Annotated in this window: 36 protein-coding genes (1 of these 36 only partly in view); 17 read left to right on the top strand and 19 right to left on the bottom strand. The window is 59.8% G+C overall.

Annotated features, from left to right (window positions below; genetic code table 11):
* Positions 1-361: T9SS type B sorting domain-containing protein (locus GO988_RS20750; RefSeq protein WP_157569206.1), on the top strand; the 361-nt coding region annotated here is incomplete at its 5' end.
* Positions 362-376: 15 nt separating this feature from the next.
* Here the strand turns inward: GO988_RS20750 and GO988_RS20745 are convergent.
* Positions 377-1,351 carry an arginase gene (locus tag GO988_RS20745; protein ID WP_157569204.1) on the bottom strand — a complete coding sequence of 325 codons (975 nt, stop codon included), beginning with the start codon at positions 1,349-1,351 and terminating at the stop codon, positions 377-379.
* Between the two features lie 222 nt (positions 1,352-1,573).
* Between GO988_RS20745 and GO988_RS20740 the strand changes: the two genes are divergently transcribed.
* Positions 1,574-2,995, top strand: coding sequence for a type III PLP-dependent enzyme domain-containing protein (locus tag GO988_RS20740; RefSeq protein WP_157569202.1), 1,422 nt, complete (start codon positions 1,574-1,576; stop codon positions 2,993-2,995).
* A gap of 143 nt (positions 2,996-3,138) precedes the next feature.
* The gene (locus tag GO988_RS20735; protein WP_157569200.1) at positions 3,139-3,285 is read left to right on the top strand and encodes a hypothetical protein; all 147 of its coding nucleotides are present in this window, start codon (positions 3,139-3,141) and stop codon (positions 3,283-3,285) included.
* Positions 3,286-3,464: 179 nt separating this feature from the next.
* Here GO988_RS20735 and GO988_RS20730 read toward each other — a convergent pair whose 3' ends face one another.
* The 12 genes from GO988_RS20730 to GO988_RS20675 form a co-directional block, all read right to left on the bottom strand.
* Entirely contained in the window at positions 3,465-4,121 is a 657-nt protein-coding gene (locus GO988_RS20730) for an HAD family hydrolase (protein WP_157569198.1), read from the bottom strand.
* Between the two features lie 9 nt (positions 4,122-4,130).
* Positions 4,131-6,545: a transglycosylase domain-containing protein gene (locus tag GO988_RS20725; RefSeq protein ID WP_157569196.1), complete on the bottom strand. Its 2,415-nt coding sequence runs from the start codon at positions 6,543-6,545 to the stop codon at positions 4,131-4,133.
* Positions 6,546-6,595: 50 nt separating this feature from the next.
* Entirely contained in the window at positions 6,596-7,030 is a 435-nt protein-coding gene (locus tag GO988_RS20720) for a hypothetical protein (protein ID WP_157569194.1), read from the bottom strand.
* A 221-nt stretch (positions 7,031-7,251) separates the two neighbouring features.
* Positions 7,252-7,620, bottom strand: coding sequence for a hypothetical protein (locus GO988_RS20715; RefSeq protein ID WP_157569192.1), 369 nt, complete (start codon positions 7,618-7,620; stop codon positions 7,252-7,254).
* Positions 7,617-8,021 carry a ribosomal maturation YjgA family protein gene (locus GO988_RS20710; protein WP_157569190.1) on the bottom strand — a complete coding sequence of 135 codons (405 nt, stop codon included), beginning with the start codon at positions 8,019-8,021 and terminating at the stop codon, positions 7,617-7,619. The genes GO988_RS20715 and GO988_RS20710 overlap by 4 nt, the downstream gene beginning before the upstream one ends.
* A gap of 27 nt (positions 8,022-8,048) precedes the next feature.
* The gene (locus GO988_RS20705) at positions 8,049-8,849 is read right to left on the bottom strand and encodes a ferritin-like domain-containing protein (protein WP_157569188.1); all 801 of its coding nucleotides are present in this window, start codon (positions 8,847-8,849) and stop codon (positions 8,049-8,051) included.
* Positions 8,850-8,982: 133 nt separating this feature from the next.
* Positions 8,983-10,425, bottom strand: a complete 1,443-nt coding sequence (locus tag GO988_RS20700) for a B12-binding domain-containing radical SAM protein (protein ID WP_157569186.1) — start codon at positions 10,423-10,425, stop codon at positions 8,983-8,985.
* A 24-nt stretch (positions 10,426-10,449) separates the two neighbouring features.
* Complete coding sequence (locus GO988_RS20695; RefSeq protein WP_157569184.1) at positions 10,450-10,794, bottom strand: hypothetical protein; 345 nt, start codon at positions 10,792-10,794, stop codon at positions 10,450-10,452.
* Entirely contained in the window at positions 10,787-12,400 is a 1,614-nt protein-coding gene (locus tag GO988_RS20690; RefSeq protein WP_157569182.1) for a DUF4153 domain-containing protein, read from the bottom strand. The genes GO988_RS20695 and GO988_RS20690 overlap by 8 nt, the downstream gene beginning before the upstream one ends.
* A gap of 47 nt (positions 12,401-12,447) precedes the next feature.
* Complete coding sequence (locus tag GO988_RS20685; RefSeq protein ID WP_157569180.1) at positions 12,448-12,888, bottom strand: hypothetical protein; 441 nt, start codon at positions 12,886-12,888, stop codon at positions 12,448-12,450.
* Positions 12,889-13,081: 193 nt separating this feature from the next.
* Entirely contained in the window at positions 13,082-13,375 is a 294-nt protein-coding gene (locus GO988_RS20680; protein WP_317164943.1) for a winged helix-turn-helix domain-containing protein, read from the bottom strand.
* A complete protein-coding gene (locus GO988_RS20675; RefSeq protein WP_157569178.1) occupies positions 13,372-14,052 on the bottom strand; it encodes a hypothetical protein in 681 nt (226 codons plus the stop codon). The genes GO988_RS20680 and GO988_RS20675 overlap by 4 nt, the downstream gene beginning before the upstream one ends.
* Positions 14,053-14,901: 849 nt before the next feature.
* Between GO988_RS20675 and GO988_RS20670 the strand changes: the two genes are divergently transcribed.
* The 3 genes from GO988_RS20670 (at position 14,902) to GO988_RS20660 (ending at position 17,478) form a co-directional block, all read left to right on the top strand.
* Positions 14,902-15,669, top strand: a complete 768-nt coding sequence (locus GO988_RS20670) for a DUF4197 domain-containing protein (RefSeq protein WP_157569176.1) — start codon at positions 14,902-14,904, stop codon at positions 15,667-15,669.
* A gap of 108 nt (positions 15,670-15,777) precedes the next feature.
* On the top strand, positions 15,778-16,575 hold the full coding sequence (locus tag GO988_RS20665) for a class I SAM-dependent methyltransferase (RefSeq protein ID WP_157569174.1): 798 nt from the start codon (positions 15,778-15,780) through the stop codon (positions 16,573-16,575).
* 24 nt (positions 16,576-16,599) lie between these two features.
* Entirely contained in the window at positions 16,600-17,478 is an 879-nt protein-coding gene (locus GO988_RS20660) for a UbiA family prenyltransferase (protein ID WP_157569172.1), read from the top strand.
* 135 nt (positions 17,479-17,613) lie between these two features.
* Here the strand turns inward: GO988_RS20660 and rho are convergent, their stop codons facing one another.
* Positions 17,614-19,890, bottom strand: a complete 2,277-nt coding sequence (rho, locus tag GO988_RS20655; protein WP_157569170.1) for a transcription termination factor Rho — start codon at positions 19,888-19,890, stop codon at positions 17,614-17,616.
* Positions 19,891-20,351: 461 nt separating this feature from the next.
* On the opposite strand from rho, the gene serS reads away from it, so the two are divergent.
* The 3 genes from serS (at position 20,352) to GO988_RS20640 (ending at position 23,349) form a co-directional block, all read left to right on the top strand.
* Positions 20,352-21,626 carry a serine--tRNA ligase gene (gene serS, locus GO988_RS20650; protein ID WP_157569167.1) on the top strand — a complete coding sequence of 425 codons (1,275 nt, stop codon included), beginning with the start codon at positions 20,352-20,354 and terminating at the stop codon, positions 21,624-21,626.
* Between the two features lie 250 nt (positions 21,627-21,876).
* The gene (locus GO988_RS20645; RefSeq protein WP_157569166.1) at positions 21,877-22,353 is read left to right on the top strand and encodes a hypothetical protein; all 477 of its coding nucleotides are present in this window, start codon (positions 21,877-21,879) and stop codon (positions 22,351-22,353) included.
* A 114-nt stretch (positions 22,354-22,467) separates the two neighbouring features.
* A complete protein-coding gene (locus GO988_RS20640) occupies positions 22,468-23,349 on the top strand; it encodes a DUF2911 domain-containing protein (protein ID WP_157569164.1) in 882 nt (293 codons plus the stop codon).
* Positions 23,350-23,449: 100 nt separating this feature from the next.
* Here the strand turns inward: GO988_RS20640 and GO988_RS20635 are convergent, their stop codons facing one another.
* Positions 23,450-24,826: an aspartate kinase gene (locus GO988_RS20635; RefSeq protein ID WP_198172953.1), complete on the bottom strand. Its 1,377-nt coding sequence runs from the start codon at positions 24,824-24,826 to the stop codon at positions 23,450-23,452.
* A gap of 212 nt (positions 24,827-25,038) precedes the next feature.
* Positions 25,039-27,633, bottom strand: a complete 2,595-nt coding sequence (locus tag GO988_RS20630; RefSeq protein WP_157569162.1) for a PIG-L family deacetylase — start codon at positions 27,631-27,633, stop codon at positions 25,039-25,041.
* Positions 27,634-28,181: 548 nt separating this feature from the next.
* Here GO988_RS20630 and GO988_RS20625 point away from each other — a divergent pair.
* Positions 28,182-30,200 (top strand): T9SS type A sorting domain-containing protein, encoded by a 2,019-nt coding sequence (locus tag GO988_RS20625; protein ID WP_157569160.1) that lies wholly within the window; start codon positions 28,182-28,184, stop codon positions 30,198-30,200.
* A gap of 274 nt (positions 30,201-30,474) precedes the next feature.
* Here GO988_RS20625 and GO988_RS20620 read toward each other — a convergent pair whose 3' ends face one another.
* Positions 30,475-30,654, bottom strand: coding sequence for a hypothetical protein (locus tag GO988_RS20620; protein WP_157569158.1), 180 nt, complete (start codon positions 30,652-30,654; stop codon positions 30,475-30,477).
* 238 nt (positions 30,655-30,892) lie between these two features.
* On the opposite strand from GO988_RS20620, the gene GO988_RS20615 reads away from it, so the two are divergent.
* Positions 30,893-33,937, top strand: a complete 3,045-nt coding sequence (locus GO988_RS20615) for a PD-(D/E)XK nuclease family protein (RefSeq protein WP_157569156.1) — start codon at positions 30,893-30,895, stop codon at positions 33,935-33,937.
* Between the two features lie 76 nt (positions 33,938-34,013).
* Positions 34,014-35,819, top strand: coding sequence for a chloride channel protein (locus GO988_RS20610; protein WP_198172951.1), 1,806 nt, complete (start codon positions 34,014-34,016; stop codon positions 35,817-35,819).
* A gap of 153 nt (positions 35,820-35,972) precedes the next feature.
* Here the strand turns inward: GO988_RS20610 and GO988_RS20605 are convergent, their stop codons facing one another.
* Complete coding sequence (locus tag GO988_RS20605; protein ID WP_157569152.1) at positions 35,973-37,175, bottom strand: cation:proton antiporter; 1,203 nt, start codon at positions 37,173-37,175, stop codon at positions 35,973-35,975.
* 130 nt (positions 37,176-37,305) lie between these two features.
* Between GO988_RS20605 and GO988_RS20600 the strand changes: the two genes are divergently transcribed.
* Entirely contained in the window at positions 37,306-38,547 is a 1,242-nt protein-coding gene (locus tag GO988_RS20600; protein ID WP_157569150.1) for a BaiN/RdsA family NAD(P)/FAD-dependent oxidoreductase, read from the top strand.
* 114 nt (positions 38,548-38,661) lie between these two features.
* Here the strand turns inward: GO988_RS20600 and GO988_RS20595 are convergent, their stop codons facing one another.
* Positions 38,662-38,913: an ATP synthase subunit B family protein gene (locus tag GO988_RS20595; protein ID WP_157569148.1), complete on the bottom strand. Its 252-nt coding sequence runs from the start codon at positions 38,911-38,913 to the stop codon at positions 38,662-38,664.
* A 206-nt stretch (positions 38,914-39,119) separates the two neighbouring features.
* Between GO988_RS20595 and GO988_RS20590 the strand changes: the two genes are divergently transcribed.
* The 4 genes from GO988_RS20590 to GO988_RS20575 form a co-directional block, all read left to right on the top strand.
* The gene (locus GO988_RS20590; RefSeq protein ID WP_157569146.1) at positions 39,120-40,583 is read left to right on the top strand and encodes a diadenylate cyclase; all 1,464 of its coding nucleotides are present in this window, start codon (positions 39,120-39,122) and stop codon (positions 40,581-40,583) included.
* Positions 40,584-40,696: 113 nt separating this feature from the next.
* The gene (locus GO988_RS20585) at positions 40,697-41,542 is read left to right on the top strand and encodes an N-acetylglucosamine kinase (RefSeq protein ID WP_157569144.1); all 846 of its coding nucleotides are present in this window, start codon (positions 40,697-40,699) and stop codon (positions 41,540-41,542) included.
* 104 nt (positions 41,543-41,646) lie between these two features.
* Complete coding sequence (locus tag GO988_RS20580; protein WP_157569142.1) at positions 41,647-44,238, top strand: glycoside hydrolase family 5 protein; 2,592 nt, start codon at positions 41,647-41,649, stop codon at positions 44,236-44,238.
* A 144-nt stretch (positions 44,239-44,382) separates the two neighbouring features.
* A protein-coding gene (locus tag GO988_RS20575) for a glycosyl hydrolase 53 family protein (protein ID WP_157569140.1) crosses the window boundary here: on the top strand, positions 44,383-46,033 show its 5' portion. It continues 92 nt past the right edge of the window; only the first 1,651 of its 1,743 coding nucleotides appear in the window; its start codon is at positions 44,383-44,385; its stop codon lies off the right edge, out of view.

The raw sequence follows: 46,033 nt of genomic DNA, 5'->3' as shown, positions 1-46,033 counted from the left end.
AGTAAGCGCCCAGGGCATCCGCAGCGCACTCAGTAACTCGGTCTGCCAGGACGAGTGTGCCTTCTTCCTGCTGCCCAACATCTTCACCCCCAACGGCGACGGCATCAACGACGTATTTAAGCCCAAGACGGCCAGTGCCGTCACGCGCACCCACATTCGGATTTTCAACCGTTGGGGCCGCAAAGTGTACGAAGGCGACCAGGACCCCTACATCAACTGGACCGGCGGCGGCATGGCCGGCGAAAGCGGCACCAGCGGCCTCGTCTCGGGCGGCATTTACTACTACCTGGCCGAGGTGCAGTTTGCCGACGCCGCCAAAACCACCCGCACCTTCAAGGGCTGGGTTGAGCTCGTGCGCTAGCGCCCTACCCCCTCGCTACCGGCTCACCACTTCCTCCAATCGCAACCGCCGCTCGATAGCGGCGGTTGCTTTTTCTAAGATGTTGAAGGCATTTTTGGCCATCGTGTTCTCGTTGTCGAGCGTGGGGTTAATCTCCACCATTTCGAAGCACACAACCCGGTCATTTTCCAGCAAATCTTGGCACAGGTTTTCGGCCTCCGAGAGGTACAAGCCCTTTTCTACCGGTGTACCAGTGCCCTTGCTAAACTCCGAATCGAGGCTATCGACATCGAAGGAAATGTATACCAAATCGCAGTAGCGCAGGTGCTCATAAATCTCGCGCACGAGTCGGCGCGAGCCTTTAGCCTGAAACTCGTCCAGCTTTATCCACTTGATATTTAAGCGCTCGATGACAGCATTTTCTTCTTCCTCCGTATCGCGCACGGCCACGTATACCAAGTGCTCGGGGCGCAGTTTGGGGCCGGGCTCGGCCAGGTTTTGGAGGCGCCGCCAGAAGAATTCAGTGTCGGCATCGGGCTGGTTGCGTTGGCAGGGCAAGTTGTCCTCGCCCAGGGAGGCGGCCAGCGGCATGCCGTGCACGTTGCCGCTGGGCGTGGTGTAGGGCGAGTGGATATCCGCGTGCGCATCTATCCAGATAACTCCCAGCGTTTTGTGGGGGTAGGCGGCCTTAATACCGGCAATGGTGGCATTGGCGCTGCTGTGGTCGCCGGCCAGCACCAGCGGAAACTCGCCAAAGCGCAGCGTCTGCTCCACAGCGCTCGCAATGCCCTTCTGCACAGTATAAATGGCGTCGATGTGCTTGGCCAAGCGGAACGGGGTCTTGTCGAACAGCACGTGGTTCAAATCCTGCGTCACCACCGAATTATACCGCCGAAAATAATCGGAGCCCTTGTTGAGGCAGGCCACCCGCAGGGCATCGGGGCCCATGCTGGCGCCGCGCGTGCCAGCACCCAGTTCGGAGCGGACTTCAATTAGCTTAATGCGTTTCATCGGAAAACGGGGGTAAGGACATGGGTATGGGCTGCATCGTACCGCCTACCCCCCTCAAGCGGGGGTAGGCGAGCGCTGCCTTGCGGCGCGGGCGCGCCGTAGCCATGTCGCTTCCTTCCATCGGAGGCCGATGCGGAGAGGCTGGACGGTTTCCGGCCCCCGGCGGTACTTTTGATACGCCTGCCGCAAAGGTCGGGCATTTTCGCCGATTTTCCGCCTTCGATGGATACCTACCAGGACCTCATTACCCAGACTTTCGATTTCCCGAACGCCGATTTTCAGGTGCGCGACAACGAGCTGTTTTTCCACGACATTGACCTGATGGCCCTTGTCGAGAAGCATGGCACTCCCTTGCGCCTCACATACTTACCAAAAATTAGCTCCCAAATTCAGCGGGCCAAAAAGTGGTTTGCCAACGGCATCACCGAAACGGGCTACACCGGCTCGTACTCCTACGCCTACTGCACCAAGTCGTCGCACTTTCGCTTTGTGCTCGACGAGGCACTCAAGAACGACGTGCACCTCGAAACGTCGTCGTGGTTCGACATCAGCATTATTCGCTCGCTTTACGAGCAGGGCAAGTTTGGCAAGGATAAGTACATCATTTGCAACGGCTTCAAGCCCGAGGAGTACAAGCGCGACATCACGGCGCTGCTCAACGATGGCTTTGCCAACTGCCTACCCATCCTCGATTCGCCCAACGAAATCGACTATTACGCCGCGCACGTCAACGCCGGCACTAAGGTGAAAATGGGCCTACGCTTAGCTTCCGACGAGGAGCCGCGTTTCCAGTTCTACACCTCGCGTCTGGGCATTCGCTACGCCGACGCGGTGCCGCTCTACGAGCAGCGCCTCAAAGAAGACCCGCGCTTCGAACTCACCATGCTGCATTATTTTATCAGTACGGGCATTAAAGACACGTCCTATTATTGGTCGGAGCTATCGCGCTTTATTCATAAATACTGCGAGCTGCGCAAAATCTGCCCTACCCTCCAAACCATCGACATTGGTGGCGGGCTGCCCATCCAAACCAGTATTCAGCTTGAGTACGATTACCCGTACATGATTGCCGAAATCCTGCGTACCATCCAGCGCATTTGCGCCGAGGAAGGCGTGCCGGAACCCAATATTTTCACTGAGTTTGGTATTTTTACAGTGGGCGAAAGCGGCGCCACGATTTACTCCATTCTGGACGAAAAGCTTCAGAATGACAAGGAGCTTTGGTACATGATTGACGGTTCGTTCATCACGAACCTACCCGATACCTGGGCGCTCAACCAGCGCTTTATCATGCTGGCCCTCAACGGTTGGCAGCGCCCCTACCGCAAGATTCAGCTCGGCGGCCTCACCTGCGACTCGCAGGATTACTACAACTCGGAGAAGCACATCTACCAGACGTTCTTGCCGCAGCTGCAGCCCGGCCGCAACCAGCCCACTACGGATGAGCCCATTTACGTGGGCTTCTTCCACACCGGCGCCTACCAGGAAAGCCTGAGTGGTTACGGCGGCATCAAGCATTGCCTCATCCCGGCGCCTAAGCACATTATCCTCGACCGCGCTGCCGATGGCACCCTCACCGATACCGTATTTGCGCCCAAGCAGGACGCAGCCAGCATGTTGAAAATTCTTGGTTACACGGAATAATAAAAGCGGTTGGTAGGAGGTTAAAAAGGTTGGAAAGTACTATTCGCAGAATCGGCACTCTACTTCCCAACTACCTCACCATCTACGCTTATAGCTCCCTATCTTTGGAACCAAACCGTGTCTTTCTACCCTTTTACGTGATTATGAAAAAGCTCCTTATCCTCGCCGCTGGGGCCGCTACCCTCGGCCTCGGTGCCTGCAACCGCAGCACTTGCCCCGCCTACACTTCGGCCAAAGTCACGGCAGCGCCGATTACGGCTAGCGTTGCTACCCCAGCTGTGCGTCAATAGCTTTCGACTGACCTACTTATAAAAGCTAAAAGCGTCCGACTTGCTTCAGTGCGAGCCGGACGCTTTTGCGTTAGTATCTGGTTTTAATGCGCGTTTTTGTCAAGCGTATAGTACCAATTGCGGCGTTGTAGGCCTTCGGTTGGAGTATACACCGCCACGCAAACGGGTCGCATTAAGGCTCAGCCAAGCACTTTTATCTTCTCCGCTGACAGTTCCGAAAAGTGCTGAATAACCAAGTCGGCCTGGCTTAAATTCTGCAGGGCCGAATGCGGACTGGCGTAGCCCACGCAGTAAATACCGGCGGCCTTGGCGGCGGCCACGCCATTAGCTGAGTCTTCAACGACAATGCACTCGCCCACTGGTGTTTGCGATACAGCTGCAGCGTGCAGGAAGATGGCCGGGTCAGGCTTTGACTGCTCGAAATCTTCGCCGCTCACGAGGTGCGTGAAGTAGGGCGCCAGCCCAAAGCGGTCGAATACCCGCTTGATAGTGGCTTTGGAAGCCGACGAGGCCAGGACCAGCTGCACGCCGTGCTCGTGCAGGTCTTCGATGAGTACGCGCACATTATCGAGCAAATCGAGGCTAGCGTCTTCGTCAAACGACTGGTTGAAGATTTCGCGCTTGCGCTTCATCAGGGTTTCGACGTCGGGTGCGAGGTGGTATTCCTGCTTGAGGTGCTGAAATACGTTGCGCGTCGATTTACCCAAAAACGTGGCGTATTCGGCGTCCGACACTGGAATGCCCAATTCGGCAAACTGCGTAAAAAAAGCGTGGTGGTGCACCGGCTCGGTGTCGATAATGACGCCGTCCATGTCAAAAATTACGGTCCGAATCATGTGCGGTAATTAGTCGGGGGTAGGGGCCGGGGCGGCCTTATCGTTGAGCTGCTCCAGCAGGTTGTCGGCGCTGATGCTATCGACGGCCTCGGCCCGGCGGTGGCGCGGCTCGTACTCGGTGTAGCACACATACTTACGCTTGAGGCCGGCCGGTGCCTTCGGGAACTGGCCGTAGTCGTACGTCAGCTTTTTATCCTGGTAAATCGTCTCCATGTAGCGGCCATATATGGGCAGCGCCATGCGCCCACCCTCGCCCTGCTGCGAGCGGAAAAAGTGGATGCTACGGTCTTCGCCCCCTACCCACACCCCAGAAACCAAGTCTTTGGTAAGGCCCATGTACCAACCGTCGGAGTAGTTGGAAGTGGTGCCGGTTTTGCCGCCAATCTGGTTGTCTTTGTGCCAGAGGTCCTGGAAATCCCAGAGCCCTTGCGAGGTACCACCGGGCTCTTCCATGCCGCCGCGCAGCATGTAGGTCATCAGCCAGGCCGTTTCGGGCGAGATAGCGCGCTTCTGCACCGGGTCGAACTGCTGGAGCACGTTGCCGTTGCGGTCCTCGATGCGCGTGATGAGGCGGGGCGTCGAGCGGAAGCCGCTGTTGAGGAAAGTGGCGTAAGCGTCCACCATTTCGTACACGCTCACGTCGCCAGCCGAGCCCAGGCCGATGCTCGGCACCGGTAGCAACGGGCTAGTAATGCCCACTTTATGCGCGTAGTCGGCCACTTTGCCCCAGCCCACTTTCTCGGTGAGCTGGGCCGTGACGGAGTTCACGGACCGCGCCATGGCCGAGCGCAGCGTCATGTTGATGCCGGTGTATTCGCGGGTTACGTTGTCGGGCTGCCACTGCATAGGCTGCCCGTTTTCGACGTAGTTAATCGTCACGCGCTGGTCGCGAATCCGGTCGCAGGGCGAGTAGCCATTATCTAGGGCCGTGAGGTACACGAAGGGCTTAAATGTGGAGCCCGCTTGGCGCCTACCCTGCCGTACGTGGTCGTACTGAAAAAAGCGGTAGTCGAGCCCGCCCACCCAAGCCTTGATAGAACCCGTGAAAGGGTCCATCGTCATCATACCGGCCTGCAGAAAATGCTTGTAATAAGCCAGCGAATCGAGCGGCGACATCACCAGCGTGGTGTCGTGGTCCGTCTTTTTCCAGGTAAATACCTTCATGGGGCGCTTGGCGTTCAGAGCCGAATCGAGGCGCGCGGGCTGGCCCTTGTAGCGGGCCGCCAGCGACTTATACGACTCAGTGCGCCGCATCTGGCTGAGGATGAAATCGGGAATCTCATTGCCCTCCTCGTCTACCCAGGGGTTTTGGCGGCGGTTGCGCCAGAAGTTATCGAAGCTCTGTTGAAGCGACTTCATGCGCTGGCCCACCGCGTCTTCGGCGTGCTCCTGCATGCGCGAGTCGATGGTAGTATACACACGCAGGCCGTCGCGGTAGAGGTCGTAGCCGTGCTCGTCGCACCACTTATTAGCCGCCTGGCTGATGGCCCCCCGGAAGTACGTATCGGGGCCATCAACGTGTTTTTCAACCTGATAATCAAGCACAATGGGCTTGGCTTGCAGGGCAGCTACTTCGGCGGGCTTGAGGTAGCCCGCCTGGCCTAGGCGTTGCAACACCACGTTGCGCCGCTTGGTGGCCGCTACCGGGTGGAAGCGCGGGTTGAAAGCCGTGGGGTTATTGAGCACCCCAATGAGCGTGGCAGCCTGCTCGGGCGAAAGGCTATCGGGCGAAGTACTAAAAAACGTCTTGGCGGCCACCTTGATGCCAAACGCATTGGAGCCGTACTCTACCGTGTTCAGGTACATCCGCAGAATTTCTTCCTTAGTGTAGCGTCGCTCCAACTCCACGGCCGTCATCCACTCCTTGGTTTTAGCTACCACCACCCCTACCCCCGGCACGTGGCTGAGGCCGCCACGGTTTTCGCTACGCCGGGTTTTGTACAAGTTTTTGGCAAGCTGCTGGCTAATAGTGGAGCCGCCGCGCTTATCGCCTTTCAAGCCATAGTAGATGGTTGAAACCAACGAAGGCGCATCGATACCGGAATGTTCATAAAAGCGGGCATCCTCGGTGGCAATCAAGGCTTTGGTGAGCCAAGGCGACATTTGGCTCAGTGGCACCGGCGAACGGTTTTCGCGGAAGTAGCGCCCCAGCAGCACGCCATCGGCGGTGTAAACTTCGGATGGCTGCTCGACCTTGGGATTTTCTAATTCATCCAGACCCGGCGATTTACCAAATAGGAATAGAAAATTACTTTTTACCAGCAGTGGATAGGCCAGAAAAAGGCCTACCCCAATAAAAAATGAGACCCAGGCTACCCGCACAAGGCGCCGAGTGCCCCGGCCAGGGCGGCGGCCACTGGGGGGGGTAGGGCGGGCCTCAGCGCGCGAATTGGGGGGGACGGGCAGGGTGTTTTCGTCGGCCATGAATGGCAAGTGCAAGAGCGAAGAAGGGCAAAGATACCGCCCGGCCAACGCTACGCGCCTTTGAGTAGTGCCCGCAGGTTGGCGCGCTCGCGGTAGCGCCGGTAGCCAATCTCTAGCAGCGCGGCCAGCGTGAATACCAGCCCTAGCCGGTAGCTCCAGTTGAGGTAGCGCAACTGCCGGGCCGTGGGCGCATCGGTAGCGCGCAGGTAAAGGGCTAGGCCCCAGACTTCATCGATGAGCGTGAACAGCCACACACCGGCCGCGGCGCGGCGGCGATAATTGCCCAGCACCATCACCCAACGAAAGGCATAAAGCACCAAGCCCGGCAGCGCGGCCGGGGCCAGCAGTGGCCGCGCCAGGAGCAGGGGCAGCCCCAGCAAGAAGATGGTTAGCGTTTCTTTAGCGAGTTGCAGGCCCGCCAGCACCCGCCCCAAGGTCGATAGCAGCTTGGGGGAAGGGATAGGGTGGGTGTGCGGGCGGAGCATGGTGCAATATAGGACAAGCGCTGCATAAAATCAGCCTTACTGCCGAGCTCGGTATAGGCCAGGTTATTCGGCCCACTAGCTAGCTTTATCCAACGCAGCTCAGCAATTATTTATGCTTTTACGAGCCTTTTAGTTAACTGGCTAACAAGCGCGTTTTGGGTGGTAAAACGACGCATAAACGAATTTTCAAAACTCGCCCTACCCCTTTCCTACTTAGCCACTTACGCAGCTCCTTGCACCAGAATCTGGAAACGTGGCCCGCTCCTGGTTTCACTCAGCATTACTACCACAATCAGCAGTTCAAACACGAGCAGCCCCACCCAAAAAAAGAAGTGCGCCGGGCCATCCCAGGCCAAGCGCTGGGGCCGGTGGGCCACCGGGTAGGAGTAGGCCAGCCGAATGCCCATAGCTAGCATAAGCGGCACGGCTGCGGCCGTAAGCAACCAGGCAGCCCATGCAAACACGGGCGAAGGCGCCACGCCAGCTTCAGTATAGACGTAAGGGCTGTCGATGGAAATGGCGCAGGCAGTACCGCCCAGCGTTAGCAGCCCCGTACCGAGCCAGGCGGCTAATAACCTTCTGATTTTCATAGCCTGGCCGCCACCAGGCGCTGGGCCAGGAGCCATTCGCCCCCGGCCAACAGCAGCGCGCCCAGCGTATACATCAGCATATCGACCCACGAAAAATGGCTACCTAACACCACCAGCGCCAATCGTATATGCTGCATCCCCAGGTGCGCCGCCAGGTGGAAGTACTGCGAAATTTCGATTGCGTAGGCGAACAGCAGCACGCCCAAAATAGTGGGGCCGCTGGGCACCACGGCCGCGCTTTTTACCAAGCAGTAGAGGAAAACTACGGCCAATAAATCGCCCACGTACGGCCGCACGAAGCGGTCGTGCATAAACGCCGCAATAAATACCTCTAGGCACAGCAGGCAGCCTGCTCCGTATAACCAGCCGGTGCGAGATTCCTTAGCAAGTTCTTGTTTCATAAGTAGTTGTCTTTGAGAAGTCCAGCTCTAGCGAGCAGCGCGTAGGCTTTGGCTAGGCCACTGCCAGGCACCGGCTGGCCCGGCCGCTACCGCGGGGGTAGGCGCCTGGCTGCCGCGCATCACTAGTAGGCCGTCGGGCCGCTGCATTTGCTCCACGCGGGCGTACTCGGTGGCGATGGCCGCGCAGAAGCCCCAAAAACCGTAGCCGCCCGCCCGCAGTGCGCTGCGGGTAGTGGCGTACACAACCAGCGCCGTACCGGCCATAAGCCCGCGGTAAACTTGCTTCCAGAACCACTGGCTCAGCCAGTTGCGCGGGGACGAAAGCTGGCGGATAGCCAGGCAATGGAAGACGAGGTGCATCTCTTCATCGAGCAAAATGCGCCGGCATATCTGCTGCAAAAGCCCCGAGTACGTGGCGTTGAATAAGGCGCGGTAGTAGACGGTGGCCACCACCTCGGCCGTGAGAATAACGCGTACCATGTGCACCAGCCCCAGCGGCCGCCCCAGCCCCCGAAAAACGGTGTGCAGCCAGTGCTTTTGCAGCCGCGGAATACCTTGCTTGTCCATAAACTGGCCCAGCATGTCGGCGTGGCCTTTTTCCTCCTGAATGAAAAGCTGCATGGCCGCCGCGTAGTCGGCATCGCCCAGCTGCTCGGCCAGGGCGGCGAGGTGGTCGCCGCCAGTGCCTTCGCCGCGCTGGAAGGTTTGCAGCGAGCCTTGTACGGCGCGCAGCGTGGCGGGCCCCAACTGGTGCGGGTCGTCCCAGGCAAGGTCGGCAAAGCGGCGGCGGTTGGCCTGGAAATATGTTTTTATGTCACTGAAAGTCATAGTATTGAATTGTTAAAAAGGGCATCAGGCTGACCGTAGGGAAGCCGCTCGCTAGGTGACGTGCGAACGGTGCGGTATAGCGGCTTCCCTGCGGTCAGCCTCACGGCCTTTTGGCGAAGCGCTGTTCACTGAATTAGTGTAGCACTGGCAACTGTAGCAGCATCTCGGGCGGCGTGGTTGCGGGCCCTACCCCTGCTTTCTCATCCGAGCCACGCACCTTACTGAGGATGGTTTCGAGGAGCGGGCGCATGGCGTCGAGGTGGCGAAATTTGATGGCGAAATTCCAGAGCGGTTCAAATTTTTTCCAGCCGCCGGCGTAGGCGAAGTGCTTGAGCTGGTGGCGTAGCGTGTCGTGCACGAGGCTGGCTTTGGCGATATTGGCCCAGGAGTAGAAATCGCGGTAAGCCTGGTCGTAGCCGTTTTTGAGTTGGCGGGCAGTGAGGTGCGGGCCGGGCTGGCACACCACGGTGCGCGTGTCGTACTCGTTCCAGCGGCGGTGCAGCAGGCGGCCCTGGGTCTCCATTTGCTTGAAGAGCGCCGTGCCGGGGTAGGGCGTGGCAATGTGGTAGGTGGCGGTGGTAATGCCCTGGCTCACCCCCCAGTCCACGGTGCGCCGAAACACGTCGGGCCGGTCATCGTCGAGCCCAAACACGAAGCTGCCGTTCACCATAATGCCCAAATTGTGCAGCCGGCGGATAGCGGCCGAGTAGTCGCGGCCCAGGTTTTGGGGCTTGTTGCTCGACTTCAAGTTGGCCGGACTCAGCGTTTCAAACCCCACAAATAAGCTGCGCAGACCCGCTTGCGCGGCTTTTTCGAGCAGGCCGTTGTCGCGCAAGATGCTGTCCACGGTGGCGGCGCCCTGGAAGAGCCGGCCCATGCCGCGCATCCCCTCAAAAAGCCCGGCCGCAAAGCGCACGTTGCCCAGCAAGTGGTCGTCGAGAAAGTAGAGGTGGCGGCCGGGCAGCCGGTCGATTTCGGCCAGCGCATCGTCTACGGTTTGGGTGTAAAATGACTTGCCGCCGGCAAAAAACGCGTCCTTGTAGCAGAAGTCGCAGTGGTGCGGGCAGCCGCGCGTCACCACAATGGAGTTGGGCACGAGGTAGCGCTCGCGCTTAATCAAATCGCGCCGGATGGGTGGCACGCCCACCAGCGTGCGCCCCGCCCCCGACACGTAGCGCGGCTGCGGGTGCCCTACCCCCCAATCGTGCAGGAAGGCCGGAAACGTCTCCTCGCCCGGCCCCAGAAAAATGCTGTCGGCGTGCGGCGCGGCCTCATCAGGCAGGCTCGTAACGTGCAGGCCGCCCAGGCACACGTAGGCACCGCGGGCGCGGTAGTGGTCGGCCAGGGCGTAGGCCCGGTAGGCGTTGGTGATGTACACCTGAATGATAACTAGGTCGGGCGCATCGTCGAGGCGCAGCTTTTCGACGTGCTCGTCCTGCATGTCGGCTTCCCAGTCGGGGGGTAGGTAGGCGGCCAGCGTGGCTAGCCCCAACGGCGGAAACAACGAGTACTTGATGGGCCGCCAGTAGGGGTTGGTGGCCTCGGTGAGGGCGGGAAGAATGAGTTTGACTTTCATTATTATATGTTCATTTACAGAGCATTAAGACAGAAAAGCCAATAGAAGCAAAAAAAGCATTGAACAGGTCAGCTGAAACAGCACCAAGATTCCAAGCCAACTGCAAGCCAGTATTTTCAGCCAGAGTGGAGCAATAGCTTCTTTCCAGCCAACTAGTACCCAACCCCTTAGCACTGCGTAGCGCCATATCAGTAGGTGGGCAGCCAGAAAGCCAAATAGAAGAAATAACAGTTCAACTGATTCTTCGCCAGCCCATTGCGAGAAGATATAGATACCTCCCCACCAGCAGCCCAAGCAACTCGCAGCCCAGCAGGTACTGCTGAGTAGCCATTCCTGCACCGTGCCGGGTTTTGCAAAGGGATTATTCATGGCCTGCTATTGCTGAATAAGCCTGCGCCGCGGCGCCCGTGCGGCTTTGCCAGTCGTGCAGGGGGTAGGCGCGCCGGAATGTCGCCAGTCGCTCGCGGAGCCGCTGGTGCGCTTCGGCGGGGGTAGTCGGGTGGTAGTAGCCATCTTCCTCCTCCGACACCAGGGCCGGAATTTTGTCGAGCAAGCCTTCGTGCTCGGCCAGCACCGGCAGCACGCGGGGCGGCATAGCCAGCAGGAAGCCAATATCGAGGCGTGAGAAACGAGCTTGCAGGTTGTACTCGGCAATCCAGATTTCCCAGTTGCCGGCCGCCAGCAACAGCAGCACCGCGTAGGCCGCCCACGAGTTGAGCCGCACCAAGCTAAAGGCCGAGCGCCGCTGCCAAATTTTGAGCAAAACCGTGCCTAGCCCAAATACCGTGAGCAGTAGAAAGCCATACACACCTATGCGCTTATAAGCCAGACCCGTGTACTCGATATAGTAGTAGTTGCGTAGGCCTACCGACACGGCCAGCACCAGGTTTTGCGCTACCCACAGCGTGGCGCCCCAGCGCAGCAAGGGTAGGCCGGGCTGGTAAAAGTTGAGGTTGCGCCGGAAAAACCACAGCATGATACCGGCTGCCAGCAAGATGCTAAAAATCAGCACGTAGGTGCCTTCGTGCACAAACTGTGTGAGGTCGAAGCCCGGCGTAGGCCGGAAATCAACCCATATCCAGCTGATATCAACGGCGTTCACCAGCAGGAGCAGCGCATTGAGTAGGCCTAGACTCACGACGGCCACCAGCCACTCCTTGCGCAGGTCGAGCAAGCGGCGGGTGGTAAGCGCGAAGTTGGGCCGGCGCACGGCTAGCGAAGCCACGCCGTCGCGCTGCCGCCGCACAAACTCCCCGAAGCGCGACTCGTGGTCGCTGAAGAAATGCAGCGGTACCACTACCAGCGCCCCAGCCGCCCCTAGCAGGCACAGCATAAAGAACAGCACGTGCAACACCGAGATGGCCTCGAACAACTGGCCTAGCCAGTCGCCCAACAACCCCCAAAACCGGTTGCTCAGCGCCGCATACTTCGGGTTGGCCACGGCAAATAAAGACTGGAAAACAACCAGCGCCAGCAGCGGCACGCCCAGCATGCGGCCATAAAACCAACCGCGGCTCAGCCGGGCGCCTAGTTGGCGCGGGGCGCGCACATTGCCTAGCACGGCCGCCACTGCCGGCAGCACGCCCGCCATCGCCGTAAGCACGGCGTAGCCTAAAAGCCGCAGCTGCGGCTGGTTTACCAACCCTACAAGCAGTAGTCCGGAAGCCAGGGCCGCTAGCAGGGCCGCTCCCGAGCCGTACCAAGCCACCAAGCCACCGCTAACCAGGCAGCCCACCACCACTACCCAAAAGCCCGTAGTGCGCCGCACCGGTGCGTAGCGAGGCAGCAGCGCCAAGTGCGCCACCACTAGAAACACCATGTACACCAGCACATTGACGCCCGCCGCTTGGCGCCAGAATAAGTAGTCGCTCAGCACCGCGCCCAAGGCCAGCAGGCTGCCCAATAAGGTAGAAATTCGGTAGGTTGGCGCGGTTGGGTCGGGGGCTGAGGCAGCCCAGGAAACACTGGTTTGCATGTTTAAAGAACTTTGCTTTTCAAAGTATATAGGGCAAAAAAAGAGGTTTACTCGTGCAGCAATTGATTTTCTCCAGATGCAGAAGGGACTTTGTGAAAATCACTAACTGTGCATGAGATGAGCACCGATATGAGTTGCAGGGCACACAGCGCCGTGCCTAACCAATAAAGAGCTATTAATAGGCCTACATTAGCCATTGAGTCGGCGCTAACTGCGTCCTTTTGGAAAAATTGGGCCCAAAAAACCTCGTGGCTTAGACTTAGGCTCGCCAGCAGCAGGATGAAACCACGCCCTACCCGCCGCCGCAACTGCCGCCACCGCAGCGCATACAGCACTAAGCCAGGGACACCAAAGCCGAAGAGGATACCGAAAAATAGTGACCCATCGCACAGCAGTAAGACGATGTTGATGGTATCCTTCACTTGCATCAGTGCGGCTAACCAGCAGGCGTTCCGGACTATATCCTGCCACGGGTCGTAATCCTCCATGAGGGGCGGCGGCTGGGCCGCGATGGGCAGTAAGGCTGGGGGCGTTGCTTCCAAAAAATTAGTGTTATGCATTTTCCTTTTTATTTAAAGTACTTTATTTTGCAAAGTGAAAGACTAAAAAAAAGGCTACTCAAGTAGCTTCGCCACAGTGCAAGCTTGGCAAGTCTGCCCTGTGGCGTTAACTATCATACACCTAACTTCTTAATAACTTCTCAAGAGCTGCTAAGTGTTGTTGAAAAGCTAGCTTGCCTTCGGTAGTGGCGGCATAAGTGGTATTGGGCTTCTTCCCAACGAATTGCTTGCTAACCAATACGTAACCCGCTTTTTCGAGAGCGGCTACGTGCGAGGCCAAGTTGCCATCGGTGAGGTCGAGGCTTTCTTTTAAGTCGTTGAAGCTCACCAATTCATTGGCCAGCAGCACTGCCATTACGCCCAGCCGCACGCGGTGGTCGAAGGCTTTGTTGAGGGTGTGGATGGCGTACTTCACGGGGCAATATTCGCCCGGCCAGCGGCAACTCTAGCCGGCCGTTCGTAGCGGTTATACATCAGTAGGCCGTAGCCAATATGCCCCAGCCCGAAGCCCGCGCCAAAGAGCAGCAGGCCGTAGCCCGGCACCAGCAGCGCCACCAGCCCTAGGGCTATTTGGGTTAGCCCCAAGTACCTAATCTCGTCCAGGGTGTACTTGCTGCCGTTGAGCAAAGCCAAGCCGTAGAACACGAGCATGCCCGGCACTACCAGCTCCACGGCATTGCTGAGGTAGAGTTTGAGGCAAAAAAGCCCGCCTGCCGCTACCGGAATAAGCAGCGCCACCAACAGCCGCCGGGCCGGGGCCGTCCACAGCGAGCGCAGGCCGTCGCGGCGGGTGCGGCGTAGCGTGAACACGGCAGCTACCAGCACAGCGGCCGCCATCATGGCCAGGGCCAGGCCTAGCAAAAATGGTAGGGCCGCCAGCCGCTCGGCTTCCGAGGTTTGGAACAGCCGCTGGTAGCCTTGCTCACCGTACTCTTGGCGCAGGTAGTAGTGGCCGATGGCTGTGCCCGCCAGCGCCACCACGCCCGCCCCTACCCCACTTAAACCGCTGAGGGACAGAAAGCGCGAACTGCGCTCCATAATGGCGCGGATTTCGGTGAGTTGGGCAAGCGGGTCTTGAGCGGCGGGCTTCATGCGGAGCGGTGAAGTACTTTGTAATGCAAAGCTAATACGAAAGCAGGTTATGTTGGTTACTTCATTTGACTAAATCGAACAAAGCTGATGCCTGCCCCTACCCCCGCCGCTTTAGCCAGCCGGCAATTTAAACTTACATTTTGGAGTGGTGTGGGGCTAGTGCTGCCCTTAAGCTTAGCAGTGGCGGTACTCATAAGTGGCCCTATCCACGCCAGCTGGCCAACCGGCGAACCGCCGTATGCCCTACGCTTGGTGCGGTATACCAGCGGCTTTTTTTGGAGCAGTTTTAACGATTGCCACGCTGCCAGCTCTAGCGTTTGGTTGGCTGCGCCAATGGCCTATGCGCTGGCTGCTACGGCCCTACTCGCTGCCCGTTTCTGGCCTTAAAATGGTGGGGGCATTGCTAGGCATGCTGGTTCTTTTTGAAGTTACCGTAGGGGTGGGCACACTGGGCTGCCAGGCCGGGTACCACATAAGCTTCATTATGGCGTACCGCGTGTGCGCAGGCTTTAGCTTGCCGTGGCTGCTGGGTTCGCTGTGGGCGACGTGGCGCGTACTGCGCTCCCCAAGCCTCGGCGAAACAATGGCTTAGCTTTTTCTTTCCAGTAGTTGGCGCGGTTCCTACCCCCCCTTACCGGCGGTAGGGAACGGCATTTCGGGGCTGCGCTGCCCGCCCAATTCACCCACCTATTATTCCCGATTGCACCTAGCTCAGAGGCGAGCCATACAAGTTTGGTACAGCTTTTGGCTAGGAGTAGGGCACTTGCCAAAGCTGGCCGTGGTTGGGTAGCTCGACGGTAATTTGTTTACTCAACGTTTACTTTGTTAACATCCGCTTCTCTTTTACTTATGAAAAATCGTTTGCTGCTCGCACTGCTATTCGTTGGCATTTTTGCCCAAGTTTCAGTAGCCCAAACCGTTACTATTCCTGGCCTGGGTGGCTTTAAGCTCCCAAGCACCAAGAAAACTACGACTACCCCTACTTCTTCCACCGCCGTAGGCGGCCTCACCAGCAACGAAGCAGCCAGTGGCCTCAAAGAAGCCCTGCTGCAAGGCATTAGCAAAGGAGCCGACCAAGCTTCGCAAACCGATGGCTTTAATCTTAACAAGCTCATTCACATCCCTTTCCCACCCGAAATGCAGCGCGCCGCCTCTACCCTGCGCGGCATTGGGCTGGGCAGCCAGGTCGATAAGTTTGAGCTGTCGCTGAACCGCGGCGCCGAGGACGCAGCCAAAAGCGCCAAGCCAATTTTTATCAATGCCATCAAGAACTTGACTTTCAGCGACGTGTGGAATATCCTGACGGGCCAGAAGGACGCCGCTACGCAGTATCTGAAGCGTACTACCACCAGCCAGCTCACCACGGCATTTATGCCCATTATGCAGCAAAGCCTTGACAAAGTGGACGCTACCAAATATTACTCGACCCTCACGACTACTTATAACAAGCTGCCGCTTGTGACGCCCGTGCAAACCGACCTTAACCAGTACGCCACTGGCAAAGCCATCGACGGCTTGTTCACGCTCATCGCGCAGCAGGAGGCCGATATTCGGGAAAACCCCGTGGCCCGTACTACCTCACTCCTTCAAAAGGTATTTGGCATCGGCGGAAAGTAGTCGCGCTGAGCTAATTAAACAGTTATTTAAAACCGCTGCCTTTGCCAGGCAGCGGTTTTTTGTTGGGGGTAGGCTTACTCCGGGCAGCCGTTTGCGTAAGGCTTGGCTGTGAACTTTCGCCTGCATTTATTTGAGTTTGAAGACCAGCCGTGGTTTCCGGCCGTGCTGCGCACAGGCCAAATGGATTACCTGCGGTTTATGATTTCCGGCCTAGGCATCTACCGGCCGGTGGCGCCACTGCTAGCCGCGGCCCTGCGCGACACCCAGCAAAACCAACTCTTGGAGCTAGGCGCCGGCGCCGGTGGCGGCACCGAAACCGTACTGGCTGCCCTGCGCCAACAGCCCCCTACCCCCGCCGGCCTGCACCTGCTCCTTACCGACCTCTACCCCCAGCCCACTGCCTGGGCCGATGTGGCACGCCGCACGGCCGGGGCCATTCGGGGCCACGCCGCGCCCGTCAATGCCTTGGCCGTGCCCACCGACCTAGCGGGCTTTCGGGTACTGTTTTCGGCTTTCCACCACTTTGCGCCGCCCCAGGCCGAAGCGCTGCTACGCGATGCCGTGGCTAGCGGCGCCGGCATCGGCGTGTTTGAAGGCGCAGCTAAAAGCTGGCTCGAAATCGGGTTGGCCCTCACGGTGCTGCCCGTGGCGCAGCTGCTGCTCACGCCTTTTTTCCGGCCATTCCGGCTCAGTAGACTGGTATTTACGTATTTGCTGCCCCTCATTCCACTCACTACCATCTGGGATGGGGTAGTGTCCATTTTGCGTATGTACCCGCCCGCCGAGCTACGGGCGCTGGCCCAGCGCGCCGACCCGGCCGGCCGCTACCAGTGGCAAGCGGGGCAGTTGCGCCACTGGTGGGGGCCGCGCGTCACGTATCTGGTTGGCTATCCAACTCAGGCTTAGCCTGGGTCGCCCTACATTCGCCCCATGCTTGCCGCTTACAAAAAGGCGCTTCCGCTGCTGCGCATTCCGTTTTCGCTGTTTTTAATGCCCATCTTTTGGTTTGGGCTCAGCGCGCTGCGTACGCCGTTTGGCTGGGGGCAGGCGGCCGCGGCATTTGGTATTTTGCACCTGCTGGTGTATCCGGCCTCCAACGGCTATAACTCTTACTACGACCGCGATGAGGGCAGTATTGGGGGCCTAAAAGTGCCGCCTAAAGTAACGCCCCAACTCCTGCACCTAGTGCGGGTCTTCGATGCGCTGGCCGTGGTGGGCTCCTTGCTGCTGAGCTGGCAATTTGCGGCATTGGTGGTGGTGTATTTGCTGGTGTCTAAAGCGTATAGTTACGAGGGTATTCGGCTCAAAAAGTACCCGCTGCTGAGCACTGCCGTGGTCGTCGTTTTCCAAGGCGCCTTCACCTTCTTGCTGACGCAGGTGGGGGTAGGGGCTGGCTCGACCCAGCTATTTGAAAAGACTAATTTGCTGCTGGCGTTGGTAAGCACGCTGTTTTTGTGCGGGTCCTACCCCCTCACCCAAATCTATCAGCACCAAGAAGATGCCCAGCGCGGCGACCGCACACTCAGCCTGCGGTTAGGTATTCGGGGCACGTTTGTATTTGCGGCGGGCGGGTTGCTGGCGGGCGCGCTGGCGATGGGCGTGGCCTACTGGCTACGCGGCGAACTGCGCAATTTGTTGCTGTTCGTGGTGGCAACGGGCCCCGTAGTGGCGCTGTTTACACGCTGGACCTGGCTAGCGTGGAACAACCCCGCCCTAGCCAATTTTGAGTGGACAATGCGCATGAACAAGGTATCGTCGCTGTGCCTGAGCGCGGCGTTCATAGCCATGTTGGTGCTGCATTTTGGGTAACAGTTTATAAGAAAAAAGAACGTCCTGCTGAGCTTGTCGAAGCAGCTCCCTCGCCTCGTTGAAGGATGCGAGGGAGCTGCTTCGACAAGCTCAGCAGGACGTTCTCTTTTGCTTCTTTAACAGCAAAACAACGCCTTAGCCATTCATAGCCAGCAAGAATTCTTCGTTATCCTTGGTGCCTTTCATGCGGTCTTTGAGGAACTCCATAGCTTCAGTGGCGCTCATGTCGGTCATGAATTTGCGCAGCACCCACACGCGGCTCAGCTCGTCGCGGCTCATCAGCAAGTCTTCGCGGCGGGTGCCGGAAGCCGGAATATCAATGGCCGGGAACACCCGCTTGTTGGCCAGCTTGCGGTCAAGCTGGAGTTCCATGTTGCCCGTACCCTTGAATTCTTCAAAGATAACTTCGTCCATCTTCGAGCCGGTTTCGATAAGCGCCGTAGCGATAATCGTCAACGAGCCAGGGCCTTCAATGTTCCGAGCTGCACCGAAGAAGCGCTTAGGCTTTTGCAACGCTCCCGCGTCGATACCACCCGAAAGGATGCGCGACGACGACGGCTGCACCGTGTTGTAGGCCCGCGCCAGGCGGGTAATGGAGTCGAGCAAAATCACCACGTCGTGGCCACATTCTACGAGGCGGCGCGCTTTGTCAAGCGCCATTTCGGCGATTTTCACGTGGCGGTCAGCCGTCTCGTCGAAGGTCGAGCTGAGCACTTCGGCTTTCACCGAGCGCGCCATGTCAGTCACTTCCTCGGGGCGCTCATCAATCAGCAGAATGATGAGGTATACCTCGGGGTGGTTTTCCGAAACGGCGTTGGCAATTTCTTGCAGCAGAATGGTTTTACCCGTTTTAGGCTGCGCCACAATCAACCCGCGCTGGCCTTTACCGATGGGCGCAAACAGGTCGAGCACACGGGTACTCACCTGGGTAGGCTTGGTAGTAAGCTTCAGCTTTTGGTCAGCAAAGAGCGGCGTTAAGTGGTTGAAAGGCACGCGGTCGCGTACTTCCTCTACCGTACGGCCGTTCATCATTTCGACGCTCACCAGGGCGAAATACTTTTCGTTTTCGCGGGGCGGGCGCATGGTGCAGCTCACCGTATCGCCCGCCTTCAGGCCGTACTGGCGCACTTGCTGCGGCGACACATAAATATCGTCGGGCGAAGCCAAATAGTTGTAATACGGCGAGCGTAGGAAGCCGTAACCCCCATCGGGCATCAGCTCCAAGGTGCCCGAGCCGGGCACGGTGAGGTCAAGCTCGGGGGCACGGGGTGGGCGTTGGGGCTGCTGGCGCTGGTTGTCCTCGCGGCGCTCTTGGGGCTGGCCATTGGGCGTTACAGGCTGGCTAGCAGCCCCTTGCTCGCCAGCAGGCTGGCCATCGCCGCCCGTGCGCTGGCGCTCTTCGCGGCGCTGCTGGCGTTGGGCTTCGCGCTGGGCGTAGCGCTCCTCACGGCTGAGACGGGGCTGGTCGGTAGCCCCTACCCCATTGGTGGGGCGTGGCTCGCGCGGCTGGTCGTTGTTGAAGCGGGCCTGGCCGTTGCCATTTTCGCGCGGCTCGCGGGGCTCCCGAAACTCGTTGCGCGGCTGGTCGTTGCGGCCCAAGCGCGGGTTGTTGTCGCGGGGCTCGCGGCCATCGCGGTTTTCACGGTCGAAACGCTGCTCGCGGCTTTCGCGGCGGTCGGGGTAGGTTTCGGTAACGGTAGCTGCCTCAGCAACAGGCTGCTCGGCCGTAGCGCCATCCCCTTCGGTGGCCGGCGTGGTATCGTCTGAGCTGGCTACGGCAGTGGCAGGCTGGTTGGCATCGCGGCGCGGCAGTGGGCGGCCGGCGCGGTCTACTCGCTCGCGCCGCTCGCGCCGGATGGGGGCACTTTCGCCTGCCGAGTGCGTTTCGGCAGTGGGGTTGGTTTCGGTAGGCGGCACGGTAGCTTCCTCAGCTGCCACCGAAATAGCTGCTACATTTTGTTCATCAGCCTCCACTACTTCGAGGCGGGTAGGCTGCTCTACTTCGACAACTACTTCATTCGCAGGCTCTACTGGGGCCACCGCAGCTTCGGGGGGGGTAGGAGCGGCTTCGTTGGCGGCCGGCGCGGCTACATCAGAAAAGGGCTGCTCGGCCACAGCGGGCCGGCGGCGCCCGGCACCACCGCGGGTGCCCCGGGCAGGGGTAGGCTCGGCGGCAGGCACGGCCTCCGCTACCGGCGCAGGCGGTGCGGGGGTAGCGGCGGGCTCTGCGGCTGGTGCGGCGGCCACTTTTTTGCCGGGCAGCTGGTCGGCCGGGAGCACCGCCTGCTGGTCGAGGATTTTATAAATCAAATCCTGCTTGCTCAGGCGCTTGAAGTTGCCGACGTTCAGCTGTTCAGCGATTTCCTTGAGGTCGGACAGCAGCCGGTCCTTCAGCTCGTTGAGGGTGTACATAAAGGGGGTAGGGAAGAGAAATCAGAAGGGTCCTGGCCCGGTGCGCAGCAACCAGCGCCCACCAGCGGCTGGGCCACGCAAAGCCAACCCGGCCCCGCAGGCCGGAAACCAACAACACGAAGCGCTAAGGCGCCACATAACCAACAAAGCGGCGGGCAACAGACAGGAAATGAGTGAGGTGACTATAGACAACCGACAGCTCCACCAAAAGCGAAATGACTGGGCCGGTTGCGCAGCGGGCGAGCCCGTAAGGCCTGCCCTAGCTAACCCCGCGGGCTAGCTTGCAACTGCAATATTACTCCATTACGAGCAAACCTCCAACAGGGTTGAATGAATGAAAAGTTTAGAAGGAGGAAGCTAGAATTGAAAAGTAAGTGAAGAATTTGACAATAATTTCTCCTTTTTCATTCTCGGTGCCTTATTCCGAATTCCAACTTTCAAAAAACTACCTTTGCCGCATTATGCTGCAACTTTCCGTTCTCAAAGACCAGACTGAGCGCGTGTTGGCCGGCCTGGCCAAGCGCAATTTTAAAACTGCCGAAGCCGACGTACGGGCCGTGCTCGACCTCGACCAGCGCCGCCGCTCGCTCCAAACCCAGCACGACCAAGCCCAAAGCGAAGCCAATGAATTGGCCCGCCAGATTGGGGGCCTCATGAAAAGCGGCGATAAAGCCGGCGCCGAGGCCCTAAAAGTGCGCACGACCGAACTCAAAGCCCAGATTAAACTGCATGCTGATGAGCTGACGGCCACCGAGAAAGCGCAAACCGAACTGCTCTACAAAATTCCGAACGTGCCGCACGAAAGCGTGCCCGCCGGCCGCTCGGCCGAGGACAATGAAGTGGTGCGCGAAGCCGGTACCAAGCCCGAACTAGCCGCCGGCGCCCTACCCCACTGGGAACTGATTAAGAAGTACGACATCATTGATTTTGAATTGGGTATCAAAATCACGGGAGCGGGTTTTCCGGTGTACAAGGGCCAGGGCGCACGGTTGCAACGGGCGCTGGTTAACTTCTTTCTGGATGAAGCCCGCGACGCGGGTTACCTGGAGGTGCAGCCACCCATCTTGGTAAACGAAGCCAGCGGCTACGGCACCGGCCAGCTGCCCGATAAAGAGGGCCAGATGTACCACGATGCGGCCGATAACCTCTACTTGATTCCGACTTCGGAGGTGCCGATTACCAACCTGTACCGCGACGAGATTATTCCGGTTGAAAAGCTGCCCATCCGCAACACGGGCTACACGCCATGCTTCCGCCGCGAGGCCGGCTCCTGGGGGGCCGATGTGCGCGGGCTTAATCGCCTGCACCAATTCGACAAGGTCGAAATTGTGCAAATCACGCAGCCTGACAATTCTTACGCGGCCCACGCAACGATGGTAGCCCACGTCGAGCAATTGTTGCAAAAGCTAGAGCTTCCCTACCGGGTGCTGCGCCTCTGCGGCGGCGACATGGGCTTTACGTCGGCGCTCACCTACGACCTCGAAGTGTGGAGCGCAGCCCAGGGCCGCTGGCTCGAAGTATCGTCGGTTTCCAATTTTGAAGCCTTCCAGGCCAATCGCCTTAAGTGTCGTTATAAGGTAGAAGGCGGTAAAACACAACTGCTACATACGCTCAATGGCTCCGCTCTGGCACTGCCGCGCATTGTAGCAGCGTTGCTCGAAAACAACCAAACGGCCGAAGGCATTCGCCTGCCGCAAGTACTGCACGCTTACTGCGGATTCGACACCATAAAATAGCTTGAGCGCTGATATAAGGCTCGACGCTATATAACTTTTCTTAGATAGAATGGGTAGCACCACCTTTAAAGAGGTGGTCTACCCATTCTTATTTTAATACAATTAAGATAATAAAATATTTTCTGAAACTAGCAGCTTTTTAGCTTGGCCTCAGAAAAAATATAAATCTTTCTCTTTTTCAACCTCAAAAAGTATCATTTCTAAAAGGTGTTAGTAGTTTGGTATTGTCAACGGCCTTACTATTAAGCTCATGCCAATCTCTACTTTCTATCGCACCACCCTCTTTGCCTTCGGAGCTGGCTTGCTATCTATAGTAGGCGCCCAAGCTCAAAATAGTCCGGCAGGGGCAAAAACCTTGATGGCCAACTCAGACGCCTTTGCCCTAGCTAGCCCCAGCAGCCAGCCCACGGCCGAGCCAGCTACTGAAGCAGCCGTCAACCTTAGCACGCCCCCGCCCCCGGAGGCAAGCGCTTCCTTCTACGACGATTCGCACAAAGACCTAAGCCCCGCGCTGGCTTGGATGCAGGAAACCAACTCCATCGCGCCCACTTACTGGAACCTATACACAGAGTCGCGTATCCGCCTGAAAATGAAGGATTATCACGGCGCTCGCACCGTTGCTGAACAAGCCTACAAGTTGGCCGTCAAAGCCATGCCCGTTAGCAAAGAATACGTGCTGCTCAGCGCCAATATGGTAGCGCAAGCGCATCTGCTGGCTCAGAAATAAGCCGCGGCCAGCGTACGGGCCCTATCCCCTTATACAACAATAAAACCCGCCTTTGTGGCGGGTTTTATTGTTTGAGGCCGGCACGTATGCACCCTCCCTAGTAGCTTCGTGCTTATGAAGAATTTTGCCATGCACGTTAGCGCAGCGGTGGTGCTTACAACCACCCTGCTGGCGGCCTCCGCCGCTCAAGCCCAGATTACTACCCCCCAACCCAGCCCCAAGAGCACGATAATGCAGCGGGTGGGCCTCACTGATGTTATCATTACGTACTCGCGGCCAGGGGTAAAAGGCCGGCCGGTCTTCGGCACGCTGGTACCCTATGGCAAGCGCTGGCGCACGGGCGCCAATGCCACCACGAGCATCAAGTTTTCGGACGATGTAACGATTGAGGGCAAGAAAATTCCGGCCGGTGAATACGGCCTCTACACCATTCCGAACGCTACGGAGTGGACGGTAGTGCTTAACAAAAGCCTCAAGCAAGGCGCTGATGTGGACGGGTTTAAGGATGACCAGGACGTGGCCCACTTTACCATTAAGCCTTACAAGCTGGCTACCAAGGTCGAAACCTTTACCATCAGCTTTGCTGAGCTGACGCCTGCCACCGCCACCGTGGACATTCTGTGGGATATGACGGGCGCGAAGTTCAAGATAATGAGCGATGTAGATGGCAAGGTACAGGCCCAAATCGACGAGAAGGTCATTAAAAACCCTACCCCCACTACTGCCGACCTAGCGTCGGCCGCGGTTTACTACTTCGACAACAACAAAGATTCGAAGCAGGCGCTGACCTGGATTCAGAAGGCCAACGCCACCGAACCTAAGTACTGGAACGTGAATACAGAGGCACGCATCCAACTGAGAATGAAGAACTATCGCGCGGCCATCGCGGCCGCCGAGCAGTCGAAAAAGCTGGCCCTGGCTGCTACCCCCGCCAATGGAGACTACGCCAAAATGGGCGACGAGCTGGTAGCCGAAGCCAAGAAAATGGGTAAGTAATTGCCGTCTAAATTAAAAAAGGCCGTCTTGCACCGCTGGTTATTCAGTGGTGCAGGACGGCCTTTTTGTGGGCCTAGACCCAGCGCCGGACCGGCGGGTCCTACCCCATTGCTTTGTTCAGAGCCACGATAGCGGCCTTGTAATCTTCGCGGGCGATGATGAACTGGATGTTCACCTTGCGCAGCGCAAAGCCAGCGCTGCGGATATTGATACCGGCTTCGGCCAGCGCGCCGGCGGCGTGCGCCAGCAGGCCCGGCTGGTCGATGTTGGAACCGATGAGGCAGACCATCGACGCATTTTCGACGGTGATTTTCTCGTATTTGGCCTCCAGCTCCGCGACGAGCTGCGGCTTCAAATCTTTCTGCCAGATGAGTAACGAGATGCTGTTGGCGCTGGTGGCCTTGAAGATGTAGCTGACGTTGAGGTCGTAAAAGGCCTGCATCAGGTGCAGGTCGAAGCCGGCGGTGCCCACCATTAGTGGGTCGTAAATGTCAATCATCACCACTTTATCGGTGCCAGTGATGACTTCGACGTGCTTTTTCTCCGAAACAAAATCGCGGGTGATGAGCGTGCCGGGGTGCTCGGGGTCGAAGGTGTTTTTGATGCGCAGGTCGATGGCGTTGATTTCCAACGGCTTCGATGCTTTAGGGTGGATGGCCTCCATGCCCACATCGGCAAGCTGGTCGGCCACGTCGTAGTTGGTGAAGCATACCGGGTGGCACTGGTCCACGCCCACCAGCATGGGGTCGGCCGAGCAGAGGTGGTATTCCTTGTGGATGATGGCTTCCTGCGGCTGCACAGCTACGGCTATCTTACTGAAAGTCACTTCCGAATAGCCACGGTCGAACTCACGCATAATGCCTTCGGTGCCCTTGGTGTAGCCCGTGGCAATGCAGATGGTATTGGCAAAGTCGATACCCGCGAAGGCTTGCTGAATGCGCTCGTCGATGGTGAGGGCGCGCGCGTCGTCGAAGCCGCTGAGGTCGATGAGCGTGGCGCCTACCCCCCGGTTTTGCAAGATGTTGACCGAGTTGAAAGCCGAGTGCGCCTCGCCGATACTGGCCAGGATTTCGCGGGCTGCTTGCAGGATATTAGTGCTGTTGACGTAGCCCGAAGCCAGCACGTTGGTCAGGCTTTCGAGGTAGGTTTGGGCCTGGTTGATGCGCTCGGCGATAAAGGCATCGGCTACGGCCAGGTCGAGGCCTAGCGGGGCGTAGGCCTTATTTAGCTCTTGCAGCTTAGCGGCCACTTCCTGGAGGGCTGCTCGGAATTCCTGGTTTTGGGTGATGTGGTGATATACGCCGGGCGCGCCGGTTTTCTTATTCTCCAGCAGCCAGTTAGTGACGTTGGCGTAGGCCGAAACGACGAAAATGCGGTTGTATACTTCCTGGCCCTGGCGGCCGTGGAAAATGATGTTCTGCAGAACATCGGCGAAGGCGGTCATGGAAGTACCGCCGATTTTTTCTACTGTGAGCACGAGATATTGCAAAAAGAAAATGGCGCCGGGCAGTGCCTCGGCGCTCGCAAACTTAGAGCTTAACTAAAAAAGAACGTCATGCTCATCTGGCGTCCGCTTGCCGAAGCATCTCGCTCGAATCGTTAGGTTACTACCCTAGCGGCCCAAGCGAGATGCTTCGGCTGCGCTCAGCATGACGTTCTTTTTTAGCTAAAGCGTACGTTTATTGAATCCTACTTGCCGCCCGACTCTACCAGGTTGGCCAGAATGCGGAAGGCACCCGGCACGCCGGCCGGCAGCTCCCTAAACAGCGATAAGCCGGTGTAGATGTAGCGCCCTTTGCCGTAGGGCGCCACCAGAATGGCGCTCTGCTTATCGGTTTCGCCGGGGTCGTGGCTGGCGATAACCGTTTGATAATGTGCATCCCAAGTGGAGGGGTAGTACAGTCCCTGCTCCTGCACCCAACCCTGAAAATCGGCCGCCGTGATTTTATTAGGAGCGCTCAGCAACGGGGTTTTGGGGCTGAGGAAGGTTACGGGGGCTCCTTCCACCGTCACGCGGTCGGCCGACAGGGAGAGGGGGTAGGGGCCAATTTCGGGCAGCACAGTGCCGCGGTTCACCACGTACTGCACCAGCATGGTGCCGCCGTTTTCGACGTACTTCAACAGCTCGGGCTGCTGGGTTTTGAGGCGGTCGAGGACGTTGTAGGCGCGCACGCCCAGCACTACGGCGTCGTACTTGGCGAGGCGCTCGGCGGTGAGGTCGGTAGCGGGGTCGAGCAAGCTCACCGTATAGCCGAGTTGGCGCAGCGCCTCGGGCACTTCGTCGCCGGCGCCCATGAGGTAACCGACGTTTTTAGTGTGGCCGCGCGCCACGTTCAGTTTCACCAGCGGCGCCGTGGCCTCGGGGAATAGCGTTTGGGTCGGAATGTGCGGGTATTCAATCGTCTGAATGCCCCGGCTGTATTGCTGGCCGCCCACGGTGGCTACGGCATGCAGTTCGCTCTTGCCCTCGGCCGCGCCGGCCAGCGGGCGGAGCGTGAAGTTGACAGTCTGCTCGTCGTCTTTATTCTTCAAATTGAAAGCTACCGTGGCCGGCTCAGCTTGCCAACCAGCGGGCACCTGCAAGGCCAGAGACCCGCCTACCCCCGCCTGGCCGGCGCGCAGCGTCACGGGTACTTGCTTGGGCTGCTGGTCGGCAAAGACGTAGGCGCGAGCGGCGGGGATATTCACCATCACCGGCGGCACCACGGCCAGCGGCTGGTAGAGTTCGCCAAGCACGGGGTCGGTGTGCTTGTATTGGACGGGGACAGTAATAGCGTAGTAAGGAACACCGTTTACGACGTACGAAAAGCTCACTGATGCGACCGGCGCATTCTCGGGCATACCGCGCACAAAATGAGTGATACTCTTAAAGTCAGATTCCGGCTCCGAAAACTTGTACATGCCAACCGAGCCTGGCTCCCGTAGCCAGTAGGGCTGTGAAATCAGCGCGTTAGTAAAGCTCGAAATAGGTAGCGTTCCCGTCACACGCTTACCAGGCGTTAATTCGGCAGTTTGCTTCGCGTCTACGCGTGGGTCATCTAAGGTTATGGTCGTTACATCGCCCGGAAAGTGGCTTTTTGAGAGCCTGACTTTATTCAGCGTTATGGGCAGGGCCGACCGATTCAAAATTTCATACGTAACGGAAGTTTCTCCACCGCTGGCAAGGGTCGGCTCATTGACCGTTGCCTCCGCATAAATTCCTGCACAAGCTTGCAGCAGGGTAGCAATAGCGGTCAGCTTTTCATCCAGCCAGAAAAAATCCTTCGCACCCGTTCTCAAGCGAAGGAGTGCTTCGTGAATTTTGGCCAATTCTGCCACGCTCGCGCTCGGATTCGCCGCGTCGTACTTCCGAACTACTTCATCCACCATTTTTCCGATGGCTGCGCCGCCTGGCACGCGGTTCCAAGTCTGGTCGATGCCATCGAATAAATCCTTCTGCGCGGCGGCGCCTTTCACCGGCTGGAAATACTCCGGCGCCTCGCCGCGCTGGGCGGATGCACCAAAGCCCTGGCTGCGGTGCTGCGAGCGCGAATGGGCCGCGATTTCGCCGTAGCTCTGGCCGAGCAGCGGGTTGTAGCCGCCGGCGTCGAGGGTGAGGTAGCCGGCCATGCTTTCGCCGGGCTTCACGAAGTAGCTGCCGGTGTTCCAGAGCAGGCGCTTGGGCTGCCAGGCTTGCACGTATTTGAGCTGCTCGGGGAAGCGCTTGGGGTCGCCGGCGGCGTCGAAGGCTTCGGCGGCTAGGATGGCGCTGGCCTGGTGGTGGCCGTGGCCGGCGCGGGCATCGGGCGGGAAGCGGGTGATGAGCACATCGGGCCGACGCTGGCGAATTACCCACACCATATCGCTGAGCACCTGCTCCTTATCCCAAATGGTGAAAGTCTCGGCCGACGTCTTGCTAAAACCGAAGTCGTTGGCACGGGTGAAGTATTGGTGCGCCCCGTCGATGCGGCGCGCCGCGAGCAACTCCTGCGTGCGGATGACGCCGAGCTGCTCGCGCAGTTCGGGGCCAATGAGGTCTTGGCCGCCGTCGCCGCGGGTGCAGCTGAGGTAGCTGGTTTCGAGCAGGCGGCCGTTGGCGAGGTAGGCCAGCAGGCGAGTGTTTTCGTCGTCGGGGTGGGCGGCGATGTACATCACCGAACCTACTACATTCAGCTTTTTCAGCCTTAGCAGGATTTCCGACGACGTGTAAGTTTTGGGGGCTTGCGCCGTGGCAACCAGCCACGAGCACGGCACTAACAGTAGGGCCAGCCCCAGGCGGGCGGCAGCGCGTAAAGAGAAGGGCATAAACAGCAAACCAGTTCGGGCCGTGAAGTTACCGGGCGAAGCGTTTGTGCTCCGTAGCTGATGCGGGTTTCACGTCACATAACTCGTGCCGTCCAGCAGGCCCGCCAGCCCAACATTATGCTAATCGGAGAACAACTTTGAATAACCAGGCACCGCAAAATGGCTACCGCTTGCGAGGCGCGCCCTACCCCCTCCATCGCGCAGAGCCCGGCAGGCGGCCTTGGCCTTGGGTTCGAGCGGGGTGGTAAACACCTGCTAATGAAGCTGCTCTCTTCCTGGCGCAGCTTGCCCGCAAAGATGGCCTTCCCAAGTTCGTGCTTAAAGCCTACGGCTTGGCCGATGGCTTTGAGCCGGTAGTTGCGCCTAGGCTGCGAGGGCAACGCAACCGCCCCAAAAAACTTTACTAATGGCATCAAATAGCACATTATCAATTTTTTATGTAGCATCGTTGTGGTACGCCAGCCTATATATTTGCCCTACCCCTCAAACTACCGAGCGTAGCTGCGGCGGTGCGGCGGTTTTGTTGCTCTTTTCTCTTTTCACAACCTATGAAACAGCTTTCCTTCTTCGCCCGTGTGCAGCGGGTTAGCACCTGCGCTGTCCTAGGCTTGCTGCTAGGTAGCCTTAGCGCCCAAGCCCAACTCAGCGGCACCTACACCATTGACAAGGGCGCGCCCACAGCCGGCACCAGCTATGCCTCATTTGGGGCGGCCATGGCGGCGCTCGGGGTTCAGGGAATTGCGGGCCCCGTCGTCTTCAACGTGGTAGCCGGTAGCAGCACCAGCGCCGCGCCCTACACCGAGCAGGTGGTAGTGCCAGCCTACGCGGGCAGTAGTGCCACGCAGGGCGTCACGCTCAACGGCAATGGCAACTACCTAAGTTTCGCTGGCACCAGCACAAACAGCTACGTGCTGCGGCTCGACGGCTGCGCTCGCGTAACGGTTAACAGCCTGCTGGTGAGCAATACCGCCGCCGCCACCAATAACGTAGGGGGCATCGGGCTAACGGGCACCAGCTTCTGCACCATTGCGGGCTGCACAGTCACCCTGCCGCTTTCCGCCCTCGGCGACGAGACGGGCGGCATCAACCTCGGCGCGTCGGCGATGTCGCCCATAACCGGCGCGCCGGATAACAACGCCCTCATCACGGGCAATACCATAACCGGCGGCTTCTACGGCTTTAGCGCCAATGGCACTTCGGCCAGCATAGCTTCGTGCGTCAACAATGTGTTTACCAACAACACAGTGCGCGACAGCTACGCTTATCCGTGCTACGCGACCTTTCAGACGTCGCCGCAGATTAGCGGCAACGACATCAGCCGGCCCACCCGCACGAATACCAGTACGCTCTACGCCCTGTACCTGGCCGTCACTACCGGGGCACGGGTCGAAAAGAACCGGGTGCATAATATGTTCGACGGCCAACTGACCAGCACCGCCCCCCTGTACGGGCTCTACAACGCTACGCCGGGCTCAGCTGCCGCACCCAATGAATTTCTCAACAACGTGCTCTACAACCTTAACGGGGCGGGCAATCAATTCCTATTATTTCTGGGCAATGCGAACTACGTCCGGTTTTATAATAATACTGCCGTGTCCGATGATGCGACGGGGGGTAGTAGCACCACTTATGGCGTTTTCCAGAACGGGGCAGCAGTAGGCTCGGAGGTAGTCAACAACAATATTGTGGTCACGCGGGGCGGTACGGGCGCCAAGTTTGCTTACTTCTCGGCACTGCCTACCGCCTCAGCTTCCACTAATAACAACCTTTACGCCAGCGGCCCTAATGCCTACGTGGGCTATTTCGGCAACCCCCAGCCTACGCTGGCCGCTTGGCAGGCTGCCAGCGGCCTGGATGCCAACAGCGTAAGTGTAGCCCCCGGCGCGGCGAGCCCCACCGATTACACCCCCACCAACGCCGCCCTCAACAACGCTGGCAGTGCCGCCATAGCCGGCCCCGGCCAGCGCGTGAGCGATGACCTGACCGGCGCCGCCCGCAGCGCCACGCCTGACATTGGGGCCTACGAGTTTACACCGACCCCGCTGCCGGTGCATCTTGTTGCTTTTACGGCCCAAGCGCAGGCGACCGGCGTTGCCTTGGCATGGCGCACGGCCAGCGAGCTCAACAGCGCCCATTTCGAGGTGGAGCGCAGCCCGGACGGCGGACGCTTTACTAAGGTGGGCGAAGTAGCAGCAGCCGGCTACTCGGCCACTACCCGCACCTATGCCTACACCGATGCTCCCCTACCTGCCGGGGCCAGCCTGCTTTACTACCGCTTGCGGCAGGTAGACCAAGATGGCACGGCCACGTATTCTCCCGTGCGCACGGTCAGTCTACCTGCGGCGGGCCTGGCGCTGTACCCCAATCCGGCCGGCCGCTCGGCCACACTAAGCGGGGCAGCGGTTGGGGCGTTGGTGCAGGTCTACGATGCGCGGGGCCGCCTGGTGCTAGCAGCGCAGGCTGGTGCGGCGGGCACGGCGGCGCTGTTGCTGCCAGCAAGCTTGCCGGCTGGGCTGTACCTAGTGCGCAGTGGGGCCGGACCGGCGCTACGCCTAACCGTGCACTAGGGCTGGTAACAAGCTTATTGACTTACAGCTCCCACGCTGCATTTTTGGTTTACTTCCGGCGGGCCTGTTGCGTGATAGAACCAGCGACGCCCAGCAGTACTAAGTGCGGCGAGAGCGCCAACTGCTCGTCGGCAATTGCTTTCAAAACGGGGCTAGGTACTGCGTGAGTAGGCTCCTGATGTTCGCGGCCGGCAGGCAAATTTTCATGTCCGTTGCCGCAAACCCAGCACTAGCAGCGTAGCATTGCCGCACCTGCGAGGTACCCCTACCCCCTTTAGTCGCACGAAGCTCGGCAGGTGGCCTTAGGTTCGAGCGGGCAGGCGAGTGGCGGCTGCGGCCCCACCAGCGTATAGGCGGCGCAGTAGCCGGTGGCCCAGCAGCCTTGGCAGCCCCCGGCAATAACCCGGGCTGCGGGGCGGGTTTCCGTGAAGGAAGGAGGGGCGATTTGGTTCATAGAGAGAGATAGAGAGCAGCGAAGAAGCCCGCTTATACGCAGCCTAAGCCAAAATGGCCGCTTTAGGCCGCTTCTGGCGCAGCAGACTTTACTAAAAACGTACTAATCAGCTAGATTATTGCGGTAGGGTGTGGCTACTATTTGGGAGCGCTACCAGCCTGGGTGGCACCGCACTAGCCAAAGTCAGCGGCTGGGTTTTGCCCTAAGCAGGGCGCCGGGTTAGTTATCTTTGGGTATCATGCTACCCTCCCCTACCCTGGCCAGACCGTTGAAGACGGCCCCGGCGGCTACCCCTTCTTTTCTGGCCGAAGTGGCGCACGAGCTACTGACTACCTATGACGACGACACCCTGGCCGACCTGGTAGTAGTGGTGCCCACCCGCCGCGCGGTGGTGTATTTAAAGAATGAATTGGCCCTGGCCACGCCCGATGGCCAGGCGCTGTGGGCCCCGCGCATTGCGGCCATGGAAGACTACATGGTGGAGCGCGCTGGCGTGCAAATAGAAGAGCCGATTGCGTTGCAGCTCTTGCTGTTTGACATTTTTAAGGCCATTGACCCCGACTTGGTGTTTGACCAGTTTGTGGGCTGGGGTGGGCTGCTGCTGCAAGATTTTTCGAGCCTCGACCAAAACCTAACCGATACCCGGGGCGTGTTTAAGTACTTGGCCGAAGCTAAAGCGCTCGAGCGTTGGCAGCTCGACCCCGACCTCAAAACCACGGGGCTCGACCGCTACTTTGGTTTTTGGGGGCAGCTGCACCGGGTGTATCTGCGCTTCAAGAAGCTGCTTAAGAAAGACCACCTCGCCTACCCCGGCCTGGCCTACCGGCGCGCCGTGCAGGGCCTGCGCGCCGAGCTAGCCGACCCTAAGAAGCCACTACCGGCAACCCACGTCTTTGTGGGCCTGGGCGGGCTGAGTAAGGCCGAGGAAACGTTTATCAGCCTGCTGCGCAAGGTGGGCCGGGCCGAGCTATACTTCGATGGCGACCCGTTTTACCTCGAAGATGACTCGCCTAACCGCGCCGGGCAGGCACTGCGCGGCTATTGGCGCCAGTGGAATTTGCCCCGCGATACCTTCACCTACCAAGAGCATCTGCGCGGCCAGCCCCACCACCTGCGGCTGCTGGGCGTGGCCAATGCCAGCATGCAGGGCAAGCTGGCCGGCCAGCTGCTGGCCGAGGCGCGGCAACTAAACCCCGACGCCACTGTGGCCGTGGTGCTGCCCGACGAAACTCTGCTGCTGCCCGTGCTGCACGGCCTACCCCCCGCCGAAATAGTGCCCGACTTCAACGTGACAATGGGCCTGAGCTTCCAAAGCACGGCGCTGTTCAACCTGGTTGATTTGCTGTTTGAGGTGCACCTGACGGGCATTCGGGAGGGCGAGCCGGGCAAGGACTACGGCGTGCCGAAGTATCACCACCTAGCCGTGAGTAAGTTGCTGGCGCACCCATTTTTGCGCCGCTACCAGCAGTATTTAGATGCGCAAACCGCTGAGCCACAGTTTCACGGCTTGCTTGATAGCATTTGCCACGAAATCGTGCGCAAGCACCTGGTGCTGCTGCCCGCCACCGAGCTGCTGAAGCTCGGGCACGGCCACCCGCTCATCGAGGCGCTGTTCCAGACCTGGGACAACTGCGATAACATTATCAAGGCCTGCTACACGCTCATCAACTTGCTGAAGCAGGTGTATGAAACTGACCACACGGCCATCGAGGCTGAGTACTTGTACCTGTTTTATACGCTGGTGCGGCAGCTCGATTCGGCCTTTAGCTGCCAAGAGCAGCGGTTGAGCGTGCGTTCGTTTCGGCGGTTTTTGTACGAGCAGATGCGGCGCACGCGCCTGCCCTTTGCCGGCGAGCCGCTGGCGCAGGTCCAGATTATGGGCTTGCTCGAAACCCGCGCCCTGGATTTTGACCACGTCATCATCTTGAGCTGCAATGAGAATACCCTACCCCCTCCCAAACGCCAGAACTCGCTTTTTCCCTACGATGTGCTGGCCGAGTTCAAGCTGCCCACCTACGCCGATGCGGAGGCCAACGCGGCCTACAATTTCTGGCGGCTGCTCCAGCGTGCCGGGCGCGTCGATTTGGTGCACGTGCTGCCCGGCGCCGAGGGGGTAAGAACGGGCGAGCGCAGCCGGTTTTTGCGGCAGCTAGAGTTTGATTTAGCGGCCCAAAACCCGGCGCTGGTAGTCGAGGATAAGGTGGTGGAAGTAGAAGCGGGGTCAGCTTCAGCAACGGGGGCCTCCCCCCTACTAGAGGGGGTAGGGCAGGAAGCCCCGGCGCCGGGCGAATTGCTCAACGACCTCGTTCTGCACAAAGACGACCTGATGCTGGCCGCCCTGCGCGGCGTATTGGAGCGCGGCCTCTCGCCCTCGGCCCTCAACGAATACCTGGCGTGCTCGCTTAAATTTTACTTCTCGCGCCTGGCCCGCTTCCAGGAAAACGAGGAGGTAGAAGAAGCCTTGGGCGCCGATGGCTTTGGCACCGTGGTGCACGATGCGTTGGAGCACTTGCTCAAGCCGTTTGAGCTGGAGAAGCGCGACCTTACGGCCGCCGACCTGCCCGATATTCTGAAAAAAGTACCCGCTGAGGTCAACCGCCAGCTGCGCCAGGAGGAAGCCGACCGCCAGGCCCGCCCCGACGATGGCCTCAACCACGTGCTGGGCCAGGTGGCGGTGCGCCTCATTCGCAAGTACTTAGAGAGCCTGCCGGGCCAGCCGGGCGTGCTGCCGCTGCGCATCGTGGCCCAGGAAACCGATATGGCGGCCACTGTTTTTGTGGACCTGCCGGGCGAGGCCGCGCCGCTGGCCATGCGCCTGCGGGGCCGCGCCGACCGCATCGATGGGCTGCCCGACGGGCGCCGCCGGGTGGTAGACTACAAAACGGGCCTCGTTGAAAAGCGCGAGCTTAACCTACGCGGCACCCAAAAGCCCCTACCCCCCGCCGACACCGTGGAGCGCCTGCTCAGCGAGTCGTCGAGCGGCGCCGACAAGGTGCGCCAGCTCTGGCTCTACCGTTTCATGCTCGAAAGCGACCTGCTGCACCCCGCCCCGCCCGGTTCGGAAGCGGCCATCCTTTCGATGCGCAAAATCGACGAGGGCCTGCTGAGCGCGCCCCTCGATTTCATCACCGAAGGCACCGGCGAGCCCGACTTTCTGCGGGCCAGCGCTACGCTGGTGGCCCGCCTGGCCCGCCGCATCCTGGACCCCGCCGAGCCCATCCGCAAAACCGACGATTTAGCCAAATGTGAGTACTGCCCCTACCGCAGCATCTGCGCGCGGTAAGGTTTTTGCGAGGGGGTAGGGAGAATATTAGCTAACCCAAAAGGACGCCAGATAAGCAGGCCGTTCTTTTGTATTGTTGCCTACATCTACTGCCATGCACAAGAGCCGCATCTACCGCTTTCTCAACCCGCTCCTGTTGTGGCGGTTGCGCCACGTCAGCGAGCGGGTGTATGTGGTGTGGCTAGCCGCGCTAGTGGGCTTGCTGGCAGGCCTGGCGGCGGTAGCCCTCAAAACGGCGGTGCACTGGCAGCAGGCCCGCTTGGCCGCGGCCGTGACGGAGCCCAACCGGGTATTTGCGCTCTCGATTTACCCCATCATCGGCATCACGCTCACGGTGCTGGTTACCAAATATTTATTAAATGGCAACCTGGGCCGCGGCATCGGCCCCATCATCTACAACACAGCCCGCGAAAACGCCCTCGTACCGCGCTCTAAACTGTATTCGCAACTCGTAACGGCCTTTCTCACGGTGTCGTTTGGCGGCTCGGCGGGCACCGAGGCGCCTATTTCGGTAACGGGCGCGGCCATTGGCTCTAATGCGGCGCGGGTGCTGCGGGCGGGCCGGCGGCGGCGGCGCTTGCTCACGGGTTGCGGCGCGGCGGCGGGGGTAGCGGCCATCTTCAACGCGCCCATCGCGGGGGTGCTGTTTGCGGTGGAGGCCATTTTGCTGGAGCTGCCAGCGCAGTATTTTATTCCGCTGCTCATCTCGTCGGCCACGGCCACGGTGGTGTCGAAGGCGCTGTACGCGGGCCAGCCGTTTGCGCTCATTACCAACTCGTGGGTGCTCAATACGGTACCGTTTTATTTGCTACTGGGGCTGTTGTCGGCGTTGCTCTCGGTGTACATGATTCGCACCTACCACTGGTTCGACCACTTTGTGGAGCGCTGGCCGGGCTTGCGCTGGCAGAAGGTCGTGCTGGGCGGCGCCACGCTGGGCCTGCTCATTTTCTTATTTCCGCCGCTCTACGGCGAGGGCTACAACATTGTGGAGAAGCTGCTGGCGGGCCGCGCCCAGGAAATTACCGACGGCAGCTTGTTCTCGGTGTATGGCGACGACAACGTGTGGCTACTGCTGCTGCTCGTATTCTTCACCATGATGATGAAGGTGGTGGCCACCAGCGTGACGGTGGGCGCGGGCGGCAACGGCGGCATGTTTGGCTCGTCGCTGGTGGCGGGCGCACTGGCAGGCTTTCTGTTTGCTCGCCTCATTAATCTCACCGGTTTAGTGGCCATTCCGGAGGTGCATTTTGTGGTGCTGGGCATGGCCGGCGTGCTCGCGGGGGTAGTGCACGCGCCGCTTACGGCCATCTTTTTGATTGCCGAAATCACGGGCGGCTACGCGCTATTTGTGCCGTTGATGTTCGTCACGAGCTTTTCATACCTCATTACCAAGCACTTCGAGCCGTACTCGGTCTACACCCGCAAGCTCACGCTGAAGGGCGTGGACGTGTACGCCAACCGCGACCGCGACCTGCTCTCGCGCCTCGACCCGCACCGCTTGCTCGACACCGAATTTGTGCCCCTACCCCCCAGCGCCACGCTGGGCGAACTGGTCGACATTTTCCGCCACGCCACGCGCAATGTGTTTCCGGTAGTGAGTAAAAGCGGCGAGCTGCGCGGCATTATCACGCTCGATATGGTGCGCGACACGCTCTTCGACGGCGCCCACTACACCACCACCAAAGTTAGCGAGCTGATGCGCCCCGCCCTGGCCATTGTAGGGCCCGAAGACAGCGTAGAGCACACCCTCGACCTGCTCGAACGCACAGGCACCCAGGCCCTACCCGTCTGCACTGCCGAAGGCCAATACCTGGGTTTCATTATGAAGTCGGCCATCCTGGCCCGCTATCGCCGCGAGCTGATTGAGGAAGGGCAGGTGTAAGTAATCGTTTCTTGACGGTCAATGGCGACCCAAAGAACGTCCTGCTGAGCTTGCCGAAGCATCTCGCTCGCGTCGTTAGGTTACTACCCCTAGTGGTGCGAGTGAGATGCTTCCCTTTGCTCAGCAGGACGTTCTTTTGGCAGCTGTTAAAAATCAAAACTCAATCTCCGCCGTTTGGCGCTGGTGGCTGGCTATTAAGCCCACCATCATGAGCAGGCTGGTGAGCAGGATGACCACAAACAGAATATTTTCGCTCACATCGCCGAGCACGTGCTGGGCCGGAATACTGTAGAACAACAGCACCGTAATCAGGCCCTTAGGCGCGATAAACAATTCGGGGAGCAAGTCGGTGCGGGCTACGAAGCGCAGGTAGCCGTAGCGCAGCGCCGTGAGCACGGCCACTATCAGCAGGCCCTGGCCTAGCAGCTGCCAGCTGATGAGGTTGGCCAGCGTGATAGAGTAGCCGAAAAGCAGAAAAAAGAACGTGCGAATGAGAAATGCCGACTCGGCCGTGATGCTTTTGAGCTGGTGTAGGTCGGGGGCCAGCGACTCGACCGTGATACCGCGCCAGCCGGTGCGCAGGCGCAGCCAACCCAGCAGCAAGTCAGCATTATTCACAGCCAGGCCAAAAGCCAGCACGAGCAGTAGCGACGAAAGATGCAGCTTTTTGGCCAGGCTGTACATCAAAATCAGGAAAGCAAAGAGCAAGAAAAACTTCACGTGCTCGCGCAAGCGGCCCAGCAAAAAGCTCAGCAGCACAGTGCTAACGATGGCTACCAACACAATCAGCACTACCCCCCTCCCGAAAGTGAGCAGCGAGTGGCCCTGGGCAAAGTCTTCTTGGTCAACGAAGTTGAAGAGCATAATGCCCAGGATGTCAGAAAACGTACTTTCGTAGACGATAAACTCCTGTTTGTCCCGCGTGAGATTGGTCACGCTCGGGATGGCGATGGCGCTGCTGATGACCACCAGCGGCACGGCATTGAGCAGGCAGGTTTGCCACGAGGCGCCCAGCCACAGGTGCAATAGCCCGCCGATGGCGGCTGCCTGGGCCACCAACATCGCGGCCGCTGCCAAAAACGAGCGCCGAATAAGCGGCACTTTGTCGCGGGTCAGGCGCAGGTCGAGGGCGCCTTCCAACACTATCATTATCAGACCAATAATGCCAAATATTTCGAGCAGGGTTTTGGGCACCAGGAAGTTGATGCCCTGGTAGTCGGCCCACTGCCGCAGCCCAATACCGGTGAGCAGCAAGAGGAGCACCGCCGGTACACGCGTGGCTCGCGAGGCCAGGTTATAGATATAGGAGAGGATAACGGCCAGGCTGAGGCCAATTAAGATGCTATAAGAACCCATTGCTGTTCAGGTACGGGGGGTAAGACGACGTCGTTGCCCAGGCCAAAGTTGGCCAAATGGGGTGGCTCGCCGTTGCTGGGTACCTGCGGTGGGCGGGCCGCGCCGCAGGGCTGCGCGCTATTTTTGCCCCATGTTAGCCCCTACCCCCGCTTTTGCTGCTGGCCCGGCGGCCCCGCTGGTGGCCGTGGTGGGCGGCGGGCCGGCCGGTTTGCTAGCCGCCCAGCGCCTAGCCGAGGCGGGCTTTCGAGTGCAGGTTTTTGAGCAGAAAGCAACGGTTGGGCGCAAGTTTTTGGTGGCGGGCCACGGGGGTTTCAACCTCACCAATGGCGAGGACGCCGCGGCGTTTGCCGGCCGCTACGGCGCGGCGACGCCCTTCTTTGGGCGGGTGCTCGCGCATTTTTCGCCCGCCGATTTGCGCCAGTGGGCCACCGAGTTGGGCATTGCCACGTTTGTGGGCACCAGCGGGCGCGTGTTTCCCGAGGCCCAGCACACGCCCGCCGACTTGCTGCGCGCCTGGCTGCGCCGCCTGGCCGCGCTGGGCGTGGAACTGAAAACGCGGCACCGCTGGCTGGGCTTTGCGGGCGATACCGGCCTGCGGTTTTTGAACGAGCTTACCCAGGAAGAATTTACGCTGGCGCCCGCTGCTACCGTGCTCGCACTGGGCGGCGCCAGCTGGCCCCAGACCGGCTCCGACGGCCACTGGGTGCCGCTGCTGCAAGCCATTGGGGTGCCGTGCCAGCCGTTTGCGCCCAGCAACTGCGGCGCTGGGGTGGCGTGGTCGGCCTTTTTTAAGGAGAAAGTGGGCCGCGCCCCGCTCAAAAACATTGCCCTGAGCTGCGGCGGCCACACGGTGCGCGGCGAGCTTATGCTCACCGACTATGGCCTGGAGGGTACGCCGGTATATGCGCTCACGCCTGCGCTGCGGGCGGCGCTGGCCCGCCCGGAACCCGCCCTTTTGCACCTCAACCTGAAGCCTGATTTGCCAGCGGCCGAGGTGCAACGGCGGCTGGCCAGTCGGCGGCCAGGCACATCCCTACCCTCGTTTCTGGCGAGCGCCTTCCACCTCAAGCTGCCCGTGCCCACGCTGCTGCGCGAGCTGAGCCCTACCCCCGCCAACCTGGCCGAGCAATTGCTGCACTTGCCCATTCCGGTGGCAGGCTTGCGGCCGCTGGCAGAGGCCATCTCGTCGGCGGGGGGGGTAGGGTTTGCCGAGGTAGATGACCACCTTATGCTGCACCGGCGCCCCGGCACCTTTGTGGCCGGCGAAATGCTGGACTGGGAAGCGCCCACCGGCGGCTACCTGCTGCAAGGCTGCTTCAGCACCGGTGCCTGGGTAGCGGCGGCTATTAGTGGCTGGCTAGGACCATGCTAGCAACTCCATAACATTAAATAGCCCAAAACAGAACGTCCTGCTTCGGCAAGCTCAGCAGGACGTTCCATTTTAATTATTATCTAGGCTTAATCTTATCTAGGCTTAATCGCTGGCTTATTTACTTATCGCTTTTTCTTCGGCTTCTTTCAAAATCTGGCGGGCTTCGCTAAGCAGGCGGCGGCCGGGGTCTAGCTCGTCGCGGGCAATGAGGGCAAAAAGCAGCAGGAAAGAAATGATGGGCAGCAGCCAGCCCAAGGCAAACCACACCCAAAACGAGCGCCCCCGCGAGGCGGCGCAGTAGCCCGTCATAATGGGAATGAAGGAGATTGCCACCACCATCACCAAAAGCATGTCGACAAAGAGCATAGGCTAGATAGGCTGAGCAGTGGGGAACTGGGGGGTTGGCAACCCGAAGATACGAACTTTTGGGGTGAGAATGACCAGTTTGGCGGCCGGCGCGTTACTTTCTGGGCACTTTCTACGTATGCAGGAAGAGCCAGGCCGCCTGCTGCGTATGCAGGAGGCCTTCCCGGCCCTGGCGGCCATCGCCCCATCGCCCCCGACCACTACTTATGTGGGAACACCAAAGTCTATTTCGCGTCTCGGCTCAGCTGTTTGCCGAAGGCATTTTTAATTTGCTCGACCGCAATTTGCGGCCTGAGGTTTTTTTGTTGGGCCTGGCTTCTGGCCGGGAAGAAGACGACCCCCAGAGCGTGGTAGTAGAGCCGGCAAGCCTGCGCTACACCCCCGCCGAGTTTGGCAGCATCAAATCGCTGGCGGCTTCGTTTGAGCAGGATATTGGCCCGCGTGAGAACGTGTACCACCTGCACCCGCAGGACCACGACCGCATGGAAAAGCAGCACTGGTACGAGCTGGTGTGCCGCGCCACCGACCAAACCATGCAGCAGATAGTAAAAAAGCGCCAGGAAAACCGGCGCTCGTTCTGCTCTACCCCCCTCAGCCTCAATGGCTACCTGGTGGTAGTGGTGGTGCAGCTGGCCGCCGATGCCTTCAATGCCTACTATACCCTCCCCGGCAAGCAGGGCCAAACGTGGCCGGCTTCGCTGCCGCACGCGGCGGTGCTCGAGTTTCTGCACGAGTGCACCCGCGCTCTGCGCGAGGCCGACACCGCCGACAACGAGCAGCCGGTGCTCGACCGCGACTACAATGAGGTGCTGCGCGGCGCCGGCCGCCGGCTGATGCTGCGCATCTCGCCCGGCAATATGCACGGCCTTTACGATGCCTGCCTGGGCGTGGCCGCCCTGCGCCACGAGGGCGACGAGGGCCGCGGCACTATGCTACTCGGCCGCCGCCAGCACGCGGCCATCGTGCCGGTACTGACGCTCGAAACGCCCGTGCCCCTGCGCGACCACCGCTCCATCCGCAAACTGCTGGAACTGACCGAAGGGCGCACGGGGCTGGTATCCGATGCCTCACACGTGTTTGGCCTAGGCTACGCCGTGGAGGAAGGCGATGCCCGCTACGAGCCGCTGGCCACGGTGCACTTCACCAACCACTACGGCTGGGAGCTGCGCCACGCGGGCCACACCCTCATGCGGGTGGTCAGCAACACGCCGCGCCTGCCTCAGGGCAAGGTGCAGGCCGATAATTTTGCCCGGGTGGTGCGGCAGGTTTTCCCCGACGTCAACGACGAAGGCGTCGATTATCTCTGGGAGCTAGCGCTCGAAGCCTCGGGCCAAAGCCACGGCACCATGCTCTGCATCAGCACCGGCGCCAAGCCCGAAGCCGAGCGCTTACGCCGCCAGTGCTTCCGGGTAGTGCCGCGGCCCATGACGGCCCCGGTGCTGCGCCAGGCCTCGTCTATCGACGGGGCGGTGCTCATCGAGCCTACCGGCGTGTGCTACGCCATTGGGGTTATCCTCGACGGGCAGGCCACCGAAAAAGGCGATTCAAGCCGGGGAGCGCGCTATAATTCGGCCGTTCGTTACGTCAGTTCCTCGCCCTACCCCTGCCTAGCGGTGGTAGTGAGCGAAGATGGGTGGATTGACCTGCTGCCCTCTGCCTTGCACACGTAACCAGTGCTGCACCCGCTTTATCAAAGAACGTCCGGCTGAAGCAGGAAGCTCTTTTTGTTTTTGCAGAGGCAAAAATCCGTACTTTCGCGGCCTTAACTTTTGACTTTCCCACCATGATTCTTATTGCCGACGGCGGCTCGACCAAAACCAACTGGTGCCAACTCTCCGATGGGGGCCAGCGCGTGTATTTCAACACGGAAGGCTACAATCCCGATTTCGTAAACACGCAGGACATCGTGGCCTCGTTGGAGAAAAACCTGCCCGATACGCTGCCCCGCGAAGAAGTACGCGAAATCTACTTCTACGGAGCGGGCGTGTCGAGCCCCGCCAAGGCTGAGGTAATTGCCGCCGCCATGCGCCACGTATTCACCGGCGCCAATAAGGTTGAGGTAACCGAAGACCTGCTGGCCGCCGCCCGCGCCTTGCTGGGCCACGAGGCAGGCTTCGCCGCTATTCTGGGCACGGGCACCAACTCGTGCGTTTACGACGGCGACAAGATTACGTATAACGTTGATTCGCTGGGTTATTTCCTGGGTGATGAAGGCAGCGGCTCGTTTTTGGGCAAGCGCCTGCTGCGCGACTACCTGCGCGGCCTGCTGCCCGATGGCTTACAGGAAGAGTTTAAGAATGCCTACCAATTGGGCACCCGCAACGACATCATCGACCGGCTCTACAACCAGCCGCTACCCAACCGTTTCTTGGCCAGCTTCGCCAAGTTTGCCTACGACCACAACAACGTTAGCTATTGCCGCCAGATTGTGGTGGAGGCCTTCGAGGCTTTCTTCCAGAACATCGTGCTGCACTACCCCAATTATCAGCAGTATACCTTCAACTGCATCGGCTCGGTAGGGTACAACTTCCGCGATGCCCTCACCCAGGTGGCTAATAGCCACGGCATGCAAGTAGGCAAAATCGTGCGCTCGCCCATTGATGATTTGGTGAGCTTCCACGAGGGGTAGGCGTCGCTACTTATTCCCAATAAAGATAAAAAGAACGTCATGCTGCGCCAGGCGCAGCATGACGTTCTTTTTATCCCTAGTTATCTGCCCTTACTGTTCGCTTTATGCCTCGCTTCTTACTACTATTTATCTCCGGGCTACTGGCTTTGTCGGCCGGCGCCCAGGCCCCTACCCCCCCGCCGCAGGGCGACGTATTTGTGGATGCCAAAGGCGTGCTGCGCTGGCAGAAAACCAAGCGCGAAGTAGCCCTTTTTGGCGTCAATTACACGGCGCCGTTTGCTTACTCGTACCGGGCTACGGCGGCCGTGGGCACCAGCCACGAGCAGGGCATCGACCAAGATGTGTACCACTTGAGCCGCATGGGCGTCGATGCTTTTCGGTTGCACGTGTGGGATATTGAAATCACCGACACGCTCGGCAACTTGCAGCAGAACGAGCATCTGCGCTTGCTTGACTACCTAATTTCCAAACTTAAAGCGCGGGGCATCAAGATTATTCTGACCCCCATCGCCTACTGGGGCAATGCCTACCCCGAGCCCAAGAATACGGGGCCCGGCTTTTCCAGCATCTACGACAAGGGGGTAGCCTACACCAATCCGCGGGCCATTAAGGCGCAGGAAAACTACCTCGGCCAGTTCCTCAACCACCGCAACCAGTACACGGGCCTGCTCAACCGCCAAGACCCCGACATCATCGCCTTCGAGGTCTGCAACGAGCCGCACTACCACCTGCCGCTGGCTCCGGTAAAGGAATTTGCCAACCGCCTGGTGGCCGCTATGCGCGCTACCGCCTACCAGAAACCAATTTTTTATAACATCGCCGAGAGTCCTACGGTGCATGACGCCATTCTGGATGCCAACGTGCAGGGCCTCACCTTTCAGTGGTACCCCGAGGGCTTGGTGGCGAGGCACGAGTTGAAGGGCAATTTCCTGCCTTATGTAGACCAGTACCCGCTGCCCTACAAGGGCGACGCCCGCTTCGAGCGCCGCGCCAAAATGGTGTATGAGTTTGAATCGGCCGACGTGCTGCAACCCATCATGTACCCTTTTGTGGCCAAGAGCTTGCGCGAGGCGGGCTTCCAGTGGGCTACGCAGTTTGCTTACGACCCACTGGCTATTGCGGCCTACAATACGGAGTACCAAACGCACTACCTCAACCTGGCCTACACCCCGGCTAAAGCCGTAAGCACGCTGATAGCCAGCAAGGTATTTCACGAAGTGAAGCGCGGGCAATCGTTTGGCCGCTACCCGGCCGACTCGGTATTTGGGGCGGCGCTGGTGAGCTACCGCCGGCAGCTAAGCCAGTGGAATGCACCAACCGAATTTTATTATTCCGCCAACACAATCGATAAACCGGTAAAACCGGCCGCCTTGCGCCACGTGGGGGGGGTAGGGTCATCGGGGGTAGTGCAGTACGGCGGCAGCGGCGCGTACTTCCTCGACCAACTAGCGCCCGGCGTGTGGCGGCTGGAAGTAATGCCCGACGCCGTGCTCATCCGCGACCCGTTTGAGACGCCCTCGCTGAAAAAACCGGTGACGCAGATTTCCTGGGCCGACCAGCCGCTGACCATCGCCCTGGCCGACCTCGGCCCGAGCTTCGCCCTCAAAGGCCTCAACGACGGCAACACCGCCCAGGCGCAGGCCAGCGGCGGCCGCCTCACAGTGCGGCCAGGTGCCTACCTGCTCACCCGCGCCGGCCAAAACAGTGCCGCCTACACCGCCCAATCGCCGATGGGCGCCATCCGGCTGGGCGAATTTGTAGCGCCGCCCGCCACGGCGCTGCCGGCCCACGTGCGGCACCAGCCAGTGGCACAAGCGTCGGCCGGGCAACCGCTTGTTATCTCAGCCACGGTGGCCGGGGTAGGGCCCGCGGACAGCGTTTTGCTGGTGGCGCGGCACTACTACGGGCCTACGCGCACCTTGCCCATGCAGCGCACCGGCACTACTACCGTGGCAGCTACCGTGCCTACGGCTCTCACCTACCCTGGCCTACTGCGCTATTGGGTGGTGGTGAAAAAAGCCGGCCAACCGGCGCGCACGTTTCCCGGTAGCCAGGCCGGTAGCCCCGCCGATTGGGACTACTACGACGCGGCCCATTGGGAGGTGCCGCTGGTGCCCACCACCGCGCCCCTACCCCTCTTCGTGGCCGCTACCGACCGCGGCAGCGTGGAGGCGCAGGGCATCAGCCAGGGTGCTTACATCGACTACCCGACTACGGCGGCTGGCGCCCCGGCGCTGCGCCTGGTAGTGGCACCGCCCAAAGCCAACCCGGCCGCGCCGGCGGCTCCTGCTACTGGCCCGGCGGCCAGCCTGCGCACTTACCTGGGACTAAAAACAGCCGGCCGCGCCGCCGACCTTGCTTCTTTCAAAGAGCTGGTTATCAAAGGCCAAACCAACCAAGTTGCGGCCACGCAGCTGCGCGTGGTGCTCGTGACTCGCGACGCGGTGGCCTACGCCGCTACCGTGCCGCTCACTGCGAATGTCAGCGAGGTACACGTGCCGCTGAGCGCCTTGCAGCCGGCCCCGCTGCTACTGAGTCCGCGGCCCTACCCCGGCTTCCTACCCCTCACTTACAGCCCGACCAACCGGCCGGCCCTGCGCCTCGCCGACGTGGAAGTACTGCAAGTAGTGCTGGACGCGCCCACTAGCCTAACCGAGCAGCTGCGAGTTGACGTAGAGTCGGTTACGCTACAATAATTTTTAGCTTTTTCTACCCTCGTTTTATTTGTCGAGACTATTCAGAACGCCATGCTTCCCGGCGTTCAGTATGGCGTTCTGGATAGTTTTTCATTTGAATCGAGTCAAGTACCCCTATTTTTTCTCACTTTTCCCGCCCTTTTTATGTCAATTTCTACCCGACTTGTGGCCACGCTTTTGCTGCTGGCCAGTTGGTGGCCCGCCGTGGCCCAAACTACTACCCCCGCCTTCGCCAAGGGGGCCGATATCAGCTGGGTAACCGAGATGGAGGCGGCCGGCTACAAGTTTTACAACAAGGTTGGGGCCCAGCAAGACTTGTTTCAGCTGCTGCAAGCCGACTATGGCCTGAATACTATTCGGTTGCGCGTGTGGGTGAACCCCGCCGGTGGCTACAACGGCCCCGCCGATGTGCTGGCCAAGGCCAAACGCGCGCAGGCGCTGGGGCAGCGCCTGCTCATCGACTTTCATTACAGCGACGACTTTGCCGACCCTGGCAAGCAGACCAAGCCCGCCGCCTGGCAAAGCTATACCGTGGCCCAACTCAAGCAGGCGGTGTACGACCACACTTTTTCGGTGCTTACTAGTTTGAAAGCCAACGGCATCACGCCCGAGTGGGTGCAGGTCGGCAACGAAACCAACGACGGCATGCTCTGGCCCGAAGGCCGCCTCACGGTGAATGGCTTCGGCAACTTTGCGCAGTTTGTTGACCAAGGCTATGCGGCCGTGAAGGCCGTGAGCCCCACCACTAAAGTTATTGCGCATTTTGCCAACGGCCAGAACAACGGCGCTTTCCGCTACTACTTCGATGGCTTGCAGGCCAACGGCGCGCGCTGGGACGTGATGGGCCTCTCGCTCTACCCCGACGGCGACACCTGGCCCACCTTCACGGCGCAAGCCCAGGCCAACATGAACGACCTTGTGAGCCGCTACCCCGGCAAGGAAGTGATGGTGGTGGAAGTCGGCCTCGATAACTACATTCCCATCGCTACCCGCCAAATGCTGCTCGACCTCATTGCCAAAACCCAGGCCGTGCCGGGCGGCAAGGGTTTGGGCGTAGTGTACTGGGAGCCTGAGTCATATAACTGGAATGGCTATACCAAAGGCGCCTGGGGCGCCAACAACCGCGCCACCGCGGGCCTCGATGGCTATTTGCCCTTCGTGCCGCCGCTGGTCAACAACCCCGGCTTCGAGTACACTGCGGCTACCCAAAACCCGCTGGGCTGGACGACTACCAGCACCGCTGACGCCGATGCCGACAAAACCGAGCCCGGCGGACGCCCCGGCCAAGTTGGTCAGTTTCAGTTCACGCATTACAAGGCCACGGCCTACCAGGTCACTACTTCGCAGGTTATCAGTAATTTGCCTAATGGCACCTACACGCTGCGCGCCTGGGTGCAGAGTGGCGGCGGCCAAACTACCTGCCAGCTCTACGGCCGCTCGGGCACTGCCGAGCGCACGCTGGCCGTACCCACCGGCACCTGGACGCAAGTGAGCGTGCCCGGCATTGTAGTGGCCAACGGGCAATGCGAAATCGGCCTGCGCTCGGTGGGTGCCGCGGGCAATTATTGCAACCTCGACGATGTGGAGCTGGTGAGCACTGCGCTGGCCACTACGCCAGCCGCGGCTGCCCTGGCCACGCAGCTTTTCCCAAACCCTGGCACTGGGCCCGCCACGCTCGCCTACACCTTGGGCAGCGCGTCGCCGGTGCGCGTTGAGCTGTACTCGCTTACTGGCCAGTTGGTGCAAGTATTGGCCGATTTACCAGCCCAAACGGCCGGCCGACACGAGCTAGCGC

The sequence above is a fragment of the Hymenobacter ginkgonis genome, assembly GCF_009755225.1.
GTDB classification, from domain to species: Bacteria; Bacteroidota; Bacteroidia; order Cytophagales; family Hymenobacteraceae; genus Hymenobacter; species Hymenobacter ginkgonis.
This window is presented reverse-complemented; position numbering and strand designations above follow the sequence as displayed.

What these genes read in the sequence shown, in the direction of transcription:
- GO988_RS20745 (WP_157569204.1), bottom strand. Translation starts at nt 1,351, where the DNA reads ATGAAACGCATTAAGCTAATTGAAGTCCGCTCCGAACTGGGTGCTGGC.
- GO988_RS20740 (WP_157569202.1), top strand. Translation starts at nt 1,574, where the DNA reads ATGGATACCTACCAGGACCTCATTACCCAGACTTTCGATTTCCCGAAC.
- GO988_RS20735 (WP_157569200.1), top strand. Translation starts at nt 3,139, where the DNA reads ATGAAAAAGCTCCTTATCCTCGCCGCTGGGGCCGCTACCCTCGGCCTC.
- GO988_RS20730 (WP_157569198.1), bottom strand. Translation starts at nt 4,121, where the DNA reads ATGATTCGGACCGTAATTTTTGACATGGACGGCGTCATTATCGACACC.
- GO988_RS20725 (WP_157569196.1), bottom strand. Translation starts at nt 6,545, where the DNA reads ATGGCCGACGAAAACACCCTGCCCGTCCCCCCCAATTCGCGCGCTGAG.
- GO988_RS20720 (WP_157569194.1), bottom strand. Translation starts at nt 7,030, where the DNA reads ATGCTCCGCCCGCACACCCACCCTATCCCTTCCCCCAAGCTGCTATCG.
- GO988_RS20715 (WP_157569192.1), bottom strand. Translation starts at nt 7,620, where the DNA reads ATGAAAATCAGAAGGTTATTAGCCGCCTGGCTCGGTACGGGGCTGCTA.
- GO988_RS20710 (WP_157569190.1), bottom strand. Translation starts at nt 8,021, where the DNA reads ATGAAACAAGAACTTGCTAAGGAATCTCGCACCGGCTGGTTATACGGA.
- GO988_RS20705 (WP_157569188.1), bottom strand. Translation starts at nt 8,849, where the DNA reads ATGACTTTCAGTGACATAAAAACATATTTCCAGGCCAACCGCCGCCGC.
- GO988_RS20700 (WP_157569186.1), bottom strand. Translation starts at nt 10,425, where the DNA reads ATGAAAGTCAAACTCATTCTTCCCGCCCTCACCGAGGCCACCAACCCC.
- GO988_RS20695 (WP_157569184.1), bottom strand. Translation starts at nt 10,794, where the DNA reads ATGAATAATCCCTTTGCAAAACCCGGCACGGTGCAGGAATGGCTACTC.
- GO988_RS20690 (WP_157569182.1), bottom strand. Translation starts at nt 12,400, where the DNA reads ATGCAAACCAGTGTTTCCTGGGCTGCCTCAGCCCCCGACCCAACCGCG.
- GO988_RS20685 (WP_157569180.1), bottom strand. Translation starts at nt 12,888, where the DNA reads ATGGAGGATTACGACCCGTGGCAGGATATAGTCCGGAACGCCTGCTGG.
- GO988_RS20675 (WP_157569178.1), bottom strand. Translation starts at nt 14,052, where the DNA reads ATGAAGCCCGCCGCTCAAGACCCGCTTGCCCAACTCACCGAAATCCGC.
- GO988_RS20670 (WP_157569176.1), top strand. Translation starts at nt 14,902, where the DNA reads ATGAAAAATCGTTTGCTGCTCGCACTGCTATTCGTTGGCATTTTTGCC.
- GO988_RS20660 (WP_157569172.1), top strand. Translation starts at nt 16,600, where the DNA reads ATGCTTGCCGCTTACAAAAAGGCGCTTCCGCTGCTGCGCATTCCGTTT.
- rho (WP_157569170.1), bottom strand. Translation starts at nt 19,890, where the DNA reads ATGTACACCCTCAACGAGCTGAAGGACCGGCTGCTGTCCGACCTCAAG.
- serS (WP_157569167.1), top strand. Translation starts at nt 20,352, where the DNA reads ATGCTGCAACTTTCCGTTCTCAAAGACCAGACTGAGCGCGTGTTGGCC.
- GO988_RS20645 (WP_157569166.1), top strand. Translation starts at nt 21,877, where the DNA reads ATGCCAATCTCTACTTTCTATCGCACCACCCTCTTTGCCTTCGGAGCT.
- GO988_RS20640 (WP_157569164.1), top strand. Translation starts at nt 22,468, where the DNA reads ATGAAGAATTTTGCCATGCACGTTAGCGCAGCGGTGGTGCTTACAACC.
- GO988_RS20630 (WP_157569162.1), bottom strand. Translation starts at nt 27,633, where the DNA reads ATGCCCTTCTCTTTACGCGCTGCCGCCCGCCTGGGGCTGGCCCTACTG.
- GO988_RS20625 (WP_157569160.1), top strand. Translation starts at nt 28,182, where the DNA reads ATGAAACAGCTTTCCTTCTTCGCCCGTGTGCAGCGGGTTAGCACCTGC.
- GO988_RS20620 (WP_157569158.1), bottom strand. Translation starts at nt 30,654, where the DNA reads ATGAACCAAATCGCCCCTCCTTCCTTCACGGAAACCCGCCCCGCAGCC.
- GO988_RS20615 (WP_157569156.1), top strand. Translation starts at nt 30,893, where the DNA reads ATGCTACCCTCCCCTACCCTGGCCAGACCGTTGAAGACGGCCCCGGCG.
- GO988_RS20605 (WP_157569152.1), bottom strand. Translation starts at nt 37,175, where the DNA reads ATGGGTTCTTATAGCATCTTAATTGGCCTCAGCCTGGCCGTTATCCTC.
- GO988_RS20600 (WP_157569150.1), top strand. Translation starts at nt 37,306, where the DNA reads ATGTTAGCCCCTACCCCCGCTTTTGCTGCTGGCCCGGCGGCCCCGCTG.
- GO988_RS20595 (WP_157569148.1), bottom strand. Translation starts at nt 38,913, where the DNA reads ATGCTCTTTGTCGACATGCTTTTGGTGATGGTGGTGGCAATCTCCTTC.
- GO988_RS20590 (WP_157569146.1), top strand. Translation starts at nt 39,120, where the DNA reads ATGTGGGAACACCAAAGTCTATTTCGCGTCTCGGCTCAGCTGTTTGCC.
- GO988_RS20585 (WP_157569144.1), top strand. Translation starts at nt 40,697, where the DNA reads ATGATTCTTATTGCCGACGGCGGCTCGACCAAAACCAACTGGTGCCAA.
- GO988_RS20580 (WP_157569142.1), top strand. Translation starts at nt 41,647, where the DNA reads ATGCCTCGCTTCTTACTACTATTTATCTCCGGGCTACTGGCTTTGTCG.